General features: G+C 44.0%; 45 protein-coding genes and 2 tRNA genes (2 of these 47 cut by a window edge). 12 read left to right on the forward strand and 35 right to left on the reverse strand.

All coding sequences use genetic code 11. The features are described 5' to 3' along the window. On the reverse strand, positions 1 to 668 hold the 5' portion of the coding sequence (locus tag CXF86_RS08790) for a DUF998 domain-containing protein (RefSeq protein WP_101092631.1). 19 nt of this gene lie to the left of the window's left edge; the window shows 668 of its 687 coding nt (coding positions 1-668); its start codon is at positions 666 to 668; its stop codon lies beyond the left edge, outside the window. 372 nt (positions 669 to 1,040) lie between these two features. On the opposite strand from CXF86_RS08790, the gene CXF86_RS08795 reads away from it, so the two are divergent. From CXF86_RS08795 to CXF86_RS08810, 4 genes are all read left to right on the forward strand, one after another. Then, complete coding sequence (locus CXF86_RS08795; protein WP_102038802.1) at positions 1,041 to 2,585, forward strand: methyl-accepting chemotaxis protein; 1,545 nt, start codon at positions 1,041 to 1,043, stop codon at positions 2,583 to 2,585. A 356-nt stretch (positions 2,586 to 2,941) separates the two neighbouring features. Further along, a complete protein-coding gene (locus CXF86_RS08800; RefSeq protein ID WP_101092629.1) occupies positions 2,942 to 4,297 on the forward strand; it encodes a YjiH family protein in 1,356 nt (451 codons plus the stop codon). A 149-nt stretch (positions 4,298 to 4,446) separates the two neighbouring features. Then, entirely contained in the window at positions 4,447 to 5,373 is a 927-nt protein-coding gene (locus CXF86_RS08805; protein WP_101092628.1) for a UDP-2,3-diacylglucosamine diphosphatase, read from the forward strand. A 50-nt stretch (positions 5,374 to 5,423) separates the two neighbouring features. Then, positions 5,424 to 7,163, forward strand: coding sequence for a bifunctional ornithine lipid synthase OlsF (locus tag CXF86_RS08810; protein WP_102038803.1), 1,740 nt, complete (start codon positions 5,424 to 5,426; stop codon positions 7,161 to 7,163). Positions 7,164 to 7,238: 75 nt separating this feature from the next. On the opposite strand, the gene CXF86_RS08815 is transcribed toward CXF86_RS08810, so the two are convergent. The 3 genes from CXF86_RS08815 to CXF86_RS08825 form a co-directional block, all read right to left on the reverse strand. Next, positions 7,239 to 8,609 (reverse strand): NCS2 family permease, encoded by a 1,371-nt coding sequence (locus CXF86_RS08815; protein ID WP_102038804.1) that lies wholly within the window; start codon positions 8,607 to 8,609, stop codon positions 7,239 to 7,241. Between the two features lie 1,053 nt (positions 8,610 to 9,662). Then, entirely contained in the window at positions 9,663 to 9,905 is a 243-nt protein-coding gene (locus tag CXF86_RS08820) for an alcohol dehydrogenase catalytic domain-containing protein (RefSeq protein ID WP_219622724.1), read from the reverse strand. 38 nt (positions 9,906 to 9,943) lie between these two features. Beyond that, positions 9,944 to 10,354: a YybH family protein gene (locus tag CXF86_RS08825; RefSeq protein WP_102038805.1), complete on the reverse strand. Its 411-nt coding sequence runs from the start codon at positions 10,352 to 10,354 to the stop codon at positions 9,944 to 9,946. Between the two features lie 194 nt (positions 10,355 to 10,548). On the opposite strand from CXF86_RS08825, the gene CXF86_RS08830 reads away from it, so the two are divergent. Both CXF86_RS08830 and CXF86_RS08835 read left to right on the forward strand, forming a co-directional pair. Further along, the gene (locus CXF86_RS08830; RefSeq protein ID WP_101090026.1) at positions 10,549 to 10,887 is read left to right on the forward strand and encodes a winged helix-turn-helix transcriptional regulator; all 339 of its coding nucleotides are present in this window, start codon (positions 10,549 to 10,551) and stop codon (positions 10,885 to 10,887) included. A 1,359-nt stretch (positions 10,888 to 12,246) separates the two neighbouring features. Then, on the forward strand, positions 12,247 to 12,942 hold the full coding sequence (locus CXF86_RS08835) for a 2OG-Fe(II) oxygenase (RefSeq protein WP_101090025.1): 696 nt from the start codon (positions 12,247 to 12,249) through the stop codon (positions 12,940 to 12,942). Positions 12,943 to 13,241: 299 nt separating this feature from the next. On the opposite strand, the gene CXF86_RS08840 is transcribed toward CXF86_RS08835, so the two are convergent. Continuing rightward, positions 13,242 to 14,474: a DEAD/DEAH box helicase gene (locus CXF86_RS08840; protein ID WP_180961036.1), complete on the reverse strand. Its 1,233-nt coding sequence runs from the start codon at positions 14,472 to 14,474 to the stop codon at positions 13,242 to 13,244. 605 nt (positions 14,475 to 15,079) lie between these two features. On the opposite strand from CXF86_RS08840, the gene CXF86_RS08845 reads away from it, so the two are divergent. After that, on the forward strand, positions 15,080 to 15,625 hold the full coding sequence (locus tag CXF86_RS08845) for a YgjV family protein (protein WP_101090023.1): 546 nt from the start codon (positions 15,080 to 15,082) through the stop codon (positions 15,623 to 15,625). Positions 15,626 to 15,782: 157 nt separating this feature from the next. Next, a complete protein-coding gene (locus CXF86_RS08850) occupies positions 15,783 to 16,154 on the forward strand; it encodes a PilZ domain-containing protein (RefSeq protein WP_101090022.1) in 372 nt (123 codons plus the stop codon). Positions 16,155 to 16,205: 51 nt separating this feature from the next. On the opposite strand, the gene radA is transcribed toward CXF86_RS08850, so the two are convergent. Further along, positions 16,206 to 17,579, reverse strand: coding sequence for a DNA repair protein RadA (radA, locus tag CXF86_RS08855; RefSeq protein ID WP_101090021.1), 1,374 nt, complete (start codon positions 17,577 to 17,579; stop codon positions 16,206 to 16,208). Between the two features lie 160 nt (positions 17,580 to 17,739). Here radA and CXF86_RS08860 point away from each other — a divergent pair, with 160 nt between their 5' ends. Further along, a complete protein-coding gene (locus CXF86_RS08860) occupies positions 17,740 to 20,166 on the forward strand; it encodes a PilZ domain-containing protein (RefSeq protein WP_102038807.1) in 2,427 nt (808 codons plus the stop codon). Positions 20,167 to 20,285: 119 nt separating this feature from the next. Here CXF86_RS08860 and nrfD read toward each other — a convergent pair whose 3' ends face one another. From nrfD to CXF86_RS08880, 4 genes are all read right to left on the reverse strand, one after another. Next, the gene (nrfD, locus tag CXF86_RS08865) at positions 20,286 to 21,233 is read right to left on the reverse strand and encodes an NrfD/PsrC family molybdoenzyme membrane anchor subunit (protein WP_101090019.1); all 948 of its coding nucleotides are present in this window, start codon (positions 21,231 to 21,233) and stop codon (positions 20,286 to 20,288) included. Next, the gene (locus CXF86_RS08870) at positions 21,230 to 21,802 is read right to left on the reverse strand and encodes a 4Fe-4S dicluster domain-containing protein (protein WP_101090018.1); all 573 of its coding nucleotides are present in this window, start codon (positions 21,800 to 21,802) and stop codon (positions 21,230 to 21,232) included. The genes nrfD and CXF86_RS08870 overlap by 4 nt, the downstream gene beginning before the upstream one ends. A 12-nt stretch (positions 21,803 to 21,814) precedes the next feature. Then, positions 21,815 to 24,091, reverse strand: a complete 2,277-nt coding sequence (gene phsA, locus CXF86_RS08875) for a thiosulfate reductase PhsA (protein WP_180961037.1) — start codon at positions 24,089 to 24,091, stop codon at positions 21,815 to 21,817. Positions 24,092 to 24,387: 296 nt separating this feature from the next. After that, positions 24,388 to 26,172 carry a sensor histidine kinase gene (locus CXF86_RS08880; RefSeq protein WP_102038808.1) on the reverse strand — a complete coding sequence of 595 codons (1,785 nt, stop codon included), beginning with the start codon at positions 26,170 to 26,172 and terminating at the stop codon, positions 24,388 to 24,390. A gap of 157 nt (positions 26,173 to 26,329) precedes the next feature. On the opposite strand from CXF86_RS08880, the gene CXF86_RS08885 reads away from it, so the two are divergent. After that, a complete protein-coding gene (locus CXF86_RS08885; RefSeq protein ID WP_101090016.1) occupies positions 26,330 to 26,938 on the forward strand; it encodes a response regulator transcription factor in 609 nt (202 codons plus the stop codon). A 27-nt stretch (positions 26,939 to 26,965) separates the two neighbouring features. Here CXF86_RS08885 and CXF86_RS08890 read toward each other — a convergent pair whose 3' ends face one another. Both CXF86_RS08890 and serB read right to left on the reverse strand, forming a co-directional pair. After that, positions 26,966 to 27,874, reverse strand: coding sequence for an alpha/beta fold hydrolase (locus CXF86_RS08890; RefSeq protein WP_101090015.1), 909 nt, complete (start codon positions 27,872 to 27,874; stop codon positions 26,966 to 26,968). A 222-nt stretch (positions 27,875 to 28,096) separates the two neighbouring features. Then, positions 28,097 to 29,068 (reverse strand): phosphoserine phosphatase SerB, encoded by a 972-nt coding sequence (serB, locus tag CXF86_RS08895; RefSeq protein WP_102038809.1) that lies wholly within the window; start codon positions 29,066 to 29,068, stop codon positions 28,097 to 28,099. A 78-nt stretch (positions 29,069 to 29,146) separates the two neighbouring features. Between serB and CXF86_RS08900 the strand changes: the two genes are divergently transcribed. Next, entirely contained in the window at positions 29,147 to 29,854 is a 708-nt protein-coding gene (locus CXF86_RS08900) for a YtjB family periplasmic protein (RefSeq protein WP_101090013.1), read from the forward strand. Between the two features lie 109 nt (positions 29,855 to 29,963). Here CXF86_RS08900 and deoD read toward each other — a convergent pair whose 3' ends face one another. The 10 genes from deoD to pnp form a co-directional block, all read right to left on the reverse strand. Further along, positions 29,964 to 30,674 carry a purine-nucleoside phosphorylase gene (gene deoD, locus CXF86_RS08905; RefSeq protein ID WP_101090012.1) on the reverse strand — a complete coding sequence of 237 codons (711 nt, stop codon included), beginning with the start codon at positions 30,672 to 30,674 and terminating at the stop codon, positions 29,964 to 29,966. 99 nt (positions 30,675 to 30,773) lie between these two features. Next, positions 30,774 to 31,994, reverse strand: coding sequence for a phosphopentomutase (locus CXF86_RS08910; RefSeq protein WP_101090011.1), 1,221 nt, complete (start codon positions 31,992 to 31,994; stop codon positions 30,774 to 30,776). Between the two features lie 13 nt (positions 31,995 to 32,007). Beyond that, positions 32,008 to 33,339 (reverse strand): thymidine phosphorylase, encoded by a 1,332-nt coding sequence (gene deoA / locus CXF86_RS08915; protein WP_101090010.1) that lies wholly within the window; start codon positions 33,337 to 33,339, stop codon positions 32,008 to 32,010. A gap of 163 nt (positions 33,340 to 33,502) precedes the next feature. After that, on the reverse strand, positions 33,503 to 34,276 hold the full coding sequence (gene deoC / locus CXF86_RS08920) for a deoxyribose-phosphate aldolase (protein ID WP_101090009.1): 774 nt from the start codon (positions 34,274 to 34,276) through the stop codon (positions 33,503 to 33,505). 516 nt (positions 34,277 to 34,792) lie between these two features. Continuing rightward, positions 34,793 to 35,638, reverse strand: coding sequence for a nucleoside-specific channel-forming Tsx family protein (locus CXF86_RS08925; RefSeq protein ID WP_101090008.1), 846 nt, complete (start codon positions 35,636 to 35,638; stop codon positions 34,793 to 34,795). 342 nt (positions 35,639 to 35,980) lie between these two features. Beyond that, on the reverse strand, positions 35,981 to 37,255 hold the full coding sequence (locus tag CXF86_RS08930; RefSeq protein ID WP_101090007.1) for a NupC/NupG family nucleoside CNT transporter: 1,275 nt from the start codon (positions 37,253 to 37,255) through the stop codon (positions 35,981 to 35,983). Between the two features lie 177 nt (positions 37,256 to 37,432). Next, positions 37,433 to 38,251, reverse strand: coding sequence for a TatD family hydrolase (locus CXF86_RS08935; RefSeq protein WP_257985320.1), 819 nt, complete (start codon positions 38,249 to 38,251; stop codon positions 37,433 to 37,435). Between the two features lie 216 nt (positions 38,252 to 38,467). After that, on the reverse strand, positions 38,468 to 40,048 hold the full coding sequence (prfC, locus tag CXF86_RS08940) for a peptide chain release factor 3 (protein WP_101090006.1): 1,581 nt from the start codon (positions 40,046 to 40,048) through the stop codon (positions 38,468 to 38,470). A gap of 172 nt (positions 40,049 to 40,220) precedes the next feature. Next, on the reverse strand, positions 40,221 to 41,114 hold the full coding sequence (nlpI, locus tag CXF86_RS08945; RefSeq protein WP_101090005.1) for a lipoprotein NlpI: 894 nt from the start codon (positions 41,112 to 41,114) through the stop codon (positions 40,221 to 40,223). 224 nt (positions 41,115 to 41,338) lie between these two features. Then, positions 41,339 to 43,444 (reverse strand): polyribonucleotide nucleotidyltransferase, encoded by a 2,106-nt coding sequence (pnp, locus tag CXF86_RS08950; RefSeq protein WP_101090004.1) that lies wholly within the window; start codon positions 43,442 to 43,444, stop codon positions 41,339 to 41,341. A 197-nt stretch (positions 43,445 to 43,641) separates the two neighbouring features. Between pnp and CXF86_RS08955 the strand changes: the two genes are divergently transcribed. Then, a complete protein-coding gene (locus CXF86_RS08955; RefSeq protein WP_101090003.1) occupies positions 43,642 to 45,687 on the forward strand; it encodes a putative bifunctional diguanylate cyclase/phosphodiesterase in 2,046 nt (681 codons plus the stop codon). Positions 45,688 to 45,826: 139 nt separating this feature from the next. Here CXF86_RS08955 and rpsO read toward each other — a convergent pair whose 3' ends face one another. The 13 genes from rpsO to ftsH form a co-directional block, all read right to left on the reverse strand. After that, positions 45,827 to 46,096, reverse strand: a complete 270-nt coding sequence (gene rpsO, locus CXF86_RS08960) for a 30S ribosomal protein S15 (protein ID WP_101090002.1) — start codon at positions 46,094 to 46,096, stop codon at positions 45,827 to 45,829. A gap of 127 nt (positions 46,097 to 46,223) precedes the next feature. Further along, the gene (truB, locus tag CXF86_RS08965; protein ID WP_101090001.1) at positions 46,224 to 47,174 is read right to left on the reverse strand and encodes a tRNA pseudouridine(55) synthase TruB; all 951 of its coding nucleotides are present in this window, start codon (positions 47,172 to 47,174) and stop codon (positions 46,224 to 46,226) included. After that, complete coding sequence (rbfA, locus tag CXF86_RS08970; RefSeq protein WP_101090000.1) at positions 47,174 to 47,602, reverse strand: 30S ribosome-binding factor RbfA; 429 nt, start codon at positions 47,600 to 47,602, stop codon at positions 47,174 to 47,176. The genes truB and rbfA overlap by 1 nt, the downstream gene beginning before the upstream one ends. 64 nt (positions 47,603 to 47,666) lie before the next feature. Then, positions 47,667 to 50,348, reverse strand: coding sequence for a translation initiation factor IF-2 (gene infB, locus CXF86_RS08975; protein WP_101089999.1), 2,682 nt, complete (start codon positions 50,346 to 50,348; stop codon positions 47,667 to 47,669). Between the two features lie 26 nt (positions 50,349 to 50,374). Then, positions 50,375 to 51,874 (reverse strand): transcription termination factor NusA, encoded by a 1,500-nt coding sequence (gene nusA / locus CXF86_RS08980; protein ID WP_101089998.1) that lies wholly within the window; start codon positions 51,872 to 51,874, stop codon positions 50,375 to 50,377. A gap of 27 nt (positions 51,875 to 51,901) precedes the next feature. Further along, positions 51,902 to 52,357: a ribosome maturation factor RimP gene (gene rimP, locus CXF86_RS08985; protein WP_101089997.1), complete on the reverse strand. Its 456-nt coding sequence runs from the start codon at positions 52,355 to 52,357 to the stop codon at positions 51,902 to 51,904. Positions 52,358 to 52,519: 162 nt separating this feature from the next. After that, positions 52,520 to 52,596: transfer RNA gene (locus CXF86_RS08990), tRNA-Met, on the reverse strand. Positions 52,597 to 52,701: 105 nt separating this feature from the next. Continuing rightward, positions 52,702 to 52,788 (reverse strand) — tRNA-Leu (locus CXF86_RS08995). A 109-nt stretch (positions 52,789 to 52,897) separates the two neighbouring features. Further along, on the reverse strand, positions 52,898 to 53,233 hold the full coding sequence (secG, locus tag CXF86_RS09000; RefSeq protein WP_101089996.1) for a preprotein translocase subunit SecG: 336 nt from the start codon (positions 53,231 to 53,233) through the stop codon (positions 52,898 to 52,900). Positions 53,234 to 53,235: 2 nt separating this feature from the next. After that, on the reverse strand, positions 53,236 to 54,018 hold the full coding sequence (gene tpiA, locus CXF86_RS09005; protein ID WP_101089995.1) for a triose-phosphate isomerase: 783 nt from the start codon (positions 54,016 to 54,018) through the stop codon (positions 53,236 to 53,238). A 186-nt stretch (positions 54,019 to 54,204) separates the two neighbouring features. Continuing rightward, positions 54,205 to 55,542: a phosphoglucosamine mutase gene (glmM, locus tag CXF86_RS09010; RefSeq protein WP_101089994.1), complete on the reverse strand. Its 1,338-nt coding sequence runs from the start codon at positions 55,540 to 55,542 to the stop codon at positions 54,205 to 54,207. A gap of 83 nt (positions 55,543 to 55,625) precedes the next feature. Then, positions 55,626 to 56,414 (reverse strand): dihydropteroate synthase, encoded by a 789-nt coding sequence (gene folP, locus CXF86_RS09015; protein ID WP_374702333.1) that lies wholly within the window; start codon positions 56,412 to 56,414, stop codon positions 55,626 to 55,628. A 112-nt stretch (positions 56,415 to 56,526) separates the two neighbouring features. Then, positions 56,527 to 57,671, reverse strand: partial view of an ATP-dependent zinc metalloprotease FtsH gene (gene ftsH / locus CXF86_RS09020; protein WP_180961038.1) — the 3' portion only. It continues 808 nt past the right edge of the window; the window shows 1,145 of its 1,953 coding nt (coding positions 809-1,953); its start codon lies off the right edge, out of view — the gene reads right to left on this strand; its stop codon occupies positions 56,527 to 56,529.

Below are 57,671 nucleotides of genomic sequence, written 5' to 3' on the forward strand. Positions count from 1 at the left end.
AAACTTAACATCACGCTAGCACTCCAGGCCACAAAACTGGCGATGCCAACCCATTCAAAAATGGCGGGCCACCAAATGGCAGGGCGATGCATCTCGACCAGCAGTTCATGATAGAAAGCTCTACCGCCCTCTGTTAGCTCCAAGCCTAACAGAGGGACCAACAAGAAAGCTGACATATTCACAAACGCGATAATGGCTAAAACACTGGTCGAGCGCGAAAATAAGCGCCCTCTACCTACGAATAAATACAGTCCATAAAACATTGAACTGACACTGCCGAAGATAAAGAAATACTTAATCGCCACAATATGTAAATGATAAACATTGATGGGGAACAAGCCAACCGCCGCTAAACAGAAGAATGTCAGCCCTAAGCAAGCAAAAAAGGGATAAGACCAAGATGAGTCCGCTATTTGCAATGAAAAAAGACAAAATAGTACCGCGCTCAAGCTCCCGAAAAATAGACCACCATTAATAATCACCGCAAAGTCGGAGTGTCCATAATGACCCAACTCACTCAGCGTGTGGTTCAAAAAACTAAAGCCTTCACCGTCATACATCTTAAATGTCAGTACCGATAACATCAAACCTAGCAATAGCCCGAAAATCCCGAGCATACCAAATCTAAATGCGAGTGTAGAAACCTTATTGTTCGTCCGAGCTACCATATATTCCTATTTTTATATTATCTAATGGCATCGTCTAATATATATCGAATTAGCCTTCGTTAAAGAGGTCTAGCTCAGATTTTTAACAACCATTACTAACACAAGATACGTAACATCCACGTTACTTTTATAGTCTACCGTTATTTTTTTTCAAGTTAAAACTCTAAAACAACCCAAACATTACCGCAAAAAAAGATAATAAAGCCAAAAAGTTAGCTAAAAATAGCGACCTATATTTCTTGCTAATATTTCGTTAAACAAATTAGCTAAATCTGAATAATAATGAGTGTATTAATGCTATATTCCACACATAATGTGTTGGTATATTTCCAACATATCTAGTAATACACTTTGCAGTCAAATGGAATAATAATGACAAGAAACAATGCAAACATAGTCAACCGGGAAGTTAGACTAACCTCTTCAGATCAATTGATATCAAGCACTGATAAACGAGGGATTATCACCTACGTTAATCAGCGATTTATCGAAATATCAGGCTATACAGAGAATGAACTGCTTGGCCAACATCATAATCTTGTACGACATCCTGACATGCCTAAAGCAGCCTTTAAAGAGATGTGGGCAAAACTCGAAGCCGGACAATCATGGCGCGGTATTGTTAAAAACCGCTGTAAAAACGGCCATTTTTACTGGGTTGATGCTTTTGTGTCGCCACTATTTGAACAGAGCGAGCTGGTTGGTTATCAATCTGTACGCGTTGCGCCTAAGATCGAATACATCAATAAGGCGCAAAAGATCTATCAACGACTCAATTTAGGTAAACGTGTTAGCGACCCTATTAGCTTAGCCAATAAACGCCTGCTATCTGCATTTTGTGCCAGCCTCGGTTTAGCAGCTGCTGGTTATATTTGGGGTTGGGGCGTAATTTTAGCCGGTATCGTGTTAATGGGCGTAAACCTTGTCATCTTTTATGACGAAGCCTTTCGTATTCCCGCTCGATTAATGCAGATGAAACAGCAGCATGACTCTGTCAGTCGTTTTATCTATTGCGGTCGAGATACCTCTTCGTTGCTTGATTTTCAGTTGATGATGAAAGACGCCAAACTGCAAGGTGTGCTGGGACGCTCACAAGATAATGCCGAACATATTGATGCCATATCCACTCAATTAATGACTGCCGCCCAACAAGCCCATGCTGGATTGGATATTGAAAACCAACAAATAGAACAAATCGCCAGTGCCACTGAGGAGATGGCCGCCACCATTACAGAGGTCGCTTCGAATATTCAATCAACCTCTAATCGCATTCAAGACACTTACCAGCTTTGCCATGAAAGCCGTGACAAAATGCAAAGAAGTGCAGCAAGCATTAGTGAGTTAACTGATTCAGTGACAGAAGCAGCGGCGAATGCACAATTGCTAAACAAAGAAGCAGAGCGAGTAGCCAGTGCAATGTCTGAGATTGATGCCATTGCCGAACAAACCAATTTACTCGCGCTTAACGCTGCTATCGAAGCCGCAAGAGCCGGTGAGCAAGGGCGAGGATTTGCAGTTGTTGCAGATGAAGTTCGCGCACTATCTAGCCGCACACAACAGTCAACAGAAAGTATCTCTAAGAGTGTCGATAAGATGTTTACCATGCTGACTCAATGGTCAAAACAGATGGATGAAAGTAAGTCACAAGCATTGTTATGCACTGACGATGCCGAGATTTCAGCGCAAAAAGTCGACACTATTTTTGAAGCAGTAAAAAATATTCACGATTTAGCGCAACAAAATGCCGTTGCCGCAGAGCAACAAACCTTAGTTGTCGGTGAAATAAACCAAAATATTAGTCACATTAGCCAAGCATCAAATGAAAATTTGAATGCTATTGATGTGGTTGAAACATCGGTTAAAGAGTTAAAAATTAATGCTGAAAAAGCAAAATCTTTGAGAAAAACATTTAGTTAGTTTGCCCTCCGTAATATGTGTTGTCGTTACCACTAGTGGGTAGCGACAACATCCGCCGAACCAAACAATCAACAACTAAGAAACATAAACAAACCATTGTTTTAAATGAATATAAACAAAAAATATTTTTGTGCTTTTGCTGCTTATTCCGATACAATATAAATAGTCATTTAGAGTTAATAACTATTCGCTAGTCTTGATATATTCTATATAACAAGAGAATCGTTTTACTTAGATGTTTTAAGGCGGTAACCTCGCCTGCTAGCGGTTGAATGAATATTCAATACATTATTTGCTTAAGTACCAATTCAGCTTTAACGCTGTAAAGCAAAACTCGATATTTAGGGTAATAAAAAGTGTCAGAAAAACAAACCCATAACATTAAAACCATACTTACGTTTATTGTGCCATCACTGATCGGTCTACTGTTATTCATGACCCCCATCAGTTATCAAGACGCAATCACCATTCCAATTGCAATTATCTCTAAAGGTCTACAGAGCCTGCTGGGTGACGCTCTCATCGGTATTGTCACTGCGATTGTTATCTTTACTGCTTTGGCATCATTAGTCGTTAAAGTCGCACAGCCTAAATTTGTGATTAAAAGCGTTTTTTTAAACTCCTTGTTTAATGTCACCCCTATTTGGTTAGTGATCCGCATACTCGGTGCCATCTTTATCAGCTTAACCTTCTTCGAAGTCGGTCCTGAAGCTATTCGCTCTGGTAGTACTGGTGCACTGGTTCTCAACGACCTATTGCCGGTACTGTTTTCAGTCTTCTTATTTGCAGGGATGTTACTGCCGCTATTACTAAACTTTGGTTTACTGGAGCTATTAGGCACACTGCTGACTAAAGTCATGCGTCCTATCTTCAATCTACCGGGTCGAAGTGCCATTGATTGTATGGCATCTTGGTTAGGAGATGGCAGTGTCGGTATTTTGATGACCAGCAAGCAATACGAAGCACGCTTCTATACTCAACGTGAAGCTGCTGTGATTGGTACAACATTCTCAGCAGTATCGATAACCTTTTCACTGGTGGTTATCTCGCAAGTTCAGCTAGAACACCTATTTGTTCCTTTCTATCTCACGGTATGTTTTGCCGGTTTTGTCGCAGCGATAATTGTGCCTAAACTGCCTCCCCTATCGTGGAAAAAAGACCTCTATATTGATGAAACACCCCGCCATAAAGATGATGAAGTCATCCCAGCCGGCCATGGCGTATTCTCTTGGGGTTTAGATCTAGCACTGACCAAAGCCTCTCGCGCTGGCGGCATCAAACATACATTGACCGACGGTGTTAAAAACGTAGTTGATATGATTTTTGGTGTGATCCCAGTGGTGATGGGTATTGGTACCATCGCCTTGATGGTTGCCGAATTCACGCCAATATTTAACTATCTTGGTATGCCGTTTATCCCGCTACTGGAACTATTACAAGTACCAGAAGCTGCTGAAGCCTCTAAAACAATTGTGGTGGGTTTTGCGGATATGTTTATTCCGGCCATTCTTGCCAGCTCTATTGAGTCAGACATGACCCGCTTTATTATTGCGGCATTGTCAGTCACGCAGCTTATCTATATGAGTGAAGTTGGCGCACTATTGATGGGCAGTAAAATTCCTGTCAATTTCCTTGAGCTTGCAGTGGTCTTTATCTTAAGAACACTGGTGACTCTGCCTGTTATAGCAGGGATCGCCCACCTGATTTTCTAGTTTTTATAGAGAAACAGTCAAGGTCAATAATCGGAGCGCATAAGCGCTCCTTTTTTTTGCCTCGTCATCAACATGCCACAAATAGTTCATCTGCTAGTCAACTGCCGCTTTTACTCTATTGTCATATCCCCGCTTTCACTGGCAGGACAATGGAAAACAAACAGCAAGGAATTGCCGCAACAGAACTCGAAAACAGCCTTGGAGACCGCAGCCTACCGCCGCAGAATGACACGGTTAAGCCCATAAATAGTGCCCGATTAAATCAAGCGCAACACTATAATGCCATTTGGCTTTCAGATGTTCACCTTGGCAGTAAAGACTGCAAAGCAGAGTATCTACTACAACTGTTAAATTCACTGCAAACAGACATCCTGTTTCTGGTTGGCGATATCTTTGACATATGGGCGCTAAAACGTAAATTCCTTTGGCCTCAATCACATAACCTAGTTCTACAAAAATTGCTCAAAATGGCACGAGAAGGCACACGTATTGTGTATATTCCGGGTAATCACGATGAAGCCCTAAAGCCCTACGATGGTTTTTGTCTGTTGGACCTCACCATTACCAAAGAGCATATTCACACCACAGTGTCAGGGCGTAAAGTGTTGGTATTACATGGCGACCAATTTGACTCTGAAGTGTGTATTGGCCGCGCCTACGCCAAATTGGGCGATCACCTTTATGACTTGCTGTTATTCCTAAATCGCCAACTGCATAAAGTGCGCAGCCAATTGGGTTATCCGTACTGGTCACTCGCCAGTTACGTCAAACTCAGGGTCAGCAAAGCGCAACAAGCCATTAAAAATTATCGCAACGCCGTCACCCGCTATGCAAAGCGCATGGAAGTGGATGTTGTCGTTTGTGGTCATATCCACCAGCCAGAACTCACGGTTACCGACAATATGGTTTACGCCAACGACGGAGATTGGGTGGAAAACTGCACCTTTATAGCCGAGTCCGATTCGGGTGATATCCAACTGCTGAAATGGCAAGAAGCTACAGCCTGCGCCCGACTTATCAGCGCAATTCAATTTAGCCAGCACTCAGGTTCACCAATGATAAAGCGCGTAGCTTAGCTCATATCTGTTCATAGCAGCTCGTCAGTCCTCATCAATAGGGTTTTATTATGATTTTCAATGTCGACAATGTTGTAGAACAAAACTTACCGATGCTCGATAAAACCCCTTGGCTAGCCACGCCCACCAAGGCGATGCTGCGTTACCTGCTCAAGGAGAAAGAGTGTAATGACATTGCTAATCAATTCTCCTATTTAAAAGGGGTAGATTTTGTCGAGCAGGTACTCAATAGTTTCAATTTCAACTACAGCGTGCCCAATAGCGAGATAGAAAACATCCCTATTGAAGGGCGAGTGGTCATCTACGCCAACCATCCTATCGGCTCTCTTGACGCCTTAGCCATGATAAAACTTATCAGCAAGGTGAGACCCGACATAAAAGTGGTCGCCAATGAACTGCTGATGGCACTTGAACCGCTGCATTCAATACTGCTGCCGGTTCGTAATATGACGGGGGGCACGCCAAAACAACACCTCAATAATATCCATCAGCATCTACGAGATGAAGGTGCGCTATTGATTTTCCCCAGTGGCGAGGTGTCACGGCTTCGACCAACAGGTGTGGTTGACTTGCACTGGCATTCTGGTTTTTTAAAGATAGCGAAAGCGTGTAATGCCCCACTGCTGCCCATGCACGCTGATGCTAAAAACTCAGCAGCGTTTTATGGCGCCTCAATGCTGTATAAACCACTGGCCAGTTTGATGCTCGTAACGGAGATGTTTAAGCAAGCCAAGAAAACCATGCCCGTACGCATTGGGGAGTTAATTCCTAAAGAGGTGGTTAATAGCTCAGATTTCCCGCTGAAAACAAAAGTTAAGCTATTAAAAAATCATCTCTACCGCATAGGTAAAAATCGCAGCCCACTGTTTACCACCCAAAGTGCCATTGCTCATCCTGAGTCTCGCAGTGAGTTACAAACGGCGCTTTTAAAGTGTGAATTACTTGGCGAAACAAGCGATAAAAAGAAGATTTACCTCTATCAACACCAAGCAAGTAACCCGATTATGCGCGAAATAGGACGACTAAGAGAGATAGCTTTTCGAGCAGTGGGTGAAGGCACTGGCAATCGCAGAGATACCGACAAATACGACTCCTACTATCAGCACTTAGTGTTATGGGACCCCGTAGATATGGAAATCGTCGGTTCATACCGTTTTGCCGGTGCTAAAGAGGTTCATCAACAATATGGTAATGATGCACTTTACAGCCAATCATTATTTAAATACCACAGCGCCTTTGCCCCCTACTTTGAACAAGGATTAGAGCTTGGGCGTAGCTTTGTACAACCCAAATATTGGGGCAAACGCAGTTTAGATTACCTCTGGATTGGCATCGGCGCCTTTTTGGTTAAAAACCCACAATATCGTTACCTGTTTGGTCCCGTATCGTTAAGTGACCAACTGCCAGAACCCGCCAAAGAGCGCTTAATCCACTTTTATAAAATGCAGTTCGCCAGCGAGCAACCACTGGCGCACTCTTTTAGTCCGTTTATTTTTAATGAAGATAAACTGCAATTACTTAATCGCCAATATGGCCAGCTTGAATATGCCGAAGGCTTTAAATTACTCAAACAAACGATGGCAAGTATGGGCGCGGCGGTGCCTGCACTCTACAAACAATATGGCGAGCTTTGTAATGACGATGGTGTCAGCTTTCTTGATTTTGGCATTGATGCTGAGTTTGGGGATTGCATCGATGGCTTGGTATTGGTTGATACGCATAAATTGAAACACAAAAAACGCAGTCGCTACTTTGATTGTCACCGACCAGAACTTGGGGCGGTAAACTAATCGTTAGTCGGTACTCACACTGCCAACAAAAAGGCCAGCCTCACGGGCTGGCCTCAATATTCAGTCGTAAACGGATTAAATCGCCCAGCCGCCCAGATAGAAAGTCACTAAACCAAGCGTAATGGCGATAACGCCAAGCCGCAGTTTGCGCCACTCGCCGCTGCATATACGGCCAATCACCAAGGTGACAAACCCAAGCATTATCCCTGTCACAATATTACAGCTTAAGATAATAAACACAGCGCAAGTCAGACCCGCCATCGCATCCACTTTATCGTCAAAATCAAGCTTAGTCACGTTGCTTAGCATCAGTAGTCCAACATACATAAGCGCTGGCGCCGTTGCATAAGCCGGCACTAGAAAGCTTAATGGCGCCAAGAACATCATCATTAAAAACAGCAAGCCAACAATGGTCGCCGTCAGGCCCGTTTTACCACCCGCAGCGGTTCCGGCTGCAGATTCAATATAAACGGCAGCGGGAGCGCCGCCGACAACACCAGCAACAATACTGCTGACAGAATCTGACGTCAGTGCTTTACCACCACCCACTATATTGTCGTTCTCATCCAGCAGTTCAGCTTGCCCAGCAACAGCACGGATAGTACCAGTAGCATCAAAAATTGCCGTCATCACCAACGCCAACACAATCGGCAGTACCACAGGGTTCAGCGCGCCCATAATATCGAGCTGGCCGATCATTGATGTTTCAGACATCAAGTCAGGCAATGCAAATAAGCCTTGGTAAGTCACGCTAGGATCAAATATTAAACCAAAGATTGATAAGCCGACAATCACCAGCAATATGCCACCAGGCATGCCACGGCGCTCAAGCCCTATCGTCGCCGCAAGACCAACAATAGTGGCAATAACCGGCAAGCTATTAATATCACCCAGCTTGACGGGTAAGCCAGCATCGTTCGATACAATCAATTGCACGCTATTGGTCGCAATAAGCAGTAAAAACAGACCAATACCAATACCCGTACCGTGAGCAATACCTTTTGGCAGATTAGTCAGTACCCACTGACGTATACCGGTGACACTCACAAGGGTAAATACGATACCCATAAGGAAAATAGCGCCAAGCGTGACAGGAATCGATATCCCCTGCCCCAGCACCATACTAAAGGCTGTAAATGCCGTGAGTGATATTGCACAACCAATGGCCATCGGCAAGTTAGCCCATAACCCCATGAGTAACGACCCAAACGCGGCAATTAAGCAGGTAGCAATAAATACCGATGCAGGATCAAACCCCGCAGTACCCAGCATGTTAGGCACCACAATCACCGAGTAAACCATCGCCAAAAACGTCGTTAAGCCGGCAATGACTTCACGTTTCAAGGTACTTCCACGGGCAGTAATATTGAAATAGCGATCCAAAAATGAATCGGTGGCAGACACAGCGGCAGAGTTAGAGCTAGAGAGAGCCTGTTCAGACTTCATAGTAGTTATACCTTTTGATCTCTTAAATATTATACCCAAGCCACTTCAATATGTTCGTTTCAGAGCCCCCGTAGGGTAGCTGAGCAAGGCAGTGATTGAGAGAATGGTATTCCCTTTTCAATATCACTAACACAGTGCAGCTATTCTACGGGAACTCCCGTAGGGCAAGGCGAGAAGTACCATTTTTCGGCGTTATGAAATATTGAATTCGAATAACGAGTACTTCAATTTCATGCCTTGAACTCTGTCACTTCTCGACATGCTGAATACTGCATCTTGAGGTCGTTTGGGTATATCAGTAAACCAATGGTTATTCATTGGCGATATGGCTATGGCAGGTAGAGCCCCAAACGAGATTGACTTGGGTGAGAGATCCACTTGGCGCTGATAGCGCTAGTGACCTGCGAGTATTGGTGTAAACACATTTGTGGTACACAATGTCTGGTAAAATTTACTCTTACCAACATAGCCTTTGTTGGCGCGGAGTTTACAACAATCGACAATCAGTAAACAGGAAGCAGCTAACATATTTGTGCTACAAATGTAAAAAATAGCTTCAAAATGAAACAGCGTGTTCTGTATATAACACAATAAAAAGGTCCTGCTGTAAGTGACAACGCTAACTGTTAATTATGGTGCTACTGCTATTGAAGCGTATTAGTCGAGAATAGATATGTTAGTTTTAAAGCTAAACACGTTTTTGGGCAGAAATGAGATAGCTTAGCAGAACAACTTGGGAATAATTGGGAGTCATCCCGGCAAGGCTTCTGGGCCGGGATCTAGTGCCATTACCTAAAACATCTACTTATGATGGAAAGCAGCTCATCCACTATGTTCCTTTGCAAGCCGCCGTGAATACCTCCATGTAGGCTCTGCTGAAAAATCCCTTTTTCAGAAGCTTGCACGTTCCACAGCAGATGCTCTGCCAGCGAGTTCAGAGTAGCGTGTGTTCACACGAGTTCAGAGTAGCGTCTAGCTCATTTCTGGACAGAACCGAGTTAATGCAAAAGGTCTAAAAGTGAGCTGTGAGATTAGGAAATGTACGGTAATAAATTAAAGTTTACACTGACCCCACATATTCAACCCCACATATTCACCAGAACCTTCCATACCAAGTGTGAAAGGCGGTGTTGGTAAACCTGGAAAGGCCCCTTTTCGAATATAAGTGTCCGCGAGCTTAACACCGCTATACGCTACCTTTATAAGAACTTGAGTGGGTGTAATTGATGGCTTTTCAACTTCATTGACAACTAATTTATCGATATCACCAAACGACTGAACCTGTACTGCTTTCATTTTGAAATTCCTCTCTAAACTATTCATTATTGCTAAAATTAAAAACCATATGGATTGTCGATAACGTAAACCCAGCCACCGTCCACGTAATGCATAACCTCTAAAGCAGTGCCATGCATAGCATTTGGTACTTCCCATTCTGAGAGGATCATGGCTACGTCACCATTTACATGAATAGAAACACTTTTTGTGACCATCTTTACATCACCTTGCATAAAGCCCTGTAATACCTGTTTAATCGCTTCATGCCCCTTAGCTTGGTTGCCTTCTTCATCTAAAATAAATACTGCATCTTCATGAAAAAGCGTACTTAATCCTTCTATATCTTTCTGTGCAAAGTATTGCCCAAATAATACATGTAACTCAGCAGGCGTTTGTGGTTTCGAGTAATGAGTTCCTGCCTGCAGACAGAATGAAAACAAAGTGGTTAAAAGTAAAATGTAACGCATAACTTAGTCCTGTTAATTGTTGGCTCAGATACAACCAATATCTTTGCCTTGTCGTTGTAAGTTATAATAATGAACTTGGTTACTATTTGAAAGTAGCTTCCAAAAAGTAACTAGTTACCCCTATGTAACTAGTAAGCTGTGATATCGATCGATATTAAACTGTAGATTAAAGAAGAACGAATGAGGAAAGAGTGATGCCAATAGAAGTGAATCATCAAGTAAAGCCAGCCAACTATTGTAGTGTGGACAAATACTTAACATTGATATCAACTAAATGGACTGCACATATCGTATGGTTGCTAGGCCAACAGGAAGAGATGCGATTTGGTCAAATACGTAAGCAGTTGGCATTAGTCTCAAGTAAGGTACTCACTGAGCGTTTAAAGTTGTTACGAGAGCATGGATTTGTTTGGCGAAAACAAGAAGACACTATCCCGGTCACGGTGAATTACGGTTTAACCCCTAAAGGTATAGAGCTTGCTAATGTGGTCGATATTATTGTACAAAAAGCCGAACTATGGGATGCGATGTAGTTCATGTACCCACGACTCAGAATGGTCGGATAAGCGGCACTGGTTACCAAGTTCCGCTCTCCTAAGAACCTACGTGCAACTTTCACTGCATACGACTCAAGCCTCCACCAAGGCGTACTATGTTACCCGGTAACCACAGGGGTTACCTTTGCAATACTCACTTGAAGCTTTGATACTTTCTGCTCTATGACTTTCCAATCTTTGGATTATCGTTGAGCAAAGCAAGGAGAGTCACTAACTTCAATCGAAGTCAACATTTGCGTTTCTCCATTAACAAAGTTCTTCTAATTTTCTTGCAACGGGAGACCAGCTGGAAGTGGGATCACTTTCGTGGCAAACACAAGGTCTGTATCTGCATAATTACAATGCAGCATTGGCTTTCTCCAGTCTCCTTTACCGGCACCACTATCGGCTATCTTCACAGATAACTTTCCCAATGGGAGCGATTCAGGCTTACCGTGTTCCGTATGAAGCGTAATGTCAGTTTAGATGCCCACTCTAGTGCGAAGAGCTATATGACCACGAAAGAGCATTTCTCAATATCTTTCCAGCTCTCGTTGCCTTTTGGCCACAGCGTATAAACCACTTCCGCTGCTTCTCATATAACGCACCTTACGTGAATTCACATATGTTCATCATACTCACTCCCTAGCACTTACCCGACTTGTGGTTATCAGGAAGAACATCCTCTCACGATTCTGTTCCCATCCGGCTATAAACCGAATTTCGTTACATTGTCAGACTCGCTGCTTTATTCAGAGTCTTAGGGTCATCTGGTGATAAAGATGGTTCACTCTTATCGTGGTGAACAACGCTTCATACGACTTCACGTCGCACGGCAGGAATGAGTTACTTTCAAGCTGAAATGGTTCCAATGACCTGCGGTCGGCGTATGACAGACGCTACTGAGACTCACCGTGAACACATCTGACCTCCAAGGACGGAGGGAATGCCAAATTATGTAGGGAACAGAATTGGCCTGTTTTCGAAGGCCTCAGCCGTATCTACATTGGGTTATGGAAGCGCAATACTTCGCCATTTGAGTTTTCAATTTAAAGACACAAGCCTTAAATTAAACGATATTATCAAACAGAATAAACTGTGATCACAGAATCAAATCTCCCCCGTTGGAAATTTTGCTTTTTAAATTTCGCCGGGGCGCTGAGGGATTGCCAAGGGGCGCAAGCGCTTTGACCCTTGGCTCTGGTGTGGGCGAAGCAACACGACCTTTGCTGTTATTAAACCGTTCCGTCGCAGCTTAAAAAACAAAAGACAATAACCAGTAATAGGGAATTATTGTTCAACCCTGTATTATCAAATCTTTAGCTGATGCTCTAAAGATACAAGCGGGTAGTTTTAATGTGGTTAAATGAAAAACAGCTAATCGATTCAAGGATAGTTGCATATCGAGAGTCTTTATTGAGCTCTTGTCCCAATCATATCGTGATTGATAACTTATTTGATAAAGACAGACTCGATGACGTAATAAAGGTGTTGCAGCAACCGCATGACTGGCAAACTCAAAAACATACTTATTCTGCTTTATATGTCGATAACCTCCAATGGGAAAATACGACCACAGAGCAACGCTTTGTACAGCGAGATGTTTGGCAACGTGCAGCGGCGAGTTCCAACAACGACTCTACCAATATAGCTCAGGCTTTTTTGTCATTTTTGCGCGGGGATGAGTTTATGTCGCTGTTATCACGTATTTTTAATGTGACGATAACCGATATGAATGTGGCTGACCCTCTAATCAATACCAATTATTTTCGCTTAGGCGCTGCCGACTTTGTTGAACTGCACGCGGATGACTCTCCCGGAAGAGAGATCTGTATGTTGGTGTATTTAAATAAAGAGTGGCACAACAATGCAGGAGGTGAACTTACTTTTATAGGTAAGAATAATCAGCCTATTAGTATTGCGCCTTTATATAACCGCTGTATTTTGTTTGACCCCTCTTCAAAGGGCTCTGAACACTGGGTGGAAAAGCTGAATGCTGAATATACCGATGAATATCGCTATAATGTGACCAGTTGGTATTGGTCTGAATAATGTACTCTTCTATAAAATGCTCAGACTTTAAATAACACACTGTGCCAACAGATAACCATCATCCACATCGAGGTTACCTAAGTCCGTTAAGACTCCTTGTAAAGCAACGTCCGTATGCTCACTCGGCGTGGGCATCGCTTTCAAGAGATAAGCCGTTCGCTGACATCTGACCCATAAGGCTTATGATATTTCAGATATCACTCAAGCATTCCCCATGTCCGTGTCGGTCAGATAGAAAATGTCACTATAATGTCAGAAATATCACTGAACGGTCATCACCACCGCAAATAAATGAAACTTTAACGTCCGCGCTTGCTACCCGCTAATGCGCGCTTTTTGGCGCGCTGCCTTTGTGCCGATTTACTGTTTTTGCGTGTTACAGGTTCAACCTTGGTAAGATCAGGCTCAAAGCCCGCTAACCACTGCTGCGGCAGACGTTTATCCAATAACGATTCAAGCTCCTCAAGTAACAGCGCATCATCTTCACTGTACAGCGTTATTGCTTTGCCCTTATTACCTGCGCGGCCTGTACGACCAATACGGTGAATATAGTCTTCTGCAATAAAGGGCAGTTCATAATTAATCACATAATCAAGCGCTATAATATCCAGCCCACGAGCGGCAACATCAGTGGCCACCAGCGCCTTGATTTTTCCCATCTTAAAATCGTTGAGCACTTGCTCTCTAGCACCTTGGCTCAAATCGCCATGCAGTGCTTTGGCTTCAACGCCTGCTACAATCAGCTTTTGGCTAATCGTATCGACGGTCTGCTTCTTACGACTAAATATCAACACCTGTTGCCATTGACCTTTGTTAATCAGGTGGCTTATCAGCTCAGGTTTTCTATCGCTATCTACCGCATAAACAATCTGTTCAACATTATCCGCGGTGCTGTTGGCTTGATTGGCTTCAACCCTGATCGGTTGCTGCAACAATCTTTTACTCAGCTCAAAAATAACTTTCGAAAACGTTGCTGAAAAAAGCAGTGTCTGCCGCTGTGGTGGCAACTGTTTTAATATGGCATTAATTTCATCCATAAACCCCATATCCAGCATTCTATCGGCTTCGTCAAACACCAATGTTTCTATTGCAGATAGCGACAAAGAACCTCGACGCAGGTGATCAAGTAAACGCCCAGGCGTTGCCACCACAATATCGATGCCATCGGCTAACTTTTGAGCCTGAGCATCAATGCTGACACCACCATAAATCACCGTACTCTTGACTGCGGTGTTGGCACCATATTCAGCAATACTCTTATTAACCTGTAACGCAAGTTCTCTTGTTGGCACCAGCACTAATACCCGTAGTACCTTTTGCTGGCAAGTTTCAGTTTTCTCGATTAACTTTTGCAGCAAGGGTAAGGTAAATGCAGCCGTTTTTCCGGTGCCAGTCTGAGCACTGGCCATCAGATCCTGACCCGCTAAAATGACTGGAATCGCAGCCAATTGGATTGGCGTTGGTTCGATATAGCCTTTTTGCGTGAGTACGCTAAGTAAAGTATCGCTTAATAATAGGGATGAAAAAGACACCAGCATATTCCTTAAAGTCGTTCTATTCAGCACCAGATGGCTTGCGCGCATATTAGCAGAAAATAGCCGTTTTGTTTTACCAACTCTCTTGACTACCAATCCGACCCAACTCAAACAACTTATTGGAACATTTTTGCACTCTCCCCCTATAACCATCATTGGTCAATGAGGGATCAAATAACCTGATGAACAGTAAAATAATTGCGCTATTACTTACTACACTATCGATTTATTTGGCCCGATTGATGACTATTTTGATGCCGGGAATGCCACGCAGGAGACAGTAGTCTTTTATAGGCAAGCTAAGACAGTGGTGAGAGTGAGGTAACGATGAGCAAAATGCTAATGCTGTTGGCTTTAGATACACCATTGCCCAGCGTTATGGCTTACATATGGGAATGGATGTTGCCAAGGGTCCAGAAGACGTTGCGTGGAACGTTAACTTAGGCCCTGGTTTTTAACAGACCCGAAAACGTGACCCAGATCACAAGTTAGAGCGAAGTATGATAAAGCAAATGCTAAAGTGACGATGAGGTCACAATTTGAACGGCTAAAAAAACGACAATAGCTGCCGGTTTAATGTTGTCGTTATTGTTGGTCATTTAGTGTTCGAGTTATCACATCAAGCTTTACTTTGGGTTCAGGCATTAGGCTTTGTGTCGATGACCATTGGTTGGTGGGCAAATGCCCAGTTATGCGACCGAAAATTATTATCAGGTAATCTTTTAGCATCCGGCTTAACCGCTATTCACTTAGGCCTGCTTGGCAGTACCTTAGGGATGATGAATCAGCTACTTAATATTGGCCGCTTTGCGACTTGCCGTAGCGAAAAAGCACGCTGCGGTTGGCGTATCACACTATTGCCCTTAGTGTTTTCAGCGTTAGCAGTGACACAAGGTCTTATTTGGGCTGAACATTGGTCTGAATGGGCGGCGGTTGCTGCTGCAGTCTTAATGAGCTACGCGCTTTTTTATTGCAGTTCAACCCGACTACGTTATGCCTTGCTGATCAGTAATCTGTTAAACCTCACATTATCGGTACACCTGCATTCTTGGTCAGGTATCGCTTATCAGCTCGTCACCATCGCCATTATTTTAAAAGGGTTACCTGCCATTAAGCAGCAATCTTACGTGTTAGAACGCACCACTTAAATAACATGTTATGCACTTTATAATGAAGTTACGCCTAAATAGGAGTAATTCCTTTCTCTAACGTTGAGTTGAGTTAACTTATAATATATAAAAGCACTTTAGAAATAATCTAAAACACTATTCAAGTGCAAAATGGAAGATTTAGAAGGGAGTCACTATGGATGAAAGACGACAGTTTTCACGAGTTTCATTTGCCAATCAAGCCCAGGTGAAATGCAAAGATAAAGTATGGCAAACAACGCTATTTAATATCAGTCTCAATGGTGCCCTCATTGAATTACCACCGCAGTTTGCACCAAGCAGCCAACAACTCCAGCTGAGTTTTTTTATTGCTGATTCCGACATTCAGGTGCATATGGATACCCAGCTTGTGCATCAAAAAGACAATCTATTAGGCTTGGCTTGCAGCCATATTGATGTTGAAAGTATTAGCCACCTGAGAAGATTGATAGAGCTCAATGTCGGTGACCCTAGCTTACTCGACCGAGAACTTGCCCTATTTATTGATACACACAACCAAGGGAAATAACCACTTTTCAGGGTGGTACTTCCCATGGATGCATTTCTCATAAATGCATCACTAATTGATAAGTTCAATGAGCTCATGAATGGTTTTAACAGAGTGAATTGTTGCCCCTAGCCCTTCCATCGATTTATGGTAGTTCCTAAAGGGGATATAGATTTCGGTAAAGCCATGCTGCACCGCTTCTTTCACTCTAGGCACACCACTGTCTATCGGCCTAACGTCACCATTAAGACTCAGCTCGCCCATGATGCAAGTCGTTCTCGGCACAATAAAATCGTTTAAACTACTCAGTAAAGCCGCAACCAACGCAAGATCGATGCAGGTTTCAGACTCATCAATTTTTAAGCCACCGACTAAGTTAAAGTAAGTGTCGTGGAAAATCTTGGTTTTGGTATGCTTACGTAAAATCCCAGTTAACATCTTAATCCGATTCATATTGAGCCCGACGCAGACTCGCTGCGGAAACTCACCCTCGGTTTCAGTGGTTAGACACTGGATTTCAAGCAACAAATTGCGATTGCCCTTTCGAATACAGGTAATAGCGGCACCTGCGGAATCGGTACTCGAGCCAGAAAGGAATATTTCACTCGGGTTATCGACACTCAACATGCCGCGCTCAGTCATGCGAAAAATACCCACGGTATCGACATCACCAAAACGGTTTTTGTTAGCTCTAAGCGTACGAATTTGACCATCGTTACACTCAATATGCGTTAAACAGTCAACAATGTGGATCAGGGTTTGTGGCCCTGCCGTTTCATTATTCTTGTTCACGTGAGCGACCAAAAACATGGTGACATTGTTTTGTTTACAATACTGCGTCAGTGCCTGTGCGCTGCCCTTCACTTGTGAAGGGGAACCAGGGCTACCGTTAGCCATTTCAGTGACTACGGCTTGAATAGAGTCAATCACCGCAAACTTCACCTGCTTCGCTTCTAACTCAGCAATAATCGCTTCAACACTGGTTTCAGCCATAAGGTAAAGGTTGTCTTCATTACAATTGAGCTTTAAACGGTTCACGCGATTCTTAAACTGCGACAATGATTCTTCTGCGGTACAATAAAGCGACGGCATTGATTGCGACATACGCGAGACTAAATCAGAGAGCAAGGTCGTTTTACCCGCACCCGGATCGCCAGAGATAATATTGACTGAACCTGTTGTTAGGCCACCGCACAACACCCGGTCTAGCTCGCCAATGCCAGTCAATCTCTTTTCCGCATCGACCTCTTCTATCTCGTTCAGCTTTTTAGAACCGCCGCCCACAGAGCCTGCGTAACCTAAACGGGTTGCAGTGGTGGGTTTTGCGGTAGAGATCTTTATTTCACTAATGGTATTCCACTCTTGGCAAGCGCTACATTGGCCCTGCCAGCGAGGAAAGTCTTGACCACATTCATTACATACGTAAGCTGTTTTATTCTTTGCCATGATTCTTTCTAGGTAGTATAAAGTCGATAAAGTATCGGCGTTTTCAGCCGATAGCTAAGGGTACAAGGAAGATAGTACTGTAAATTGGGTTTATTCCACAAAAACTTGCCAATGAGCCTATCAGCCATTGGTCCAATAAGCATCCAAAAAGAAGTAATAGATGAGTTTAGATCTGCATAATGCGCTAATAGAACAACTGACGCCTTTGCTAATGGAACCCAATTTCCATGCCCTGTTTGAGCAACTAACAGCAGAAGAGTCAAATTCGACTCGATTTCTCCTCAAGATGGAGCTTAATAGGCTTGCATCCAGCTGTGCTCGAGTCATCGACTTACGCAACAAAACAGATCTTGAATGCGAAACTTTCGAGTTTGGTACGCAAACCCATTTTATTGATCAAGCTACAAAAGCCAATTTTTTAGAGGCATTAGCCCTTTATCGAGAGCAATATACCCTAGGGGTTTATGAGCAAGTGATTGCCGCCCATAAAGCCCGCGTACTAAAAGCACGCACCAATGCAGATATTGAGGTAAGCCCTGTCGATGCCCCTTATATCGCGCAAGGCATTGTATTGGGCAGCTACTTTGCACGTTGCGAAGAGCGCATGAATTACAGCATGAAAATTGAAGTATCCCAAACGATGCAGCAATATCTGGGGATCACCGTTGATCTATCGGTCGGCGGCGCAAGAATTCGTCTGCCAGCCAAGCAGACACTCAATGTAAAACAGCCTATAAAAATCAAACTACTCGAGCTTAGCGATGATTATTACCACCAAGATCTACAACAAGGTGTTGAATATGAGATTGTCGATATTGAAGGTAATCAAGAATATAGCTGGCTAAGGCTCAAACGAATATCAGGCAGTGACGCCTTGGCTGACATGCTCAGAAAGCTCATCAGAGGCCATAAGTATCGCTATAAAGTCGATGTTAATGATGTGCTGGTCACGACTAGAGGCTTAGGTTTTGAACGGCACTACTTACCGCACATACCTCATCTTGCGCTATTTATCGAAGATAAAAAGCTTGAGTCATCCGCTGATGATGCCCCTCTATATCAACCAACACATATGTTGTTGGGGCGAGATAATCAGGCGATTTCACAGTACTTTAAAGATGAATCTGGCATTAGCCAAATAAATGCGCTGTTAACGCCATCAAGACTGCACGCTATCATCGGCGCCGATGAAACCAGTCCGCATAGCCAGCTATTTTGTTTTACCTTTCAAGCACAAGGGGGCAAATACTTTTATTCAGCCACTCTCGCAGAGTTGCAAGGTAAACAGCTACAAGCACTCTTTTTCAGCTTTGGCGCGACAAAACCCAGTTGGCGGATATTTCATGTTGCGCGCCAAACAATCGATCACAACCAAGCTTACAGAGCTAGCCTATTGCCGGGCGATGACGCCAGTTATAATGCATTGACCGAAGCTCAACTGGCCGCATTTACGCATGTTATTCAGTTGATTGATGTCACCAACCATGCTGCTAATGGGCAGTATCAAACCTGGAAATCCCTTAACAACTGCAACGTTAATGAGCTCAAAGTGTTTGGCCAGCAAAAATTAACATTACCGGGTTTGAAACAAGTCTCTATGGAGTTTAGCGAACGCCGTAATGAAGCGCGTTTTGCCTTTAGGACACCAGTGGTATTGAGTCAAGGAAATATCAGTACTAGCGCCTACACCCAAGATATCTCCAGTAAAGGGCTGCAGATCACCACTGATACTGCCGTTGAGTTTAATCAGGCTCTGCCTATCGGGCTCAGCTTTCCGAAACTGCAAACCATTGCAGGTAAAGTCGTACTGCAGCAATTACCCTATCGACTGATCCGCACTCGAAAAAATGGCGTCACCTTGCACCTTGCGGCGCAAGTCGGCCATACACCACACGTTGGCGTTGAGTTTCTTAACCGTTTAATTGAACACAATAAAAGCAAGTTTCAGAAACTCACAGAAAACAACCATGATGTAAAAGAGCTTGCCGATGGTATGAAAAATCTGCTGATGCGCAAGTTGGTGTCAGTGCCTTTCTATCTAGAAAAAACCGTAAAATCGGCCTATATTTCTACGGTTGGGATTGGTGTTGAACAAAACCCTATCGCCAATATATTTGCTAGCAACAGTAAAAAACCGTTGGAATATGACTTAGCACCGCTGTTCCAAGACGGAAAGCTTAAGCGCGATATCATAGTGCCGATCCGTACAATGAAGCCGCAGAATGGGCTAGCGTTTTATGAAGTTTATGTGCAAATTTCTCGGCTGTCGCAAGGCAAGGTAGACGTTCTGTGTATTACGGATTCAGATTTTAAAGATACCGCTCAGTTATTACACTTTATCCAGCAGAGTCGACAGTTAGGTGAGTTTATGGCATTGCGGGTTTATCGCGGCGCTACCGGAAAACCGGACTTAGATTATATCCGTCGTGAACGGGAATACATAAAGATGCACGCACTGCACAAGGGCACAAAACTAGAAGAACAACTCTGGCGCGTTATTGGTGTGGGTGAGCTACTCGATATCAGCCGCGAGGTAATACTGCGTTTCCCTGAATTAATCACTAGTGCAGTCAAAAACTTATCGTAATCTTCTACCTTAGTAAGTTAATTTACATCATAAAAAGCCCAAGCATAGCTTGGGCTTTTTGTTTCAGTCACAGTGCCAGCTGAAACGATGTCTCCCCGTCAACTGACATCGACTACCGATTAACTGATATAACTTTGTCCGGCGTAGACCACAAAGTGTCTAAGCGCGAGTACCCCTAAAATAGTACTACAAGAAACGGTAATCAAAAATCCCTTGGTATGGCGCCAAGACTTAGGTGCAAAGATGCTCGACAGTACCGGCACCAGCAGACCAAGTCCTACCACTCCAATCCAAAATACACTCGCCCATACTCCTTGAGTAATCGCACCTAAAGCACCTTGAGCTGCAGGACCTGAAAAGTTTAATCCAACAAATAGCAGCACTAAACAGAGGGCTTCGTTAAAAGCGACTGGATATTCAATACGATGAACTTGGTCAATACAGTCAGACTTCTCTTTACTAAAGAACAGAGTTGCCACTAACACGTTACCTGCTGAACCAGCTGACAATGCCGAGGTTAAAAATAGCGCTGGCAATATTGCAGTGTTCAAAATCGGATAGCTAATGAGTGCCGATAATAAGAAGCCAGTGTACGCACCTACTCCAATTGCCAAAACAAAAATCAGTTTATGGATACTATTTTCAAGCTGACGACAGACTTTTAGGATCCCAGCCAGCCATGGTGCATATTTCAGAACCTGCTTCTCAAACACTAACGCGGCAAACACAAACACCAGTGGAATATAGACCAATAACGCCAGTACCCCCCAAGCCATCACCGAGGTTAAGTTGTAGTTAAGCAGGATATGATAAAACTCGAACGGCTTAGTCAAATCCAAAACTAACAGCGCCATACCTAAACTGATAGATACCGGTGCCACTATTGCGGCCGCTTTTATCACCGGCAAACCTTCTGTCGGCAAGCCTCGGCTTTTCTTGTACCATTTTAGCCCGATAGCGACCAACATTGAGCCTGCAGAGAGCCCGGCCATGAATAGGTATACTGCGATGATCCAGTTCCAAACGACGGGATCATATTGCTCCATTGAGCCCCATATATTGTTCATGCTTTGATCCCTCCTCTACGACTTGGAATTCGATAAACTCTTGGCTCTGTACCAAGATTTACCTTCTGTTGGTAACTAGGCTTAGTGTCTAACACCTTGCGCACTTCAGAGGTCAAGTCATTAGCATCACCAAAGGTGAGCGCTTGAGTTGGACACACTGTGACGCAAGCAGGTTGTTCACCCCGGGCTAAACGACTTTCTTTACAGAAATCGCATTTATCTGGCACCCGGGTTTCAGGGTTGATAAAGCGCACTTTATAAGGACACGCTGCGACACAATATAGGCAACCTACACACTTGTTTTCATTAATAGACACTATGCCATCGTCGTTGACATAGGCTGCGCCCGTAGGGCAAACCTTAACGCAAGGGGCATTTTCGCATTGCTCACACGAAACACGGTTGTACTTAAAATGTAAATGGGGGAAGTTGCCATATGGCCCTTCAATTCGAACCTGCAGCCGGGTCACCGACTCAGGAACATTATTTTCACTGCGGCAAGCCACGTTGCAAGCTTGGCAGCCAATGCACTTATTTTCATCGTGCACAAGAACATAACGCTTAGTCATAATGATCTCCGATTAAATCTTGGCAATTTTGACGCCGGTAGTATGCAGGTTCATACCTGTCACCGGAGACGTAACGTGGGGAAGTAAGTTACCGCAATGCACACCTTTACCGGTCGCTCGCGCAAGCTCTTTGTTCTTTGAACCGCAACCCATATAGGCAAAGACAGTGTCAGGACGAATACCAGGGGTGACTAAGGCATGACCCTCTTCGCTGCCGGTATCGTTGTAGATTCTGATTTTGTCACCACTGGAAATATTGAGTAGTCCAGCCGTAATAGGATGGATCCACACCGCATTATCAGACATCAAACTCGCCAACATCGGCACGTTTTGAGTCGCCGCGTTGGTATGTACCGCAACCTTGCCCTGAATGAAGAACAACTCGTCCGCCTTTTTCATGGTCACTTCACGGTATTTGATCACCCCGCGACCCGGCGCCATCTTTTCGACTTTGTTAGAGCTGAGCTCAATCTTTCCTGAAGGTGTTTTAAAAGAGAGGTGACTTGCGTACGTGTCATCAGCATCAGTTGCGATAGCATTTGGATACGTATTGGCAAACTGCTTCACCATTTCCGGTTCACGCAACAACAGTGGTTCGCCATAACTTACCCAGCCATCACTCTTGATTTTATTGAGTAGCGGCACATTCTTGTCGACTTGAAACAGTTGCAGCGTTTCCATGTTCTCCCAAGGGAAGAATTGACCTTGACCCAACGAGTTAGCAAGCTCCTTCCATATAAGCCAGCTAGGCTTAGTGTTGCCTATCGTTTCAACGACTTTTTGGCGCACGTAGTAAGCTGGGTTTTTACCCGACTTATCAACTATCTCTTCGTCGCGCTCTAGGTAAGTTGATTCTGGTAGGAAAATATCAGCATAAGCTGCACTTTCACTAATATAAATGTCACAAGCGACGACAAAGTCGAGCTTCTGCATCGTTTTAACGACCCTAGCTCTGTCTGTCATGGTCTGCATTGGATTGGTACGGCTCATTACCCAAGCGTGCAGTTGATAAGGCTGAGCTTCTAACGTGGCATCAAGAATGGTTTGATACACCCCACCGGATGACCAAATAAGCGCGTATTGTTCATCGACCATGTCGATTCTTTTGGCCTTAGGTTTAGGCATACCTTCGACACCTGGCTTTGCCAGTGTGGGGGCGACTTTATCTCCAGCAAACTTATTATACTTAGAGGCTTTCTTACCAAAGTACAAACCACCTTTGCGCTCGATATTACCCACCAACACATTGGCAGCATATAGCGCCCGGCGCATCTCAAACTCTTCGGTAGTAAATGATGAACGGTGGCCAAAATCGACGAGTGCGTGCGGCGCTGCAGCAGCGTACTCATGGGTGATACGGCGAATATCTTCAGCGGGAACATCACTGATTGATTCGGCCCACTCTGGGGTATAGGCTTTGACTTCTTTAGCAAATTCAGCAAAACCTGACACAAACTCAGCGACAAACGCTTTGTCGTATAAGTCGTCTTCGATCAGAGTGTGACAAATGGCTAACGCTACCGCAACGTCGGTACCTGGTTTAATCGGATACCATTCGTCAGCCTTATCAGCCACAATCGAAAAGCGCGGTTCAAACACCACAAGCTTGGCGCCTTTTTCCATTTGCGCATTCATCATGCCTCTCGTTTCAGACATGTTTATGCCTTCATAGAGGTTATGACCAAAGTTGATGATGTACTTTGAATTGCCTAAGTCACGCTTTACTTTACCGCCAAATATCGCTTTGGCTGCAACCACATAACCCGCAGGGCAAGTCGATGCGTGAGTAAAAGTATTGGGACTACCAAATGCCTTAGCAAGGTGAAATAGATGACCTGAGAGTGAACCCGATTTAGAGGAGAACGCAACCGATTCGGCGCCGTGTTTAGCTTTAATTTTATTGAGGTTTTCAGCAATTGTAGCGTAGGCTTCTTCCCACTCAATCTCGGCCCATTTGCCCTCGCCTCTTTCGCCAACGCGTTTTAATGGCTTAACAATGCGTTGCTTATCATATAACTGGCTATGCCCTGCTCCGCCACGAGCACATACAGCGCCGCCGTAAGATTTAGCATTTTTATTACCCAGAATTGAGACGTTCTTGCCATTAACGACCCGAGCCGAAATCGGGCAGCGAGTTGAGCACATTTCACAAATACTGGCGACAGACTCTGCACTGCCCTTCAATGTGGAATGCCCTAGAGCAGCTAAAGAACCAGGCAGTGTTGCGAGTGCGCAACCAGCGGTGCCCGCTCCAGCCCCTTTGATAAAGGTTCGCCGATCTAATTTCATGATTATTCTCCCAGTAGACAATGGTACTAAGTGCGTTGAAGGGGGAGGTTCTAGCCACGTTAATCAACCTTAAATTAGCTTGATTAAATAGCTATCCGCCCTAAACTTTTCACTATTGTCTGCTAGGTGTTAAACGTTGAATATTGTGGTAAACCACATATCAACACTAACGATGTAAGCTTTGTGAAGCGGTTCACAGTTCGAAAAACAACCGCCACAAAGGAGGTTCACTTGTCTATTGTGGTAAACCACATATCGTTATATTTCAGTTATCAAATACAGTTAGACATATAAAATCAACTTTCAACCTTTCGCTCACAACCCCTCTTTTTTAAGCTGATTTTGGCAATACAGCCGGCCTGCTTGTCGTCCCGAGTTTTTAACGAGAATGCGCCATCGTGCTCACTGACCACCTCATTACAAATAGCCAACCCTAGGCCTAATCCATCCTCTTTGGTGGTAAAAAAAGTAGCCATTACAGAATCAGAGTTCTGCGATAAGCCGGTACCATTATCAATAACTAAGACATCGACTTGATATTCTTTAAATATCAGTTCAATAGTCACCTCACCTCTGCCTGATGCTTGGGTTTCGGCAATGGCGTCGATACTGTTTTTAGTTAAGTTAATTAATACCTGTAACAAGCCTACACGATCGGCGGTAATGAAGAATGGCTCACCTTTAATACGCTTATTAATTTGGATATCTCTGCGTTGTAATTCCAGCTTCAACAGAGAAATACACTCATCCACAAGACTCAGAATATTGACGTCAGCCATGACTGACTCTCGGCGCTTAAGTAAACTACGGATCCGGTGCACCACCTCTCCAGCTCGAGTGGACTGTCGATGAATTTTTTCCAGCAGTTCGATACTCGCGGCGACATCGCCAGTTTGATTTCCCTGAAGACGCATAATACCGCCTTCGCTATAACTGGTAATGGCAGCAATCGGCTGATTAATCTCATGCGCTAAACCGGCACCAATCTCACCAATAATAGAGGCGCTTTGTAATCTTTCAAGCGTTATAGCTTGTTGCTTTAGCTGCCTTTCTGTCTCAATTAACGACTCACTCTTTTGGTGGAACCGATATTCAATCCATAAATGATAGATGGTTGCCACCACAAAAATAAAAATGGCGAAGATGCCCCAATGCCGATTATCTTTAAGCCAGTTCTGCACACTCTCCCAACGGCTACTATCAGTGCCTTTAATATGTAAATCACTAAAAAGTTGGATCACTGCGAGCTGACTAATGGGTGATGTCCAGCCCATCAACTGGGCCTTTATCGCTGCAGGGTGTTCAGTTGGCAGCTCCATTAAAGCTTGGGTGATCTGCTTACTCAAACGAATACCGACACTTTCATTCGTAGCAAAGGACCAATTGGGATAAAGATGAGTGCTGCATTGGCAATCAAACCCATCTGGTCGACTCGGATTAAGAATACGGAAGTCAGCAGCGTTAATGAGGCCGCGAGAGACCATATCTTCAAAGGTACATAGCGGTGTAATAGCGGCGTCAACGTTGCCATCTCGGACTTGATATAATAAAGGGTCCAACGGAAACCCTAAAAACTTAACCTCTTTAAAATAGTCTTCAGCGTCCATACCCAACTTGTGCATTAAGCCGACGGTGGCCTGATACCCGCCCAATGCATGAGGATCACTCGCAGCGATGACTTTGTCTTTCAAGTCATATAAAGTGCGATAATTACTTTCAGCTTTAACGATAATGGCTGAACCAATGGCCGATGTAGCCCCCTTGTGACGCCGAGAACGCATGGTTGCCAGCCAAGATAATGGGTATTGGTTGGAAAGATAAAGATATTGACCAGGATTAGTAATAATAAACTGGATCTGCCCTAACTCCATTGCGAGGTTAAGCGCTTCAAAATTACCGGGATAAACATGAAACTGCGTTCCGGGGACCTGCTCATCTAAATACTGCATCATTGGCGTCCAGCGCTCGAGAGCTTGCTGGTTTCCCCAATTAGATAATACGCCAACATATAGCGCTTGAGGCTGTGCCCAAGCATTCGAAGTGCTACACAAAAGCAATAAACAAAATAAAACCCGATACACACAGTTCGCCTCACATGAATTATCAAGCTTAAGCTTACGATAGCCCGATGTAAGCTCAACGTGATGAGAATCATGCTTTGTAAAAAAGATGTTCGCATTAAGTGGTGAACTGAGATACTTATCTTACTAACGCCGTAAACGTGAAAAAGGATCGCTAATGCCACTGTTAATCAATGGGCCTGTCTACCTTGTGGATGATGATGACGCTATCGTTGACGCCATCACTTTCCTAATGGATGGCTATGGCTACAAAATGATGAGTTTCAACACTGGAAATGACTTTCTAGCCACAGTTGATCTCAGTCAACCGGGTTGTGTCATTTTAGATGCGCGTATGCCGGGTCTCAGCGGCCCACAGGTACAGCAACTGCTGAGCGAAGCTAAGAGCCCATTATCGGTGATTTTTTTAACGGGGCACGGTGATGTGCCAATGGCAGTAGATGCGTTCAAGAATGGAGCTTTCGATTTTTTCCAGAAACCCGTGCAAGGCCAACGACTATCGCAATCGATTGCCAAAGGGCTACAACATAGTGTGCATCTGCATTGGCAGCTCAGTAATCAGCAGATGATTAATCACTTATCTGAACGTGAAACCCAGATTTTTGAATTGATTATTGCAGGAAACACCAACAAACAGATGTCAAACTCGCTGTGTGTTGCGCTTAGAACCATTGAAGTGCATAGATCAAAGCTGATGAACAAACTCGGGGCAGCCAACTTAGCAGAATTACTTAAGCTGGCGCCATTGATGAGCTCAGAAGACTAGCGGCTGTTGATCAGCTAAACAAAAATATTAACCGTTTAAGTGGCTGTACCAATCTCGCACTCTGGGAAAGTGATCTTGCACCGCGTCTTTATGGGTCAACATTCCCGCATGATCGTAATCATGCTTAAAACCATGTTTACGGCATAAAAGCGTATAATCGACCTGTTGCATTTGGCATTCGTTGATCATGCGTTTCACGTCGCTTGGGTTGCCCAAAACGGTATCCCCTTGGCCTGCAATAAACCAAGACTTTGGCCACTTAGCATTTTTTGCCGCTTGGCTATAATCAAAGCCATCGTCATGATCAATCCAATGTCCCCGAACCCAATCTATACTTTGCAATAAAGAAGCTCTAGATTCATTATCCATGCCCATTTTTAACTTATCAGCGGGCAGGTAACCACGATGCCAAGCAATAAAGGGCGCGAGTTTGTTCCATACCAAGTCCACTTGCAACCACTTGCTTAAAGACTTAACTTCGATCCGGCGCTTACTGCCAAAAGTGACGAGCGAGGCCACGGACGCTTGTAAAGAGTCGTATCGTGCAATAGCGCTTGCCATCAACACCCCACCCCATGAATGACCACACCAATGGACAACATCTGTTTTAGGATGTAAAGCGAGAATATATTGCTGAATAAGCGGTAACTGCTCCCGAATAACCTCCCCCTGCCCGGCACTAAATCCTGGACCAAGTTTAGGGGTACTGCGGCCGCGACCTAACGTATCAAGCACGTAAACAACCACCCCAGACTCCGCCAAGTAGCAACCAAGACCTTTACCCGAATCACTGTAAAAAACCCGACCATTAGACATAGCGCCATGCAACATTAACAAGGGCGGCTTACTCATATCAGCATTAACGGGGATCAATTGTCTTAAGTGAAGATAACCATGATTGTATGGCACATAGAGGGATTTTTGCTGGATATTCACGCTTTAGTACTCGCTTTTTTAACCACTAAACTACTGAGGTAAAAACAAAAAAACAAGAGTAATAACTCTAACTTAACCATTTAAACAAGTGATGATAGAAAGCTTATGGCTAATCAAGTTGATAGCTATAGATTAAAACACCGATAAAACAAAAAAGCCTACCAAGTATTTTTGGCAGGCTTGTCTATGACAGTTTATCGGTGAAATACCGCTTTAACTCGCTTACTTAAGCTGAAATAAGTAGGGTAAAGCCTTAAGGTTAAGTTTGCTGATATTAGCATCAGCCACTGCTGCGAGTTTTGGCTTAGCGTGATATGCGATGCCAAAATCTGCAATATTGATCATAGGTATATCATTGGCACCATCACCAATCGCCACTTTCTGGCCTGAGCCGATGTCCCACGTCTGTGCACAGTTAACCACACAATCGGCTTTAAACTGAGCATCGACAACTTGGCCAGAGACGGTGCCGTTGAGTTTTCCGTCAGCAATATCTAACTCATTGGCAAAGGCGGCATCGAGATCCAACAGCTGCTGCAGATGATTAACAAAAGGCCTAAAACCACCCGATGCCACAACAGTACGCCATTGGTGCTGTTTAAGCTCGGTTATCGTTTCCGTTAATCCTGGCATCAAGGGCAGCTGAGCGCATAATTTATCAATAATGCTCGCATCGGCATTCGTCAGTTTAGCCACTCGGGCGCGCAGGCTCTCTTCAAAATCGAGTTCTCCTTGCATCGCTTGCTCGGTAACCGCGGCGACGGCTGCACCAACACCCGCCATTTCAGCAAGTTCATCAATACACTCAATCTCAATCGCCGTAGAATCCATGTCCATGACCAACAAACCCGGCTGATTTAATACCGGCGCATCAGCTTTCATCTCAAATACTTCAAGCTGTGACAAGGATGCTAAAGTCACAAACACTAAGGGTTCAAGAGCGCAAACCTCAATACAATTCAGCCCTGTTGTTCGCGAGATCATCGCCAAGCTTAATTCTGCTGTATTTGACAATAACCAACTCTGTACGAGACTTAGATGTTGGCTATCGGAAAATAGGATCCGATAACGATGATGACGAGCTGGAAAATAAGCCTCAACATGGCGAGTAAATCTTTGTTCCCCAGCGTTAAAAGACATGCTACTTTCACTGCTTAACCATTCAAAAACAGTAGATTGACTCGAATTGTCCATTAGTTATGATTCTCCAACTACCGAGTACCGACATAATCAATTATGATTAAGTGAGTACACTATAAATTAAGGGTTTCAGTGTTTTATTTAAAAGGCCTAAAAAAGAGCCATAGAATAAGCAGGATATTACAGATCCTTGTCGCTATCGCATTATTCATTGGTCTGGATCAGCTGTGGGAAACTAGCCTACTACAAGGGCAACAGCTTCTAAAGTCCCAAACCGAAAAGATGGCAAGATTATTAGTGCAGCAAACAGCCTACGGCGCGGCCCCTGCACTTCAATTAGAGAATGATGAACAGCTGCAGTGGCTGGCAACCGCCTTAGTACTTGACCCTAAAGTGATGTCTGCCAGTATTTTTAGCGAAGATGGCGTAAGGCTGTCCTTCGCACAAAGCGTGACCCAAGAAGACTACGAAGCTGATTCAGAGGAGATGGCACTGCTGCTTGAGCAATATCCACCGTATGTGGAGTCCGTGTCTCAGGACGGTCAAAACTTGGGATATGTGGAAGTGAGACTAGAACCAAAGTACTTTTTTAACGAAATTAAAGAAGCGCATCAAATCAACATGGAACAACAGCAGATGATGCTTATCATTGCTGGGCTCATAGGCATGTTGCTATCACGAGCACTGTCGTTCAAACGTGCTGATTTTGATAGACGTAAAGCGAAAGTAAAACTGCGGCAGTTACTCAGTCAACGAAATGCTAAACATAGACAGCTAGAAGCAGATAACCAAGATAATGAAACGTCAACGTCAGCAGCAAGCGAACAAAAAAAGGAATAGAGCCCTGATAGTCAGTGAACTATAGATACAAAAAACGGACATTAATATGTCCGTTTTTTATGACTAATAGATTAGTCAAACCAATCTATTCACGTTACAGCATCACAAACTAAAGCGTGATTGCAGCTTCAAGTGTCATTTCAATCATTTCGTTGAAAGTAGTTTGACGCTCTTCAGAAGAGGTCTTTTCACCGGTACGGATATGATCAGATACAGTACAAACGCACAACGCTTTAGCACCGAACTCAGCAGCTACACCGTAAAGACCAGCAGCTTCCATTTCGACACCCAAGATGTTCATCTTTTCCATAACATCGAACATTTCTGGATCTGGCGTATAGAAAAGATCAGCAGAAAAAATGTTACCAACGCGGAATTTAGTACCTTTAGCTTCAGCAGCTTTAACCACGGCGCTAAGTAGGCTGTAATCAGCGATAGCGGCAAAGTCTTGACCTTTAAAACGTAGACGGTTCACTTGAGAATCGGTACAAGCTCCCATTCCGATTAACACGTCACGTACTTTTACGTCAGTGCTAACAGCACCACAAGTACCAACACGGATTAGGTTTTTAACACCGTAATCTCTAATAAGTTCAGTTGCATAGATTGAACAAGATGGGATACCCATACCTGAACCCATCACTGAAATGCGAGTACCTTTATAAGTACCAGTAAAGCCTAGCATGTTACGAACATCAGTAACTTGCACAACGTCTTCTAGAAACGTTTCAGCAATATATTTAGCGCGTAATGGATCGCCAGGAAATAGAACTGTATCGCCAAATGCACCGTCTACGGCATTAATGTGTGGTGTAGCCATCAGAAAACCCCTATTTATATTTTTCAGACTGTCGTTAATACTTGAGTCTATGTTTGCGAGCGGCCCAAAGTGAGCCGCCAAATTTAAAATTTAGTTCGTTTATGAACGAATAAAAGATTCGCCATATTCCATTGGTTCAAGCTTAAAGTAACTCGCAATTGATTGGCCCATATCAGCAAAACTATTACGTAGTCCAAGCGACCCAGGTGCTAAACCTGCGCCATAAGCAAGAACAGGTACTCTTTCACGAGTATGATCACTACCAGGCCATGTTGGATCACAACCGTGATCTGCAGTTAGCAGTAAGAAATCATCTTCATCTAGCAAGGCTAGAATTTCAGGTAAACGTGAATCAAAATACTCTAGGCTGCGTGCGTAGCCCGCAACATCACGGCGATGGCCGAAATGTGAGTCAAAGTCAACAAAGTTAGTGAATACAATCGTATTGTCACCCGCTTGTTTAACTTGCTCTAAAGTCGCGTCAAACAGTGCTTCAAGCCCTGTTGCCTTTACTTTTTTAGTAATGCCACAATGCGCATAAATGTCAGCAATTTTACCCACACTAACCACTTCGCCGCCGGCATCTTTTAGCTTATCCAACACTGTCGGTGCTGGTGGCTTAACCGCATAGTCACGACGATTACCAGTACGCTCAAAGTTACTTGCATCAGTGCCTACAAATGGACGAGCAATAACGCGGCCAATATTGTAATCGGCAAGTTCTTCACGAGCAATGATACAAAGCTCATACAGCTTCTCAAGACCAAAACTTTCTTCATGACAAGCAATTTGGAACACCGAATCAGCAGAGGTATAGAAAATTGGCTTACCCGTGCGCATATGCTCTTCACCAAGCTGCTCTAAAATCACAGTACCTGAAGAGTGGCAGTTGCCCATAAACTCAGTCAAACCTGCTCGCGCAAGAATTTTGTCTGTAAGTTCCTGCGGAAAAGAGTTGCTTAAATCGCTAAAGTAGCCCCATTCATACAACACAGGGACACCCGCCATTTCCCAATGTCCACTTGGGGTATCTTTGCCTGAACTTAATTCATCTGCGTGGCCATAAGCCCCAATGATCTCAACGTCATCACCAAATCCAGCCGGAAACTCGCCCGTGCTCTCTTTAGATGCATGACCTAAGCCTAGACGAGCCAAGTTAGGTAGTTTTAGTGGCCCTTCACGACCTTCATTTGCTTTACCTTCCGCGCATGCTTGTGCAATATGCCCGAAAGTATCTGCTCCGACATCGCCAAATGCTTCAGCATCTTTTGCTGCACCAACGCCAAATGAATCTAGCATCATGATTATAGTACGTTTCATAAACTGTGCTCCGTTACAGATCTGACTCACGGATATAGCGATATATCTCAGGAGTTTTCTCTGGCTTGGTATCGCCAATATGAATCGCTTTTTTCACTGCAGCTTGTGCTTCAGCAAAGGCGTCTTCAGATTGAGCGTGTATAAATGCAATAGGCTTATCGGCGCTAATTTCATCGCCAAGTGCGCACACTTTAGTCAGTCCTACGCTGTAATCAAGCGTGTCACCAGGTTTGCGACGTCCGCCACCTAAAGTGACAACGGCAAGACCGAGTTCACGTGTATCCATGCCCGTAGCAAAACCTACTTGGTCAGCATAAATAGGACGAATAATCTTTGAATCTGGCAGGTATTTACCGTAGTTTTCTACAAAGTCTGTTGGTCCGCCAAGACCCGATACCATACGGCCAAATATTTCCGCTGCTTTACCGTTATCCAATACTTGGTTAAGTTTAGCGCGAGCTTCAGCTTCATTACTTGCAATACCACCAAGGATCAGCATTTCAGCACAAAGGCCCATAGTGACTTCGTAAAGACGTGGGTTGCGGTATGCACCTGTCATAAAGTCGACGGCTTCTTTGACTTCTACTGCGTTACCCGCACACGATGCCAATACTTGGTTCATGTCAGTTAGTAGTGCTGTCGTCTTAGTGCCTGCGCCGTTAGCTACCGCAGTAATACTGCGTGCTAGCTCTTCAGAGGCTTCATACGTTGGCATAAAGGCGCCAGTACCGACTTTGACGTCCATAGCAAGAGCATCGAGACCCGCAGCAAGCTTTTTAGACAAGATAGAGGCCGTAATAAGCGAGATAGATTCAACGGTAGCGGTGTTATCACGAATAGAGTAAAAGCGTTTATCGGCAGGAACAAGATCGCCTGTTTGACCAATAATGGCTACACCCGCTTCTTTTACGACTTTGCGGAATAGTGCACTATCGGGTTCGGTGTTGTAGCCAGGAATAGCATCAAACTTATCGAGAGTGCCACCCGTATGACCCAGTCCACGACCTGAAATCATCGGTACATAACCACCACAAGCTGCCGCCATTGGGCCTAACATCAAACTAATGACATCCCCCACACCGCCAGTTGAGTGCTTATCGATAATAGGACCATTAAGGTCTAGTGATTTCCAATCGAGAACCGTACCAGAATCACGCATTGAAGTGGTCAGCGCGATACGCTCATCCATATTCATATCGTTGAAGTAAACAGCCATGCCAAGCGCCGCTATTTGACCTTCTGAAACGGTATTATTAGTGATGCCTTTAACAAAAAATTGGATCTCTTCTGTTGAAAGGACTTCAGCATTACGTTTTTTACGAATAATTTCTTGAGCTAAAAACATGTACTACCTCCAAGAATGTAACTAAATTCCCATCTAATGGTATTTTTAGTTAACAACCTGCTAAAGTGAAATCAAAAGCTGTAATATAGTTACATACTAACGAACTTTTGATACACCTAATTAGATTTAGATCACACTTAACAACAAGCTTAATCAGTAAAGATTAGTAACCTTGTGGTCCTTTGGCTACATCACCTAACTCAAGCGTATGCAGTAGGTTAGTCAGTAAGCTAGAAGCGCCAAATCGGAATGTAGCTGAAGTAGCCCAGTCATCACCAAGAAGACGTGCAGCAACACCTAAAAACTCTGCAGCAGCTGCAGCATCTTTTACGCCGCCAGCAGGCTTAAAGCCAACCTTAGTATTCTTTTCGCTGATCACTGTCATCATGATCTCTGCGGCTTCAAGAGTTGCGTTAACAGCAACTTTCCCCGTAGAGGTCTTAATGAAATCAGCACCAGCGTCGATAGCGAGTTCAGAAGCTTTGCGGATTAGCGCAGGATCTTGTAATACACCAGACTCGATGATGACTTTTAAGATTGCATCGTCGCCACAAGCTTCTTTACATGCTTTAACGAGTTCAAATCCGACGGTCTCATTACCTGCCATTAGGGCGCGGTATGGGAAAACAACATCGACTTCGTCTGCGCCGTAAGCGACTGCAGCACGGGTTTCCAATACTGCGATAGCAATATCATCATTACCGTGTGGGAAGTTTGTCACAGTTGCGATCTTAATGTCGTCGCCACCAATTTCATTCAGTGTTTTACGAGCAATAGGAATGAAGCGAGGAAAAATACAGATGGCAGCGGTATCACCAGCTGGTGTCTTTGCTTTATGACAAAGCTCAATGACCTTTTGATCAGTATCATCATCATTAAGCGTGGTTAGATCCATTAAACTAATGGCTTGTTGTGCTGCTTTTTTTAAGTCGCTCATAATAGCTCTCCGAGACATATTCAAATAGTAAAATTTTTGATAGAAATTTGTCGTAAGGCTGTGCTTAGAAGTGGCTTTTTTTTGATTATTTTTATGGGCCGGGCCTTCGAGCATTGCCAGACCTTAAATGATGAATAGTGGTGAACCATATTCAACTTAAGGTCAATATTCAGGTATCCAACATTGCAACGTCTTGAGCTGCAATAATCTTGACACTAGTGTCACGACTTGAATCCATGAAGACCGGGAAGGGAGATTGGTACTGCTTATGTCTGCCTTTCCGCGAAAAGTCCCTTTTAGCGCGTAATAAATCTTATATCACTTTCAATTAATACTTACCTAAACAAGTTCATTAAATATAGTTCATGCTTAAGTAAAAATTAAGACGTTTACCTTATCAATTCAGCAAAAGTTGTATTATAAATTTAATCGTCAACGTTACAGTGTGTAAACGTTAGTTAGAGCCGCGAAACTACGCGGCTCTGACATATACTTAACTATGTTTTAAGCGATTGCTTAGAACTTGTAAGTAGCCGTTAGATAATGTGCGAAACCAGTTGCTTCTAGATCTAGTGCGCCAACACCATCTTCAACTAGGTAAACATCTTGGTATGCTTTTAGACCATAACCAAGAGCATAGTTGTCTGAATGCCAATGCACACCGAAGTATGCAGCACCACCACTAGATGTAGTAGGTACGAAAGCAGTTGAATTTGAGTCAGCACCAAACTGGTAATCAACATAACCTTGGAAAGACACAAAGCTACCATTGTCGAAGTTCATGAAAGGCTTGAACCAGTTCATAGAGAACTGATAACCGTTCCACTCTTTAGCATTCATGTCGTAAAAAGCGTATACGTTCATGCCAGTTTTACCTAACCATGGAACCATTACGTCAGCACCGATACCCCAGAAAGATGAGTTAACATCTTCGCCGATAACACCGCCACCCCAGTTGAATAGAGTTGAGATGTAAACTTCTTGGATAGGACCAGCAGAAAGATCCCAACCAGTCATCGCATCGATAGAGAAACGAGGAGCGAACTTCATGAACATCTTGCTTTTGCCAGTGCCTGTAGCTTTATCGCCAGAATCACCAGTTGCAAGGTTGAAAACATCGACATAACCGTATAGGTCAACAACACCAGCGCGGCCGCCGAATTCCATTTCTAGATAGTCATGTCCGCCGTCATCAGCGTCAGAACGTGGAAGCTCGTTGAACGCATACATTGCGTTGAACTGCATCCAGCTGTAATCGCCAGAACGGATATCATCGCCGCGATCTGCTGCGAATGTTGGTGCAGACATTGCTGCTGTTGCTGCGAGTGCTGTAGCGAGTGCTATAGTTTTAACGTTTTTCATCATCAACCCCATTTATTTATGGTTTTACCGCTCTACTTTATGAAGAGTCAGCGTTTCTTTTTTATGGCGTCGCATTTTACTTAATTTATGCCAAACTTCAACAGTATTTATGTAAAAATGCGAACACTAAGTTTTAACATTCGAACAAAGTCATGATTTATCGACAGATTAAGCTGCCATATCATTGTTATTGTCGTTTTTATGCCGAAAGGAACCCTAACCTTAGTTATTGATCATTTCGTAAAAAATTCTTAATTGGAAAACGATTGACTTAATAGTGGCTCTGCTCAACAAGAGCAGAGCCTAGATTGGGCGACGATTGCCTACCCAATCTCAAAGTGCTTACAATGCTAAGAAAAGACCCGCAATTGTGGCACTCATTAGGTTCGCTAGCGACGCAGCTATAACGGCACGAACACCTAACTTAGCAAGGTCATGACGACGGCTTGGAGCCATAGCGCCTAGACCACCAAGTAGAATTGCGATTGAAGATAAGTTAGCAAATCCACAGAGTGCGAATGAGATGATAGCTTTAGTTCTATCAGTCATAGCAAGACCAGTTTCAGCAACTACCATACCGCCATCAGCAATATCTTTTAGGTAAGGTGCGAAGTTTAGGTAAGCGACGAATTCGTTAACAATGATCTTCTGACCAATGAAAGAACCTGCAACCATTGCTTCATTCCAAGGCACACCGATAAGGAATGCTAGAGGCATGAACAAGTAACCTAAGATAAGCTCTAGAGTTAAGTTCTCAAAACCAACTAATCCACCAAGACCACCTAACAAACCGTTAAGCATCGCGATAAGACCAACGAAAGCAAGAAGCATTGCACCAACGTTTAGTGCTAAATGCATACCAGAAGCAGCACCGGCAGCAGCAGCGTCGATGACGTTAGCTGGCTTATCAGTGTCTTCAGGCAGATCGTCCATGTCGTTTTTAGTTGCTTCAGTCTCTGGATGGATAAGCTTAGCCATCATAAGACCACCAGGAGCAGCCATGAAAGAGGCAGCAACCAAGTATTCTATTTTAACGCCCATACCTGCATAACCAGCAAGTACCGCACCCGCGATTGATGCTAAACCACCAACCATGATTGCGAATAGCTCAGAGTTCGTCATAGTCGCAATGAAAGGACGTACAACAAGCGGCGCTTCTGTTTGACCAACGAAGATGTTTGCAGTAGCAGCCATAGATTCTGTACGGCTTGTACCTAGTGCCTTCTGTAGACCACCACCGATGAACTTAATAACCATCTGCATGATGCCAAGGTAATAAAGTACAGCAATCAAAGAAGAGAAGAAGATAATAACGGGTAGAACGCGGATAGCGAAGACGAAGCCAACACCGTTTGCGAACATAGCGTCAGTACCTAGACCACCGAATAGGAAGTCGATACCAGCTTGAGAATAACCAATAACATTGGCAACACCCATTGAAACACCGCCAAGCACTTCTTGCCCAACTGGTACATACAATACGAAACCACCAAAAATGGCCTGAATTGCTAATGCACCAAAAACGGTACGTTTGTTAATTGCTTTTTTATTATTTGAAAGCCCGAAAGCGATCGCAAGTAAGGTGACCACCCCTACTAAACTCATTAAAATATCCATTAACCATCACCCTATATGTTAATACTTTTTAATTATGTTGTTAACCAACCTTTTTCCGCGGTCGATTATACCCGAGCGGAAGCCTAAAAGCGTCGTATTGATCAAATTTTTGAAGTTTTATTTCAATGATTTCGTTGGTTATTCTGATGCGAGTTACATCTGTTTAATCAAAAAAAACTAAAGGTCAAAGAGTTGCGTTGCATTAAAATACAACTGTTCTGATATAAGAACATTCGTTTTCTTTTGTAAACTTGCTATTTTTTTGAGTAACAAAGGCAAAATCAACGGAGTATTTCGATCATTCTCGCTACTTATAGGGCTCATAGCAGGAGAATCTGTTTCTAATACAAATGCACTGAGGGGCAATTGTGCTACCGTTTGTTGGAGTTTTTTAGCGCTATCATTTAATAGCAAACCACCTATCCCTAATTTGTAACCTAAATTAACATAACGCAAAGCAAGCTCTGGCCCGCCGTAAAAGCCATGGATCACTCCTTTTTTAGCATTTTTTGCGCTTTTCAGTAGACCTAGCATCTCTTCATGGCTTTTAACACAGTGAATAATGAGAGGTAGATCGAATTCTTGAGCCAGTAAAATGTGCGCTCTGAACACTGACAATTGCGTAGTGAAATTACTTTTATGTAACTTATCTAAACCACACTCGCCAATTGCAACAAGTTTTCGCTGTTGATGCAGATTCAACAGTAACTGTCTGAGATTAGGTAACGTTTGCTCTGTCATTGAATCACAAAACCATGGGTGTACCCCTAAAGCAAAAGCGCAATTATAGGTGCTAGCAATGTGAAGTTGGTTAAGCCATTTGTCTTCTGAAACCCCCGGGATCACGACTTGAGTGATCCCTTGTGCCTTCATCTTTTCAAACAGCTCAGCTCTATCATGATCAAACTCAGCAAAGTCTAAATGCGCATGGCTGTCGATTAAAGGACTCATTTTAGGCTGCTGTTCGGGGCTGGAATTCATCTCTACTATCGCCATTTATGCTCAAGTTCCCTATTTATGTTACTTATCAGTATTATCTCGCTAACGGCCGCACTGCATTGTTAATCTTTACAGTAAGTCATCACGCACTTCAAATATAGAACCCAGCATAGTCACTAACGCTGATGAAATGAAGCTCGTTATATTTCTATTAGCCCAATAAAAAACCCAAGCATTTGCTTGGGTTTCATTATTGAACATCATCAGCTGAGATTAGTTCTCACGCGTCTTAGCGAATTCAATATCTGGATAACGTTCCATCGACAAGTTTAAGTTAATCATCGTTGGAGCGATGTAAGTCAGATTATCGCCGCCATCGAGTGCTAAGTTCATGCTGCATTTACGGCTAAACTCATCAAGTTTTTTGTGATCGTCACAATAAACCCAACGTGCAGTCGCAACACTGATTGCTTCATAAATAGCTTCAACTTTATATTCAGTCTTTAGTCGACCAACAACCACTTCAAACTGCAACACACCGACCGCACCAACAATGAGGTCATTGCTATCGATGGGTCTAAATACCTGTACAGCACCCTCTTCAGATAGCTGCACTAACCCTTTAAGCAATTGCTTTTGCTTTAGTGGATCTCTTAGACGAATACGACGGAACATTTCCGGTGCAAAGTTAGGAATACCGGTAAAACGCAGCTTTTCACCTTGAGTAAAGGTATCGCCAATACGAATGGTACCGTGGTTATGCAAACCAATAATATCGCCAGGATAAGCGGCCTCGGCACGGTTACGATCACCAGCCATAAAGGTCAGAGCATCGCTCACGTTGACATCTTTACCTAAACGCACATGATGCATCTTCATGCCCTGCTCATAACGACCAGAACAGACACGCATAAAGGCAACGCGATCACGATGTTTAGGATCCATATTTGCTTGGATCTTAAATATAAAGCCACTGAACTTAGATTCGCTAGGCTCGATAACTCGTGTTTCGGTTTCACGGGCCTGCGGAGTAGGCGCCCACTCAACAATACCATCAAGAATATGATCAACACCAAAGTTACCCAACGCGGTACCAAAGTAAACGGGTGTCAGTTCGCCTTTTAAAAACAGCTCATGATCAAATTCATGTGAAGCGCCAACAACAAGCTCCATCTCTTCACGCACTTCGTCAGCATAGGTGCCAATAGCGTCGTCAAGTTCAGGGTTATCTAAACCCTTGATGATTTTTGAATCTTGTATTGTATGCCCCATACCACCTTGATAAAGAATAACCTCATCACGCAGTAGGTGATAAACACCTTTAAACTCTTTACCTGCACCAATGGGCCAAGTGATAGGTGCACATTTAATATTAAGCACCTCTTCAACTTCATCCATCAGTTCGACGGGGTCGCGAATATCACGATCGAGTTTGTTCATGAAGGTAACGATTGGCGTATCACGTAGACGGGTCACTTCCATCAACTTAATAGTACGTTGCTCAACACCTTTAGCGGAATCGATAACCATCAAACATGAGTCGACAGCCGTTAAGGTACGATAAGTATCTTCAGAGAAGTCTTCATGACCAGGCGTATCAAGCAAGTTAATTAAGGTATCACTGTACGGAAATTGCATCACAGATGTCGTAATTGAAATTCCACGATCTTTTTCCATCTCCATCCAGTCAGATTTAGCATGCTGACCTGATTTTTTGCCTTTTACTGTTCCCGCTTTTTGCAAAGCGTTTCCGAACAAAAGAACTTTTTCAGTAATGGTGGTTTTACCCGCATCTGGGTGAGAGATGATGGCAAAAGTACGACGCTTGTCGACCTCAACTTTATTGCCTGACATGTTTACCTGTAATTCTGGGAGTGCACAAAGGCGGCAATTATAGCTGCTCACCTATATTTTGGCTACCAGTGCCGTCGCTTAAATCAATATTGAAACTGATTTGAAATAGCAACAGCTCAATAAAAAAGCCTCCAAAAAGGAGGCTTGCTTCAAAAATAATTCGTAGCCAAACTTAATTGACGACAGTAGCCATTGCTGCATTCACTCGGGCAAGCTCTAAACGTGCATATCTGTGCTCTACAAAATCATAGATGTTGGTCGCTAGCGCAAGTCTAAAATAATTAGCTGCTTCGGCATTATCACCACGTTGCTGGGCTATCTTAGCCATATAGAAATAGGCTTCACATAAACGTTCAGCATACTCATTTGGATGCTTTAAGCCCTCTTTTGCTAAAGCGAAAACAGCTTCTTTATCTTTAGTGCCGAGATAGTAATCCACTAACGCCGTTGACCAAGCATCTGGGTTTAATTTCGCGCGGTTAGCTGTCATTCTCAACGTTGCGCTTTGTGCGTCGACTTCTCTTTCTGCTATATATAGCCATAGTACGCGGTAACCGTCCGAGGTGTCCTTGCTATAGAATGCATCCATGTCCGAGACTGCAAGTTCTGAACGCTCACCATAATACAATGAAATACCGCGATTAAGATAAGCGTAATCATATTCTGGAGACAGTTCTAACACAGCATCAAACGCTTCATAGGCACTTTCGAACTCATTTTCTTGAGTGTAATAAATGCCAAGGAAGTTATAAGCATCAGCTAGATTGGGCTGTAATTTAAGGGCTTGATGAAAATCAATACGGCTAAGAATCCGTAAACCGACTCGATCATAGATCACGCCACGATCATAGTGAAAACGCGCACGCTGCTCTTGCGTCAACTCCATACTCGATAATATTTCATTGAGCTTAGCTAAGGTTATCTCTAATTTATAGTCTGGGGAAACTGGCGCGACTTTGATGGAGGCTTGTTGGTTGCTACCTGATTGAGTTGAGACACACCCGGTCAGCAACATACTGATCCCGGCAATCACCACAACCACGCTGGTACGCATCTTTTGATTCATCCATTTAACCTTTTGAGTTCAGCAATAGCCCCAATAATAGCAATCCCCTGTTACTACTGCTATCAAGGAATTGAAAAATAATCTCATTTACGCTAATTATTACCCAACGACTGCCTCTTTTCTGTCCATCTTAGGTCATTTTGCTGATCACAAAAATGGTTGAAATAAATCACAGGCACAAAAAAGGAGGCCGTATGGCCTCCTTTTAAACAAACCGTTATGGTTTATTCTGCAACAGGAGCTTCAACTTTAGGCGCTGCTTCTTTCATAGAAAGACGCACACGACCTTGGCGGTCAACTTCCATTACTTTAACTTTAACTTCTTGGCCAACTTCTAAGTAGTCAGACACATTCGCAACACGCTCTTCAGCGATTTGAGAAATATGAACTAGACCATCTTTACCAGGAAGAATCGTTACGAAGGCACCGAAGTCAACGATACGAACAACTTTACCGTTGTAGACAGTACCGACTTCAACTTCAGCAGTGATCTCTTCGATACGACGGATAGCTTCTTTAGTTGCTTCGCCGTTTGAAGAAGCAATCTTCACTGTTCCATCATCTTCAAGCTCGATTGTAGTACCAGTTTCTTCAGTAAGTGCACGAATTGTTGCACCACCTTTACCGATAACATCACGAATTTTCTCAGGGTTAATCTTAAGAGTCGTGATACGTGGAGCGTGATCAGAGATATCGTCACGATGTGTACCAATTGCTTGGTCCATTACGTTTAGGATATGAACACGTGCACCGTAAGCTTGTTGCAGTGCAATTTCCATGATGTCTTTAGTGATACCTTCAATCTTGATATCCATCTGCAGAGCAGTAATACCGTCACGAGTACCAGCAACTTTAAAGTCCATGTCACCAAGATGATCTTCATCACCTAGGATGTCAGAAAGAACAACGAAATCGTCGCCTTCTTTAACTAGACCCATTGCAATACCTGCAACAGAAGTCTTAATTGGAACACCTGCATCCATAAGCGCAAGAGACGTACCACATACAGAAGCCATTGAGCTTGAACCGTTAGATTCAGTGATCTCTGATACAACACGAATGCTGTATGGGAAATCTTCAGGCGAAGGCATAACCGCTTGCATACCACGCCATGCTAGCTTGCCGTGACCGATTTCGCGGCGCTTAGGCGAACCAACAAAACCTGTTTCACCAACAGAGTATGGAGGGAAGTTATAGTGCAGCATAAAGCGATTTGTGTATTCGCCCATGATGCTGTCAACTTTCTGAGCGTCACGCTCAGTACCCAGTGTACAAGTCACAAGTGCTTGAGTTTCGCCACGAGTAAACAGTGAACTACCGTGAGTACGTGGAAGAACACCAGCCATAACGTTAAGTGCACGAACCATATCTGGCTCACGACCATCGATACGTGGGTTGCCAGCAATAATACGGCTACGAACGACTTTCTTCTCTAAGCTACCAAGAAGGCCGTCGATTTCGCGCAAGTTAGCTTCTGGGTTTTCAGCTAATAATGCTTCTTTAGCAGCAGATTTTACAACGCCAACTTGAGTGTAACGATCTTGCTTAACTTCGATTTGGTAAGCAGCGGCCATGTCGGCCTCAGCCAAATCTTTAATCTTAGCAACAAGGTCTGCGTCTTGAACTGGAGCTGTCCAGTCCCATGCAGGCTTGCCAGCTTCAGCTTTAAGCTCGCTAATAGCATTAATCACTACTTGCTGCTGGTCATGGCCATAAACCACACCACCCAACATAACTTCTTCAGGTAGAGAAGCTGCTTCTGATTCAACCATTAGAACAGCAGCATCAGTACCCGCAACAACTAAATCAAGATCACTCTCAACAAGTTGACTTACATTTGGGTTAAGCACATATTCGCCACCGATATAACCAACACGTGCCACACCTAGTGGACCATTGAACGGCAGACCAGAGATAGCCAATGCTGCCGAAGTACCAATCATCGAAATAACATCAGGATTGATTTCAGGATCGACAGAAACTACTGTGATAATTACCTGAACTTCATTCTTGAAGCCATTTGGGAATAATGGACGGATTGGACGGTCAATTAGACGTGCAATCAGTGTTTCGCTTTCAGATGGACGACCTTCACGCTTGAAGAATCCGCCTGGGATTTTACCGGCTGCGTATGTTCTTTCCTGGTAATTAACTGTAAGCGGGAAAAAGTCACGGCCTGGCTCTTCAGCTTTCTTTCCAACAACAGTCACTAATACTGTTGTATCACCCATACTTGCTAAAACAGCGGCGTCTGCTTGACGTGCGATAACACCCGTTTCTAATGTAACGGTGTGCTGACCATATTCAAAACTCTTTACGATTGGATTCACGTGAACCATTCCTTAAATTTAATTACCTTAATTACGCGCGTAAGTATACTTCAAGTTTATTCAATAGATAAAGGGAATGATTAATGACAAAGCCGATTCTTTTCTCTAAAGTGAGCAGATTACTAATAGTATGTTTCCTGGAATACAATCACCCGCCGTTCTAAGCAAGCATAAGGCATTGAAATAAAGGAAAATAGTTGACAAAGGAAAATTTTAAATCACTGACTTGGAAGCAAACAATACTTGTTGTTTCTTCAACGTTATTTTTTGCTGTTGCTATTTTTCTTGTTGAAATATCGTTAGCTTTTGTCAACGCACGCCAGCAACTTATTGCAACGCAGCAGGAATTACTCGATTCGGTAGAACAACCTGCGGCTAATGCGGTCTGGGCAATGGACGAAACTTTAGCCGCTCAAACGATTCAAGGTTTGTTGAAGGTCGATAATATTGATTCAGCTACCATAGAGTTAGATGATGGCAGTCGCTTTGTTGCCGTCAACAGCACTCCGTCAGCAAAAACATCGACGTTATTCCAAGGTATCAGTGATGAACTGTTTGGTGATCTCAATCAAATATCTCGCTCGCTTTACCGCCCTTTTTTCACCAGTAGTCGTTATAAGAAAGAGATCATTGGTAAACTCACTCTCAACTACGATGTTCAAGAGTTGACCAGTTCGCTATTCTCAACGTTACGTTATAGCCTCTGGGCCACCCTCGCTCGCGCGTTCTTACTCACATTAGTACTGTCAATTGTCTTTCACCGTTTCTTAACTCAACCTATCGCTAGAATAAGCGAAGCCATTGATAGAATAGATCCTGAATCACCGGGTGATAATCTGCTGCCAAATTCTCGGCCGCACATGGATGATGAGCTTGGGCTTGTCACCAGTAAATTCAATCAAATCCTGGTTCAATTTGCCAAAACACAGAATAAACTGCGTAAAATGGCCACCAGAGATTCATTGACAGGCTTGCCTAATCGGGCCCTTTTACTTGAGACCATCGCGGTGACAATTCAACGAGCTAGAGTAAATAAAGCTCAGTTTGTGCTGCTATTCATTGACTTAGATAGGTTTAAAAATATTAACGATTCGCTCGGTCATGCATTGGGTGATCAGTTTCTAGTGCGGATAGCACGGGTCCTCGAGAGTGCAGTCGGAGAGCGAGGGACTGTGGCTCGTTTAGGCGGAGATGAATTTGTCATTTTGGCCGATGGATTAACCTCGCCGACCCTCGCCGCCGAGTTCGTCGAGAAACTTCTGCTGCAGCTCAATACACCAATGCATCTCAATGAGTATGCAATTCATCCTGCCGCGTCCGTTGGGATATCTCTCTATCCTGACGACGGGTTAGCCGCTGAAGATCTTATTCGCCACGCCGATATTGCAATGTACAGTGCAAAAGCGGCTGGTTCTAATCAATGGGCATTCTTCAAGCAGCAGATGACCGAGAGAGCAGCCGTGCGGCTAAGAACCGAAGCATCCTTACATGACGCACTGATAAATGAAGAGTTTGTCCTGCATTTTCAACCTAAGCTTGATATAAAAACCGGTGAACTCGTCGGTTGCGAAGCCTTGATCCGATGGAAAAAAGATGGCCGGCTTATCAGTCCGATGTCGTTTATACCGGTCGCCGAAGAGACAGGCATTATCATTCCGCTCGGGCGCTGGGTGATAGAGGAGAGTTGCCGAACCATTCAGAAATGGCAACAACAATACAATGTCTCGCTGCCTATTGCTGTCAATGTCGCCTCACAACAGTTTGAACATACGAGTCTCGTACCTGACATAAAACAAGCAGTATTGCGCTACCAGATTGCAGCTGAACTATTAGAGATTGAGATCACTGAAACGTCACTCATTGATGACGTGCAACTCGCGATTAAAAAACTTGAACAGTTACGCGCTGCAGGGTTTAGCATTGCCATTGATGATTTCGGTACTGGTTACTCTTCGCTGTCATACCTGCGTCAACTGCCAATCACTACCATGAAAATTGACCGATGTTTTGTCAGTGATTTACCGCAAGAGAGTGCCATTGCTTCAACCATTTTAATGCTAGGAAAACAATTAAATTTAAAGATTGTTGCAGAAGGAATTGAAAACGAAGCACAGCTTAAATGGCTGCAAGAGCGTGATTGCTCAATAGGTCAAGGGTATTTCTTTAGCAAGCCTTTGGCATTAGAAGCCTTCGAAGATAAATACATTAAACGCTATCATCAAGCGACTAAATCTTTGGGATAACTCGAGCCGCAACCCAATCTAATCCCCTTGCAGTTCTATCAATGGCCACACGAATTGTAAATATTATCCAGCTTATTACAGGCACAAAAAAAGGAGGCTAAGCCTCCTTTTAATAGGTCAAACGTAATCTAATAAAAGATTAACGACGTAGACCTAACTTCTTGATTAGCTCTTGGTAGCGAACGTTTTCAGTACGCTTAAGATATGCAAGAAGTTTACGACGTGTGTTAACCATACGTAGTAGACCACGACGTGAATGGTGATCGTGGATGTGCTCTTTAAAGTGACCTTGAAGGTGGTTAATCTGTGCAGTTAGCAGAGCTACCTGAACTTCAGAAGAACCTGTATCGTTTTCACAACGACCGAATTCAGCCAGAATAGTAGCAGTTTGTTCAGCATTTAGTGACATGTTGTCTCTCCAAATAATGCGTTAATAAATCTTTAGCCGATCACTAACTCAGCTAAAGTGAGCGCGTATTCTACCTATTAAGCGAAGGAGTAGCAACTAGATTCCCCTATCGCACGATAAAACAAGGCTATTCGTCAGATTCAGTTCTCAAAACGATAAGGCGCTTAGGCGCAAGCAGGCCGTCATCATTCATTTGGCCTACACCAACAAACTTACGTTCATCACCTAAAGTGATCCGCACAAGCTCATCAACGGGCAAATTAGCAATCTGTATTGGGTTGCCATTCATTAAAAATGGCGCCATGTCATCAGAGACGTTAATCTCTTTAAAGCCACTCACTGCTGTATCCATCGGCAATAGAAGGGGATCCAATACCTCTGCTAAGGTTAAAGACTCCTCTTCAACCTGAGTAACAAGCGCTTCAAGCTGTGCTAGTGACACCATATTATCGTATGGGTAACCCGCAACTTGAGTGCGACGCAGCATAATGACATGTGCACCACAACCTAGCATTTCACCTAAATCATCGGTAATCGTGCGGATGTAAGTCCCTTTAGAACAATGTATATCTAGAGTTAACTCATTGCCTTCTAGGCTAATAAAGTTAAGCTCAAACACATTGATCTGCCGCGCTTCACGCGGAACTTCAATGCCTTCACGGGCGTACTTATACAAAGGTTGCCCTTTATATTTAAGCGCTGAGAACATTGAAGGAACTTGCATGGTTTTGCCACGAAAATATTCAAGAGCGGTATCTAACTGCGCTTGAGTAAAATCCATTTCTCGGGTCTGAACCACTTCACCATCGGAATCGCTAGTATCAGTGCGCTCACCGAGTTTAGCCGTGACTAAGTAACGTTTATCAGCATCGAGTAGGTGCTGGGAAAACTTAGTCGCTTCGCCTAAACAGATAGGCAGCATGCCAGTCGCTAATGGATCAAGCGCGCCAGTATGGCCAGCCTTGTTTGCATCAAAAAATCGCTTTACTCTTTGCAAAGCAAAATTTGAGCTCATGCCAGTATCTTTGTCTAGCAGTAACACGCCATCAACGTGACGGCCACGAGAACGACGACCCATTACTTGTCGTCCTCAGCCTTGTTACTGTCTTGCTCAATGTCTTCTTCAGTGCCGTGCTCTTGCTGCTTAGCTGCATCATTACTGATCACGCGGCTAACAAGGTTTGACATACGCATACCTTCAACCAATGAACTGTCATAGATAAAACGCAGTTCAGGCATCACACGCAATTTCATGCGCCCAGCGACAAGTGAGCGGATATAGCCCGCTGCATCATCTAATGCTTTGACCTTTTCTTTAACAAGACTTTCGTCTTCTTCAAAGAAAGTCACATAAACTTTTGCATAGCTTAAGTCACGCGAAACATCGACATCATTAACGGTGACAAAACCGATACGAGGGTCTTTCATGTCACGCTGTAGCACCTGCGCCAACTCTTGTTGTAGCTGTTGTGCTATACGGCGTGTACGACTAAATTCTTTTGCCATGATATATTTGCCCTAAATAGTAAGGGCGGCTAACGCCGCCCCTATAAGTAAGTTACAAGATGCGTTACAGAGTACGCGCTATCTCAACGGTTTCGAAGACTTCAATCTGATCGCCAACTCTGACGTCATTATAGTTCTTCACACCGATACCACATTCCATGCCGTTACGAACGTCAGCAACATCGTCTTTAAAGCGACGAAGAGATTCAAGCTCACCTTCGTAGATAACAATGTTCTCACGCAGAACGCGGATTGGAGCGCTACGCTTGATAGTACCTTCGGTCACCATACAACCAGCAATTGAGCCAATCTTAGGAGACTTAAATACGTCACGAACTTGAGCAAGACCAATAATTTCTTGTCTAAATTCTGGCGCTAGCATGCCGCTCATCGCGTCTCTAACTTCATCAATCAACTGATAGATGATGCTGTAGTAACGAAGATCTACACTTTCGCTGTCAACCACTTTACGCGCTTGTGCATCTGCACGAACGTTAAAGCCGATCATAATAGCGTTAGATGCTGCCGCTAGAGTAGCATCTGTTTCAGTGAGTCCACCTACGCCACGAGCGATGATGTTAACTTTAACTTCATCAGTAGAAAGCTTGTTCAGTGAATCAGCAATCGCTTCAAGAGAACCTTGAACATCAGCTTTAAGCACTAAGTTCAACTCTTCAACTTCACCTTCAACCATATTGGCGAACATGTTTTCAAGCTTAGACTTCTGCTGGCGAGCCAACTTAATATCACGGAACTTGCCTTGACGGTACAATGCAACTTCACGCGCTTTACGCTCATCACGTACAACAGTCGCTTCATCACCAGCAGATGGCACACCTGAAAGACCTAAGATCTCAACAGGAATCGACGGACCCGCTTCAGTGATTGTTTTACCGTTTTCGTCGCGCATAGCACGGACTTTACCGTACTCAAGGCCACAAAGAACGATATCGCCCTGCTTCAAGGTACCTTCTTGTACAAGTACTGTTGCAACTGGACCACGGCCTTTATCAAGCTTAGATTCAACAACAACACCTGCAGCCATACCTTCACGAACCGCTTTAAGTTCTAGTACTTCAGATTCTAGAAGGATACCTTCAAGAAGATCATCAATACCTTCACCGCTCTTAGCTGAAACGTGAACAAACATGTTGTTTCCGCCCCAATCTTCTGACATTACGCCATGTTGAGACAGTTCAGATTTAACGCGCTCAGGATCAGCTTCTGGCTTATCCATTTTGTTAACGGCAACAATCAGTGGCACACCGCCTGCTTTAGCATGCTGGATAGCTTCGATTGTTTGTGGCATAACGCCATCATCTGCAGCAACAACTAGAATAACGATATCAGTCGCTTTAGCACCACGTGCACGCATTGCGGTAAACGCAGCGTGACCAGGTGTATCTAGGAAAGTGATCATACCGTTGTCAGTTTCAACGTGGTAAGCACCAATATGCTGAGTAATACCACCGGCTTCGCCAGAGGCTACTTTTGCACGACGAATATAATCAAGTAGTGATGTCTTACCATGGTCGACGTGACCCATGATAGTAACCACTGGAGCACGTGATTCAAGTTTAACTTCGCCATTACGGTCAGCAAGTACTTGATGCTCAAGCTCGTTTTCGCGAGTTAGGATAACTTTATGTCCCATCTCTTCGGCAACAAGCTGGGCAGTTTCTTGATCGAGGACTTGGTTAATAGTAACCATAGAGCCCATCTTCATCATCTGCTTAATGATTTCTGTCGCTTTAATTGACATCTTTGAAGCTAGTTCAGAAACTGAAACTGTTTCACCGATGCTAACTTCTGCCTTTACAACAACAGCTGACTTGTTGAACGCGTGATCCATTGATTCAGGTGCTACGCTGCGCGTATTACGTGAATTACGTGAATTACGGCTATCGCGACGGTTGTCTTTACCGCGCTTACCTTTACCACCTGGGCGACCAGAACCGGCATTAGCATTAGCGTTAGCATTAGGAGCTGCATTGTTACCAGCATTTGCAGAAGGTTTACGTGGACGACGTCCACTCTTTTCTGCTTTTGCATCGGCTGTATCTTCAGCAGCACGTGCTTCTGTCGAGGTGGTCACATGGTGATCACCCGTCTTTTCAGCTTCTTTACGTGCTTTTTCTTCATCAGCCCAACGCTTAGCGTTTTCTTCAGCAAGACGACGCGCTTCTTCTGTCGCGGCAACTGATTCAACATCAGCCTTAGCGATAGCAACTTCATCTTTAGCAGCTTGAAGCTTATCAGCTTCATCTGTAGCGGCTTTTTCATCTGCAGTTTGCACTGGAGCAGCTTCTTTCTTTGCTACTTTAGCAGTCGCTTTCGCGGCTTTTGCTTCTTCATCAGCTTTGTTCTTCGCTTCAGTTTCAGCTTTTGCTGTCGCAGCTTTAGCGTCTTCTTCAGCTTTTGCTGCTGCAGCAAGCTCTGCTTCTTGCGCTTCATCACGCTTAACAAAAGTACGCTTTTTACGCACTTCTACTTTAACGTCTTTTGATTGACCGCCACTGCCTGCAACGCTCAAAGTCGACACTGACTTGCGTTGAAGTGTCATTTTAGTTGGTGCAGCTTCGCCACCGTGTTGCTTCTTAAGAAAATCAAGCAACTGCTGTTTTTCAGATTCTGAAACCGTATCATTTGTCGATTTCTTAATGCCAGCCTGAGAAAACTGTTCGACGAGTCGATCAGCGCTTTTCCCAACTTCTGCGGCTAGTTTGTCTACTGTAGTATCTGCCATGTATAAATTCCCCTCTGTTGATCGACTTATGCTTCTTCGCCAAACCAACAGATATTACGGGCAGCCATAATGAGCTCACCTGCTTTTGCTTCTGTTAATTCTACAATTTCGATCAAATCATCAATGCCTTGTTCGGCTAAATCTTCTAGCGTGATTACGCCTTTGCTTGCCATTACGAATGCCGAGTGTTTATCCAAACCTTCTAACGCTAGAAGGTCATCACTTGGTGAAACACCGTCAAGTGCTTCCTCAGTCGCAAGTGCGCGAGTCGAGATCGCCGCTTTTGCACGTTCTCTTAAAGACTCGACGGTATCTTCGTCAAATCCATCTATTTCTAATAGTTCTGATGTTGGTACGTAAGCAATCTCTTCTAAAGAGGTAAAGCCTTCGTCAGCCAGAACTTGAGCAAACTGTTCATCAACGTCTAGCGCCTGAATCAGTAAATTAACCACTTTAGCGCTTTCCGCTTGGTGCTTAACTTTCATGTCATTAACCGTCATGACGTTTAGTTCCCAACCAGACAGTTGAGTCGCTAGACGAATATTCTGACCATTACGACCAATTGCTTGCGCTAGGCTATCAGCCTCTACAGCGATATCCATTGAGTGGTTGTCTTCATCTACGATGATTGACGCCACGTCAGCAGGTGCCATACAGTTAATAACATATTGCGCTGGGTTATCGTCCCAAAGAACGATATCAACACGTTCACCGCCAAGCTCGTTTGAAACGGCTTGAACACGTGCGCCACGCATACCAACACACGCACCGATAGGATCGATACGACGGTCGTTAGATTTTACTGCAATCTTTGCACGTGAACCTGGATCACGAGCTGCGCCCATGATTTCGATCATCTCATCGGCAATTTCAGGTACTTCAACACGGAAAAGCTCAATCAGCATTTCAGACTTAGTGCGTGTTAGAAATAACTGAGCGCCACGCGCTTCTGGACGTACAGAGTAAAGCAATGCACGTACACGATCACCTGGTCGGAAAGACTCACGAGTGAGCAAGTCTTCTTTGAACAATACGCCATCGGCATTACCGCCCAAATCAACAACAACACTTTCGCGATTACTTTTCTTAACCACACCGACAATTAACTCACCTTCGCGATCGCGAAATTGGTCAACAATCTGAGCGCGTTCAGCTTCACGTACTTTTTGTACGATAACTTGCTTTGCCGTTTGCGTCGTAACACGGTCGAATGCTACTGAATCGATTTCATCTTCAATAAAGCCGCCAAGCTCAATTTCAGGTTCATCATATACTGCCGCTTCGAGAGTAATTTCACGGAAAGGGTTTTCTAATGGCTCGCCAGTGTCTTCAACAACCATCCAACGACGGAATGTTTCATAGGCACCAGTTTTGCGATCAATAGCAACACGAACTTCGATGTCACCTTCATATTTTTTCTTGGTTGCTGTGGCTAGTGCAACTTCCAACGCTTCAAAAATCTTTTCGCGTGGTACACCTTTTTCATTCGAAACAGCCTCAGCGACTAGCAGGATCTCTTTATTCATTCTCTTGCCTCGTTCACCTTGAATTCATCAAAACTTAGCGATTAAATTGCCTTTACGGATGTTATCCAAAGCAACTATCAGTTCATTACCCTCTACTGACAGAGTGAGCATTTGCCCCTCGACGCCAATAACGGTACCTTTCAAATTACGACCGCCTGCGACAGGCATCGTTAATTGTACTTTTACAGTTTCGCCGGTATAGAGCAGATATTGTTCAGCAGTGAACAATGGCCGATCGACACCAGGCGAAGAAACTTCTAGCGTGTACTCAGTTGAAATTGGGTCTTCAACATCCATAACAGCACTAACTTGACGACTGGTATCGGCACAGTCATCAACAAAAATACCTTTTTCATTGTCTATATATAGACGCAAGATAGAGTGCTTACCTGCTTGAATATATTCCAAGCCCCAGAGCTCGTGACCTAATGCTTCAACTGGCGCTTTGAGCATCTCTACCAGTTTGCGTTCTAATGTAGCCAAGGTTACCCCTCAGAAAAACAAAAAAGGGCCTAATTAGCCCCAGTAAAAAGTCACTTTCATGACCGTTTTGTAACTCCCAGATAACAAAAAACCCCGTAATGACGAGGTTGATATATCCAGAAACCTGTAACAGTATAGGATCTAAATCCTTTACTGGGAAGCTGGTTGCGGGGGCCGGATTTGAACCGACGACCTTCGGGTTATGAGCCCGACGAGCTACCATACTGCTCCACCCCGCGACAACTTGTGCAAGTATATTGAGAATTACCTCGACTTGCAATAATAAAGCGCTTTATATACCACTTTATTATCTTTGACTTGGTCATTAAACAAAATCAAAGATTTGGTGCGGATGGGGGGACTTGAACCCCCACGAGCTTGCGCTCACCAGCCCCTCAAGCTGGCGTGTCTACCAATTCCACCACATCCGCATAATTTGTACATCGATTGTTTTTACTAATGACTACGTTAAGAGGTTAATAGTCATTTAAACAATCTCTATTAATCAATCGATTAATAGTCCCCATAAAAATCTATGGGTTAGTCAGGGATTTTATCTTCTGACTTTGCAGCTTCTTGCTGAACTTGCTCAACAGCTTGTGCTGCATCGCTACCTAAATCGTTCCAAGCGTCTTCAGATTGTGTGTGATTTGCACTTAAGTTACCAATGGTTAAACTTAGAGCAAAAAAACCAATTGCTAAAACAGCTGTTGAACGAGTCAAGAAGTTACCAGAACCTGATGAACCAAACAGAGTATTTGATGCGCCGGCGCCAAAAGAGGCTCCCATATCTGCACCCTTACCTTGCTGGATTAAAATAAGTCCTACTAGACCTATAGCAACCAACAAGTATATAACCATTAGAACTTCATACATATTTATGCGCTCATCGCTATCGTACATAGACTGAGAAATTCAGTAGCATTGAGGCTTACACCGCCAATCAAGCCACCGTCTACATCAGGCTGCGCAAATAAATCCGCAGCATTACTCGGTGTTACGCTACCACCGTACAAAATCCTGATATTTTCTCCGATAAAGGGAGAAACTTCAGACAGGCGTTTGCGAATAAACGCATGAACTTCTTGTGCCTGCTCTGGTGTAGCACTCTTACCTGTTCCTACAGCCCAAAGCGGCTCATAGGCGATAATAGCGTTGTCAAAAGCCATGGTGCCATTTTTTTCAATGACAATATCTAACTCTTCGGCAATAACTTCAAAAGTTCTTCTTGCTTCACGAGCTGGACCTGACTCACCAACACATAATATTGGCGTCAAACCATGTTTTTGAGCAGCAGCAAATTTCTCTGCTACGATGTCACTCGTCTCTCCGTACATACGGCGACGTTCTGAATGTCCGATAATAACATACCGGCATCCTGAATCTTTTAACATCTGCCCAGATATTTCACCAGTATAAGCTCCGAAGTCATGTTGACTGACATTCTGCGAACCCATTCTGACAAGACAACCGTTTAAGGCTTCTTTATTTTCATCTAGCAGCTGTCGAACACTTTCTAAGTAAATAGAAGGCGGACACAATACCACTTCAGCTGAATCATTTTGGAGCTTGGTAGCGAATTTTTTGAATAGCTCTTGTGCAAGTTGCGCACTGCCATTCATTTTCCAATTACCAGCAACCATCGGACGTCTAAGTGCCATCACGGTCTCCTCTGAAAGCGGCGTGAATAATATCGAACCACTTGTTAAGTTACAATAGCTAAAAGCGTAATTTTTAATAAACTAGGCGAGAACGCATATTTTTTACGCGACTAAGGAGTTATATTCACAATGCAACTCCTTTAAACAGCTTTATCAACGTTTATGCGCTCAAACTCAGTTGAACATTTAGACTAAGTTGCGAACTGCATCAGCAATTTCATTAGCAAATTTGGTCACATCATTTTCATCATCACCTTCAACCATCACTCGAAGCAAAGGTTCAGTGCCTGATTTACGCAATAATACTCGACCTCTAGCGCCAAGCTTTCGTTCAACTTCAACTTTAGCGGCTAACACTTCAGCGGACGTTAATGGGTCATCAGCACCCTCAAAGCGCACATTGACCAACACTTGAGGCAGCATGGTAATACCGACGGTTAAGTCCTCTAGGTTGGCATTTTGACGACGCATGGCAGCAAGGACCAAGATCCCCGCTACAATACCATCACCCGTTGTACCATGATCTAAGTTTAAAATATGGCCAGAATTCTCCCCCCCGATACGCCAATCGTGCTCTTTGAGCAGTTCCATTACGTAGCGGTCGCCCACTTTTGAACGAACAAACGGAATATCGAGCGCTTGAAGAGCAAGATCTAAGCCTAAGTTAGACATCAATGTTCCGACAACTCCCCCCCGTAGTACACCGCGCTTTTGCGCATCACAAGCCAAGATGTAGAGAATTTCATCGCCATCAATCACTCGTCCATGGCGGTTAACCATCATGATCCGGTCACCGTCACCATCGAGTGCAATACCAAGGTCGGCATTTTCTGCCAGTACAGTTTCGCAAATTTTAGCCGTTGAGGTTGCGCCCACATTATCATTAATGTTCAAGCCATTTGGCTTATCACCAATGGCGACAACTTCAGCACCGAGTTCTTTAAATACACTAGGGGCGATGTGGTACGTTGCGCCATGAGCACAATCGACAACAATTTTTAAGCCACTTAATGTTTGTTCTGCTGGGAAATGACTTTTACAATATTCGATATAACGACCCGCGGCGTCATCGATACGAGAAACTTTGCCTAAAAGGTGTGACTCTACACAGGTTAATGGCTTTTCCAATTCTGCTTCGATTTCGAGTTCTACCGCATCATCAAGTTTGCTGCCATCGGTATAGAAAAACTTAATACCATTATCATAATAAGGATTATGTGATGCACTAATCACAATGCCAGCTTCTGCACGGAATGTTCGCGTCAAATAAGCAACGGCAGGTGTTGGCATTGGACCTATCAGCATGACATCAAGGCCTGCGGCTGAAAGCCCAGCCTCGAGTGCTGATTCAAATAGATAACCAGAAATGCGGGTGTCTTTACCTATAATCACTTTATGCGTACCCGTTCGGGATAACACTCTTCCTGCAGCCCAGCCCAGCTTAAGCGCTAACTCAGGGGTCATTTTGCCCGCACCTACTTTACCGCGAATACCGTCAGTACCAAAAAATTGTCTTTGTTTCACGAAAACTCCAAAATTAATAACGGTGGGTAGAAAGGAATGCCCAGATCCTACCCAATCATACTTCATTTAGGCTAAGCGAGTGCTCAGCCTAAATCCTTGTAATTTTTTGTTGCATTTAACACAGCCATCATGTCGGCGGTTTCTTGTACATCATGCACTCGCACAATACTTGCGCCCGCCTGTACTGCCAACATATTAGCAGCAAGGGAGGCACTTAGTCTTTGTGGCACTTCACGATTAAGTAGTTGCCCAAACATGCTTTTTCGAGACATTCCAGCCAAAATTGGCAGCTCAAATGTACTCAATTCAGCTAAACGCTGCAGTATCTCGTAATTATGCGCTAATGACTTGCCAAAACCAAATCCTGGATCGAGCACAATATTCGCTCGTTTGACTCCCGCTTGAAGACAAGCCTCAATACGCCACTCAAAAAACTGAGCAATATCCTTAACAACGTCTTCATAAACTGGCGCTTGTTGCATGGTTCGAGGTTGACCTTGCATATGCATTAGGCAAACAGGGACGCCAAGCTCAGCTGCCGCCACTAATGCACCAGGTTCTTGCAGTGCCCGAACATCATTAATCAGGTGCGCCCCCGCAGCAACAGCGGCTCTCATTACCACAGGCTTGCTAGTATCGATTGAGATCCATACATTATGAGTTTTAGCGACATACTCTATCAGCGGAATAACTCGGTCGAGTTCATCAGCCTCAGAGACATCCTTAGCCCCCGGTCTTGTAGACTCGCCACCAATATCAATAAAAGTCGCCCCTTGAGCAACCATAGTATCGGCTTGATGGCAGGCGCTCGCTATTGAGGCGAACTCGCCACCGTCAGAAAAAGAATCTGGGGTAACATTAAGGATCCCCATAATCACGGCAGTGGATAAATCTAACGCTTTATCACCACTAGTTAATATCGACAAAATAAAGCTCCATAAACAAGAAAACCCCATAAAGGGGTCTTCTAAAATTGTCTAAAGATTACTTAGCAGGTGATTCGTCCGCATCACTTACATCCGTTTGACTATCTTCAGTATCCTTAACATCTTCTTTCTTTTCAGAAGAAGCGTCATTACTGTCATTATCCTTAGACTGCTTATCTTTTTCCCATTCAGCAGGTAAACGCACTTCACGACGTTTCATCAAATCATCAATTTGATTCGAGTCTATCGTTTCATACTTCATCAGCGCATCTTTCATCGCGTGAAGGATGTCCATATTCTCGGTAAGATACACTTGCGCTCTATCGTAGTTAGACGATATCAGCAGCTTAACTTCAGCATCGATAATACGCGCAGTGTCATCTGACATATGTTGCGACTTACCCATGCTGCGTCCAAGGAAGACTTCATTCTCATCTTCAGCATAGAGTACTGGGCCTAACTTGTCAGAGAAGCCCCACTGGGTCACCATATTACGTGCTATTGATGTCGCATATTTAATATCCTGCGAAGCACCCGTAGACACTTTCTGGCTACCGTAGATAATCTCTTCGGCTAAACGGCCACCATAGGCAACTGAAATCTGGCTTTCTAGTTTCTGTCTGCTTTGGCTAATAGCATCCGCTTCAGGCAAAAAGAAAGTCACACCCAACGCTCGACCGCGTGGAATAATAGTCACCTTATGCACAGGATCATGCTCTGGCACTAAACAACCGACAATCGCATGACCTGCTTCATGGTAAGCGGTCATCTCTTTTTCAGCTTCAGACATCACCATAGTGCGGCGCTCTGCACCCATCATGATCTTATCTTTAGCACTTTCGAACTCTTCCATGCCCACGACGCGGCGACTGTTACGAGCTGCAAATAATGCCGCTTCGTTGACAAGGTTAGCAAGGTCTGCACCAGAGAAACCTGGAGTACCACGAGCAATAACACTTGCCTTAACACCGTCAGCCAATGGCACTTTGCGCATATGGACTTTAAGAATTTGCTCACGACCACGAACGTCAGGCAGACCCACAACAACTTGACGGTCAAAACGACCTGGACGTAGTAACGCTGCATCTAACACGTCTGGACGGTTAGTCGCGGCGATGACAATGACGCCTTCGTTGCCTTCAAAACCATCCATTTCAACCAGTAGTTGGTTCAATGTTTGCTCACGTTCATCATGACCACCAC

The sequence above is a fragment of the Shewanella sp. GutCb genome (genome assembly GCF_002836135.1).
Classification (GTDB): domain Bacteria; phylum Pseudomonadota; class Gammaproteobacteria; order Enterobacterales; family Shewanellaceae; genus Shewanella.

Coding starts and splice junctions, on each gene's coding strand:
- CXF86_RS08795 (WP_102038802.1), top strand. CDS start 1,041: ATGACAAGAAACAATGCAAACATAGTCAACCGGGAAGTTAGACTAACC.
- CXF86_RS08805 (WP_101092628.1), top strand. CDS start 4,447: ATGGAAAACAAACAGCAAGGAATTGCCGCAACAGAACTCGAAAACAGC.
- CXF86_RS08810 (WP_102038803.1), top strand. CDS start 5,424: ATGATTTTCAATGTCGACAATGTTGTAGAACAAAACTTACCGATGCTC.
- CXF86_RS08815 (WP_102038804.1), bottom strand. CDS start 8,609: ATGAAGTCTGAACAGGCTCTCTCTAGCTCTAACTCTGCCGCTGTGTCT.
- CXF86_RS08820 (WP_219622724.1), bottom strand. CDS start 9,905: ATGAAAGCAGTACAGGTTCAGTCGTTTGGTGATATCGATAAATTAGTT.
- CXF86_RS08825 (WP_102038805.1), bottom strand. CDS start 10,354: ATGCGTTACATTTTACTTTTAACCACTTTGTTTTCATTCTGTCTGCAG.
- CXF86_RS08830 (WP_101090026.1), top strand. CDS start 10,549: ATGCCAATAGAAGTGAATCATCAAGTAAAGCCAGCCAACTATTGTAGT.
- CXF86_RS08835 (WP_101090025.1), top strand. CDS start 12,247: ATGTGGTTAAATGAAAAACAGCTAATCGATTCAAGGATAGTTGCATAT.
- CXF86_RS08850 (WP_101090022.1), top strand. CDS start 15,783: ATGGATGAAAGACGACAGTTTTCACGAGTTTCATTTGCCAATCAAGCC.
- radA (WP_101090021.1), bottom strand. CDS start 17,579: ATGGCAAAGAATAAAACAGCTTACGTATGTAATGAATGTGGTCAAGAC.
- CXF86_RS08860 (WP_102038807.1), top strand. CDS start 17,740: ATGAGTTTAGATCTGCATAATGCGCTAATAGAACAACTGACGCCTTTG.
- nrfD (WP_101090019.1), bottom strand. CDS start 21,233: ATGAACAATATATGGGGCTCAATGGAGCAATATGATCCCGTCGTTTGG.
- CXF86_RS08870 (WP_101090018.1), bottom strand. CDS start 21,802: ATGACTAAGCGTTATGTTCTTGTGCACGATGAAAATAAGTGCATTGGC.
- phsA (WP_180961037.1), bottom strand. CDS start 24,091: ATGAAATTAGATCGGCGAACCTTTATCAAAGGGGCTGGAGCGGGCACC.
- CXF86_RS08885 (WP_101090016.1), top strand. CDS start 26,330: ATGCCACTGTTAATCAATGGGCCTGTCTACCTTGTGGATGATGATGAC.
- serB (WP_102038809.1), bottom strand. CDS start 29,068: ATGGACAATTCGAGTCAATCTACTGTTTTTGAATGGTTAAGCAGTGAA.
- deoD (WP_101090012.1), bottom strand. CDS start 30,674: ATGGCTACACCACACATTAATGCCGTAGACGGTGCATTTGGCGATACA.
- CXF86_RS08910 (WP_101090011.1), bottom strand. CDS start 31,994: ATGAAACGTACTATAATCATGATGCTAGATTCATTTGGCGTTGGTGCA.
- deoA (WP_101090010.1), bottom strand. CDS start 33,339: ATGTTTTTAGCTCAAGAAATTATTCGTAAAAAACGTAATGCTGAAGTC.
- deoC (WP_101090009.1), bottom strand. CDS start 34,276: ATGAGCGACTTAAAAAAAGCAGCACAACAAGCCATTAGTTTAATGGAT.
- CXF86_RS08925 (WP_101090008.1), bottom strand. CDS start 35,638: ATGAAAAACGTTAAAACTATAGCACTCGCTACAGCACTCGCAGCAACA.
- CXF86_RS08930 (WP_101090007.1), bottom strand. CDS start 37,255: ATGGATATTTTAATGAGTTTAGTAGGGGTGGTCACCTTACTTGCGATC.
- CXF86_RS08935 (WP_257985320.1), bottom strand. CDS start 38,251: ATGGCGATAGTAGAGATGAATTCCAGCCCCGAACAGCAGCCTAAAATG.
- prfC (WP_101090006.1), bottom strand. CDS start 40,048: ATGTCAGGCAATAAAGTTGAGGTCGACAAGCGTCGTACTTTTGCCATC.
- nlpI (WP_101090005.1), bottom strand. CDS start 41,114: ATGAATCAAAAGATGCGTACCAGCGTGGTTGTGGTGATTGCCGGGATC.
- rpsO (WP_101090002.1), bottom strand. CDS start 46,096: ATGTCACTAAATGCTGAACAAACTGCTACTATTCTGGCTGAATTCGGT.
- truB (WP_101090001.1), bottom strand. CDS start 47,174: ATGGGTCGTCGTTCTCGTGGCCGTCACGTTGATGGCGTGTTACTGCTA.
- rbfA (WP_101090000.1), bottom strand. CDS start 47,602: ATGGCAAAAGAATTTAGTCGTACACGCCGTATAGCACAACAGCTACAA.
- infB (WP_101089999.1), bottom strand. CDS start 50,348: ATGGCAGATACTACAGTAGACAAACTAGCCGCAGAAGTTGGGAAAAGC.
- nusA (WP_101089998.1), bottom strand. CDS start 51,874: ATGAATAAAGAGATCCTGCTAGTCGCTGAGGCTGTTTCGAATGAAAAA.
- secG (WP_101089996.1), bottom strand. CDS start 53,233: ATGTATGAAGTTCTAATGGTTATATACTTGTTGGTTGCTATAGGTCTA.
- tpiA (WP_101089995.1), bottom strand. CDS start 54,018: ATGGCACTTAGACGTCCGATGGTTGCTGGTAATTGGAAAATGAATGGC.
- folP (WP_374702333.1), bottom strand. CDS start 56,414: ATGGGGATCCTTAATGTTACCCCAGATTCTTTTTCTGACGGTGGCGAG.